Origin of the sequence: Rummeliibacillus pycnus (assembly GCF_050459865.1) — a bacterium.
In the GTDB taxonomy this organism is placed as follows: Bacteria; Bacillota; Bacilli; order Bacillales_A; family Planococcaceae; genus Rummeliibacillus; species Rummeliibacillus pycnus_B.
Genome location: NZ_JBCMNM010000024.1, coordinates 1 through 53,796, shown reverse-complemented (window position 1 = coordinate 53,796; position 53,796 = coordinate 1). Strand labels below are relative to the sequence as shown.

Here is a 53,796-nt window from a genome sequence, read left to right as displayed (position 1 = left end):
TTCGCTTTCCGCGGGCGAGCGTTGAGCCTCCTCGGGGCAACAGGATGTTGGTCACGGAGTCGTTGCCACAGGACGTGGCGTTCTTAGACTCCGTTCCTTAATCGTGCTGCGGGGTCTCACCTGTCTCGCTTTCCCGCAGGAGTCTTCGCTAATTCCACATCAATAAAGATAGCTATACAAGATTTTTATTATAAATTTTCTTCTATTTTTACTTTCAGTACCTTCTTTTTAAAGATGTCGAGAATTCTTTAAACAGAGGAGCTATTCAATTCAAGATTCAGCTAACCAATCTTCATATAATCGGTCTAATTGCTTTTTCAGCTTTCCGTACTCTTGGTCAGATAAATGAGGCTGTTGCATTCTTTTTTCAATTTTTTCAATTTGTTGTTCAGTTGTTAATGGCTTAGCTTGTTTGGATGATTTCGTCGCTTTTTGTTTATTTTGGATAGGAACTACTGACTGTTGTTTCCTCTTTGCCCATTGATAATCTCCATGATGAATCGTAACCGTCTGCTGATCAATCCAAGCAATTTTTGTAAAGATCTTTTGTAAAAAATAGCGATCATGACTTACGGCAATAATAGTACCTGCAAAATTTTGAAGATTATCCTCCAGAACTTCTCGCGATTCAATATCTAAATGATTTGTTGGCTCATCTAAAATGAGAAGATTAATATCTTGTTGCATTAATTGCGCTAATCGCAATCGCATCTTCTCTCCACCGCTTAAATCATGCACTTTTTTATAAACATCATATCCATAAAATAGAAATTGGGCGAGCACATGTCTTGCTTCTTCTTCTGTCATTGAAATATTTTCCCGGAATGCATCGATTAATCGGATTTGATCATCTACTGTATCAAATTGTTGAGCTAGATAGCCTATTTTCACGTTACTCCCTATCATACATTGCCCTTCATCAGGTTTAATTTCTCCAAGCATCATCTTAAGCAAAGTCGATTTTCCTGTTCCATTCTCACCGACAATTGCAAGGCGGTCTTGCCAATATACAGAGAAATTCACTTCGTTAAATAATGGTGCTTTGTATGCTTTGGTGACATTCTTGACAGTAATAACTTCCTTGCCACTGCGATCCGCAGCTTCTAATTGCAGATTCATTTTCTTTTCGATTTTTGGCCTTTTCACTAACTCTATTCGTTCAAGGGCCTTTTCCATACTTTTAGCTTTACGATATAAATCAGGATTTGGAGGAGATGCTTCATTCGCCCATTGTCTTAAACGTTTAATGGCCTCTTTCATCTTTTTGATTTTCTTTTGTTGCTCCTCATATTGAGCAAATTCTTGTGCAACTTTCTCTTCCTTGCCTTTTATATAAGCATCGTAATTGCCATGAAAAGTACTGGCTTCACCATCTTCTAGTTCGATCACTTTTTGTACAACATTATTCATAAATTGACGGTCATGTGAAACGACAATAACAGTACCTGCAAAATTCTTTACGTATTCTTCTAACCATTCAATGGCATGTAAATCTAAATGATTAGTGGGTTCATCTAGCAATAAAATAGACGAATTTTGTAGCAATATTTGACCTAACATTACCTTCGTTTTTTCGCCACCACTCAACTCATTAAATTGTTGCCCAAGTAATAGACTAATGCCTAAACCATTTGCGATACTCGCCATTTTCGATTCTATTTCATAGCCACCAAGTTGCATAAATTGTTCTTGTAATTGTCCGTACTCTTTTAGTACCTTTTCTAAGTTTTCTTCTGATGCCATTTGCTCCTCAAATCCTGTCATTTTTCGCTGAATGTTTAATAATGAGGCGAATGCTTCCATTAAAACATCTTTTACTGAATAGTCAGGATAAAGTGGAATTTGATGCAAATAGCCAACTGTACTATCTTTTTTCTTAATAATTCTCCCTGCATCGGGTACTTCTACACCAGCAAATAATTGTAATAATGTTGTCTTCCCACAGCCATTATTACCAACTATAGCTACATGCTCAGCTGTTTGAACTTCAACTATTAAATTTTCAAAAATAATATGGCCACCAAATGATTTGGTTATGTTTTCTGCTTTTATAGACATCTACTTTCCCTCCGGATACGTAGCGAAAAGCCTCTAAATACAAAAAGACTGCCCATTAACGAGCAGTCTTTTCAGTCTAAAATATGTGAAAAGAATGGTTAATCAGCTACGTTTTTTATTTGATTTGCATTAAAAATGGACATACCTATCCCGTTGTTAGCAAAATCAAAAGTAATGACTTGCGCAAAGTACTTAGAAATAGCTTTATCTAGTTTTGCACGAGTCTCCATAGCTGAATTTTTCATTCTTTTCACCTCCGTTCAAATATGATTACATGAATTATAACACGTTTTGAATTTTTTGAAAACTAAAATAATACCCTATTATGAATTTCTTCAAAGCTTGTGTTTGTGAATAGGGATGGGTAGAAACCGCTAACTTTCCGCGGACAAGCAAGAAAGCCTCCACGCTCACTTCGTTTGAAGCCACTGAAGAAGCACTAGTTTTTATGATGAAAATCTTGTGTTTCCATCTTAGTTGAAGTGGAATTAGCGGAGACTCCTGTGGGAAAACGAGCTAGACGAGACCCCGCAGGAAGCGAAGCGCACGAGGAGGCTCGTCAGTTCGCCCACGGAAAGCGGAGCTAATTCCACTTCATTCAATAGTAGATATATACTATAAATATTTGTATTACTACACTTTTTTAGTTCACTTACTTCTTTCGCTCCGAGGTCTTTCTTGCTTATTTTCGCGAGGAGTCTCACGGTTTCTATCCACAACATAAAAAAAGACTGCCTTTGATCATCGGTTTTCACCGACTACCTAGACAGTCCCTTCTAAAAATTAATGTTGATCAATTGTTTCTTTAGGTAGGTCTTTGCTTAGTTCGCAATATTTAACGAATACACGTGACATTTCGCGAAGACGTTCATGTACATTTTCATCAATAATGTTATTGTCTTTGTCAAAATGACCAGCATGTGTATATACATAGTTTGGCGTTACTAATGCGCGGAAATAATCAAGAATTGGTTTTAATTGATTTTCCACTACTAAATGATGTTGATATGTTCCACCATTTGCTACGATTGAAACTGGTTTATATCTTAATGCCTTAGGGTGAAGGAAATCGAAAGTATTTTTTAAAACACCTGGAATAGAACCTTGGAAAATTGGTGTTGCTAAAATGTAACCATCTGCTTCTTCTATTGTTTTTACTAATTTTTTCATATCATCATTGTATTGATCGAATGGACGGCCATCTACAAATTGATGTTCAAAATCAGCAAGATGTAATTGAGTAATTTCTAAATCCCCATCAAATTCATTTATATATTGTTCAACTTGTTCTAAAATAGCACCAGTTTTGCGACCAATAATAGTGCCGTCAACAAGCAAAATCTTCATAGGGTGTTACCTCCAATTCAAAATTCCTAAGGTTATTGTAACAAATGCAAAAGCCTTTCATAAGGTGATTAGCTCAAAATAACAATAAATCAGTCTTTTGACGGAAACGATAAATCTATTTTTTTATATTAATTTTCTTGAATTTAAAGTTCCTTTAGTTTCACTACTATTTTATACATATTACGGTTCTCCATCCCATAAATTGAAAATAGCAGCGGAAAGGATGGAGATGTATGAAATATCAACATACTGAGCAAACAACTAATAAGACTGTTTTAGTAGGAGCAGTGACTCCTTGTCATAATCTTTACCCTATCGAAAGAATCGTTACACTTTCTACGATGTTTGACAAACAACAAACTCAAATATTGGTTAATCAGGATGAACATGCAATTGAATTTTTAATTCAAAAGGGTTTTAACCCGATTGTCTATAAAAATGACAAGCAGTTAGCTTCAGAATTAACCAAGCTCTCACCTACCCTTCTAATTCATGACGTAGGGAGCACTGAATTACCTCTGATCGACCATTTAAAAACATTTATCCCAACAGTACTTCACTTTGATGATTTTGGAGAAGGTGGAACAGCTGCTGATTGCGTTTTTCATACCCTGTATCAGGAAAAGCGCGAAAAGTTACTACCACATTATTTAGTTGGCCCCTCTTCATATGTTGTACCAAAGCAACTACAGGCCATTCATAAAAAGACAGATGAATTAGCTGACAAACCGCATATTGTTGTAGCAATCGAAGGTATGGATGCGGATAATACAAGTTATCGTATTTTACGCCATTTATTACAATTGCAAATACCTATCAAAATATCAGTAATTGTTCAATCGAGCTATGCTCATGATGTAGACGAACTAAAATTAATGGCACTTAGCCGAAAGAACATAAAAATTATACAAAAAGATAATGCCCTCTACGAGCTATTAGGAGAGGCAGATATTGTAATTTGTGGCGCAAAATATACCCCATATAAAGTTGCAACTATTGGAATCCCATGCATTGTTGTTTGCCAAGATGAACTTGAAATGCAGCACATTTTCCCAACTGAATCCAATGGTTTTATTAACCTAGGGCTAGGTAAAAAGCTAAAACAATCTCTTTTACAAAATGCAGTGATGGAATTCCTTTTACACGATGCAAGACGTGAACATGCTGTTCGTAAGCAATTAAATATTGATTTAAATAGAAATAATCAATATTTACAATCATTAATCAAAAGTTTCATATCAAGTCATGCAAAATCAACTGCATTTTTAATAGAAGAACAAGCCAAGAAAACAAGCGGTATGATACAATAACAAAAAAGGTTTCTTTAATTAACCTTATAAATAAAGGAGCTTTATCATGCCAACAAAAGATGAATTATTGTTCCAAATCGCTGAGCTTAAAAGCGACTATATTCGACAACAAGGTGATATAGAAAAGCTAGAATCTACAGGATATCCTGAACTAATCGAAAAAGCAGAAAAACGTCTATCCGATATGGAAAAACAGCTTGCAGAACTTAACAAGCAACTTGAAGCTTGTAAATCTTAAAAGCGCCTGCTTAGTATAGAGGCGCTTTTTGCTGTGCTACGGAAAATCCTTTGTCATGATTCAAATTTTATACTATTCACTAAAAAAACTACTATACTACCCATGCAGATTCTCCATGCATGGATACGGAGGACCCTATAACACATGAGTATATTAACAGTTGAAAACTTAGGCCATACCTTTGGCGATCGTACCCTTTTTAAAGAAGTATCTTTTCGCATTGTAGAAGGCGAGCATGTTGGTCTAGTTGGTGCAAATGGTGTTGGTAAATCGACATTAATGCATATTCTTACAGGTGAGTTAATCCACGATGCCGGCAGAGTTGAATGGCTTCCAGGAACGCACTATGGCTATTTAGATCAACACGCTTTATTAACACCAGGTAGAACAATGCGTGATACATTACGCGACGCTTTCTTACCTCTATATAAAAAAGAAGAAGAATTAAATGAGATCACAACTAAAATGGCAGATGCAACACCTGAAGAATTAGAAGATCTTCTTGAACAAATGGCCGTTATTCAAGATGCACTAGATGCTGGGGATTTTTATACGTTAGATATGAAAATCGAAGAAGTTGCACGTGGTCTTGGGCTTGATGCAATTGGCTTAGACCGTGATGTCACTGCCCTTTCTGGTGGTCAACGAACAAAGTTATTGTTAGCAAAACTTCTTTTAGAAAAACCAAAAGTATTGCTATTAGACGAACCAACAAACTATTTAGATGAAGAGCATATCACTTGGTTAAGCAATTACTTAAAAGATTATCCACATGCCTTCTTATTAATTTCGCATGACACTGAATTTATGAATGGTGTAGTTGATGTTATTTTCCATTTGGAATTCTCAAAACTAACTCGCTACACAGCAACTTACGAAAAATTCTTAGAACTTGCAGAAATCAATAAACGTCAACATATCGATGCGTATGAAAAACAACAAGATTTTATTAAAAAACAAGAAACATTTATTGCAAAAAATAAAGCCCGATTCTCAACAACTGGTCGTGCAAAATCCCGTCAAAAGCAATTGGATCGTATGGAGCGTATTGACCGTCCAGAAACAGCTGCAAAACCACAATTCTCATTCAAGGAATCACGTAGTTCAAGCCGCTATGTCGTAGAAGCTGAGAATTTACTAATTGGTTATGACAAGGATAAACCACTACTTCCACCACTTACTTTCCAAATTGAACGTGGTGAAAAAGTTGCACTCGTTGGGATGAACGGGGTTGGTAAATCTACATTATTAAAAACAATGCTAGGCAAGATTCCTGCACTTGGTGGTAAAGTAGAACGCGGTGATTTCTTATTCCCTTCTTATTTCGAACAAGAAGTAAAAGCCGGTTCCATCACCCCTATCGAAGATGTATGGAATGCGTTCCCTTCTTTAGAACAAGCTACAGTGCGTGCATTGCTTGCCAAAACAGGTTTAAAAAATGAACACATTTCCCGTCCACTAAATCAACTAAGCGGTGGAGAACAGGCAAAAGTTCGTTTATGTAAATTAATGATGGAAGAAAGTAACTGGATGCTATTCGATGAACCGACAAATCACTTGGATATCGGTGCAAAAGAAGAATTAAAACGTGCCATGAAAGAATACAAAGGCACAATTATATTAGTCAGCCACGAACCAGAATTCTATGATGGCCTTGTCACTAAAGTTTGGAATGTTGCAGAATGGTTCTCACAAGGACATCAATAATTTAAAGCGGGGGCTTTCTGTTAGTTTTAACGATTAGCAGGCAACTATCTTAAATAAAATAATAAATGCTCTTCTTGTACGCGTCTTAGCTTTAGCTAGTCCCTTTTATGCTGACGCGAACAATGAAGAGCTTTTTTATCTCTTTAAACATAGTTTTTTGAAGAAAGTTTTTGCTTTACTTCGTAGAATTTTGGAGTCAATTTTGATATTCTTTTTTTCATTTTATAGAAGTTTTTATCGAATTTTTTTAGTTCATATGAGTTTGTTTTACTTCTTCTGATACTCCTTTTTACTTACCCCGATGCTTCATACTCGCTTCACCCGTTATTATTTTTCTATTATTTACCATGATATTTTTAGAGTTTTCCAATAGCTATCACTTGAAGTTGTGTAATTATTCATGGTACAAAAAATATAAGGATGGTGGTTTTATGAGCAATAATGACAATTCAGATGGTATATCGAAAAAGAAAGCAAAACATAAAAGAATCGTTATCCGTTTTGCTTTAATAACTCTTGGTGCTTTAATCATGGCAATTGGCCTTGAAAGAGTGCTAATCCCCAATAATTTAATCGACGGTGGTGTTACGGGTATTGCCATGATGGCATCTCACATAACAGGTACGTCACTTGGTCTATTCCTCTTTTTATTCAACATACCATTTCTCTATTTAGGGTATAAACAAATTGGTAAAAGTTTCACTATTTCAGTAGCATACGGCATTGCCGTATTATCACTTGCTACATCTTTCTTCCCACATGGACAAGCATTCACAAATGATACACTTCTAGCAACTGTTCTTGGCGGTATTATGCTTGGTATAGGCGTAGGGATTGCAATTAGAGCAGGCGGCTGTTTAGATGGTAGTGAAACGTTGGCTATTTTATTTAACAAAAAGCTTCCATTCTCTGTCGGACAAATTATATTATTCATGAACTTATTCATTTTAGGAAGCGCTGGGTTTTTATTTGGCTTAGATCGTGCCATGTATTCTTTAATCGCTTATTTCATTGCCTTTAAAACAATTGATCTTGTTTCAGAAGGGTTTAACCAAACAAAATCAATTTGGATTATTAGTGATCAAGCAGATGAAATTGGCGAAGCTATCATGGATCGCCTAGGACGTGGTATCACTTATCTTAACGGCAAGGGTGGCTATACTAAAGACGAAAAACAAGTCATCTTTTGTGTAATCAGCCGACTTGAAGAAGCAAAGCTAAAATCTATCGTAGAAGACGTCGATTCATCAGCATTTTTGGCATTTAGTAACATGTCTGAAATCCAAGGTGGAAACTTTAAGAAAAAAGACATCCACTAATTTTTTCATCCAATCACTGTATCAAACTGATACAGTGATTTTTTATTTTCAAGCCAAAATGTTCCCACAGCTAAACAAATTCAAAAAGTGAACATTTCGTGAATATGCTCACTTTTTTCATAAATCCCACTCTTTTTCTCTCAAAATCCTATTGATTTATAAATATCTTACTGATAAGATATAAATATAATAAAAATAGAGAAAGCGGGAATCTATATGACTGTTACAATTTATACTCAAACAAGCTGTACTTCATCTAAAAAAGCTTTACAATGGTTACGAGAAAATGATATAGCTTATAAAGAAAAACGTATTACTTCTGAAACCTTAACACTTCCCGAATTCAAACGTATTTTAAGTATGACTGAAGACGGTACAGATGAAATCATTTCGAAGAACTCTAAAGACTTTAAGAACTTAAATTGTGATGTTGAACAATTATCTATACAAGAACTTTATGATATTGTAAAAGATCATCCAAAGATGTTACGTAGTCCTATCCTTTTAGATGATAAACGCCTACAAGTTGGCTATAATGAAATGGATATTCGCCGTTTTATCCCTCGCAAGGTTCGTGCATATGAATTGTATGAAATGCAACGCTTATCCTATGAAGGTTAATGATACATGTTGGAGATGAGAATTATGAATGAAACAAGAAGAGAAAGCATCGCTTCCCTTTTTGAAATCGTTTCTTCTTTAGAAAGAAAATGGGCAAATGAGTGGAATAGTCACAATACGATGGGATTGTCAAAAACGCATATCTTTATACTGAAATTACTTCATGTAGAAGGACCAATGCGCCCTTCTGCTTTAGCAGAAAGACTTCACGTTACTTCAGGTGGTGTCACTGTACTCACTACCAAGCTGATCAAAGCAGGTTTTATTATTAAAACACAAAATCCAACTGATCGCCGTGCTTCACAGCTTGAGATTACTGATTCAGGTCATGAACTTTTAGAAACTGCTAACGAACATATTACAAATACTTTAGACCGTATGTTTGGGATGCTCACTGAAGACGAAATTCATTCTTTACGATCTATCTTCTCAAAATGCTTACTTGGATAAATTTTTAAAAAATCCTTACCATAAAAATAAAGTACTATTATTAAGTGCAGTTTTATCTTATAGTCTGCGTAATTCAAAGAAAAAAACCGTTCAAAAGTTTGAACGGTTTTTTGTTTCACCAAATAAGTCTATATATTATAGGCGATAGCATTCCTAGAATGGGAAAAATAAGCCACCAATAGTGATACATAAAATCCCCAAATGTCTTATGAGATAATTCACTTTGTTGACTATCTTCAACTTTACCTGAATATTTCTCTTCTCCTCGTATGATTTCATCTAAAGAGACCCCATATAAATCACTAAGTTTAATGAGATTATCTAAATCAGGATACCCTTTACCGAGCTCCCACTTTGAAACAGACTGACGTGAAATATCTAAAATTCTTGCAACATCTTCTTGAGAATATTGATGTTCTTCTCTCAACTTTTTTAAACGATTCTCTAATTCCATAAAATGATTGCCTCCTATTCAAGGGTTTAAATAAATGATAAGCAATCCCCATTTTTTAAACCAGAAGTCATTATTTGCAATGCGGCAACCAACAGTTGCAAATACATACATATTGGTTTACACATTGTTTCTTAGCGTTTTTCTTATATTTATTTCAAATAGTCCGTTTGTATTTATCATTATATTGTTTTTCCAACGCATTAATGTGAGTAATCCGTTTACAAGGATTTAAGTAGTCACCATCAAACTTTTATTATTGCTACAGTCTAACCTTCAAGCATAAAAAAATCGTTACTCTTTATATAGAGTAACGATTTTATATTCTTATTCACAGCCAACAAACTCTGCATAGATTGTGTGATGCAGTGATTAGATTGAGGGCTTTTTAAGCTGGTAATATAACTTCTGCTGATGTTACATCAGACATCATAATATCTTTTAAACGTTGTTTAGCACGGAATAGACGAGATTTCACAGTTCCAATTGACACTTTCATCAATTCTGCAATTTCTACTAAAGAATATTGGTTTACGTAGAAATATAAAAGCGTATTACGATAAATGCTATCTAATTGGTTAATTTTTTCTTGAACAATTTTAGCAATAACTTCTTGTTCAACAACAGTTTCAGTAGATGGATCATTATTGGGAACCAAATCTAATACTGGTACGTCTAATGTTTCAGGTTGGCTCATCATATATTTGCTGCGACGAACATTTTTGCGATAGCGGTCGCGGAAAGTGTTCATACAAATAGTTGTTAACCAAGCTTTCACATGTTCAACTTCTGCAACATAAGTTTCATAGCGAACAACCTTTACCCAAACTTCTTGCATAAGGTCTTCTGCTTCTGATTTGTTGCGAGTTAATTTTAAACATAAGTGATATATATAACGATTGTATTCTTCATAAACATTTTCAAGTGTAGTATCCATTTTCAAATCCTCCGGTTCATCGTCTTGCTTTGATAAACCTATTTTCGCAAAAACAAAGCTTTCACTCTATCGGATTAACTTTCAATTACATTACATTCGTGTAAGGTTTGTGTGTAAAGTATGTAATGAACCCCCTTAGCCTCTGTTACATCACCCTTATTTCTATTGGTTTTTTTATAAAAAAACCCTAAAAGCTTATAAATCAGCTTTTAGGAATTTTTAATTGTTCTTTTATTCTTCTATCGGTTGTTTTGTTATCGTCAATTTTGTAATTCGGCTATCGTCTACTTCATTTACAACGATATGTAGATTTTCAAAATCAAACATCTCCCCTGGCTCAGGTATGTGTAAACTTAGTTCTAGTACAAATCCACCTACTGTTTCATGATCTTGGGGAATAGCAACATTGAATAGATGATTTGCTTCTTCTATCTCTAATCGACCATGACAAACTAATGTGTCATCTGTAAGCTCATAAACAAATGATTCTTCTTCCTCATCTGATTCATCTTCAATTTCGAGACCTATCATTTCTTCTATTATATCTTCATGTGAAACGATACCGAGTGTACCGCCATATTCATCCAGTACAATGGCTAAATGTTTCTTTTGAGCAAGCATCATTGTAAATACTTTTTCAACACTAACCGTCGAGACAACATAGAGAGGATCTGGATCCATAAAATCACCCAACTTTTTTGTTGGATTTAATGACCATTCAACAAATTTCTTCGAATAAAACATCCCTACTATATTATCTAAGCTTTCTTCGTAAATCGGATATCGAGTAAATGAGTACTCTAAAATTGTGTTTCTTACTTCATCATAAGTAGCATCAAATGGCAAGCCGATAACATCCGTACGATGTGTACCTAAAACGTCTGACACATCTTTGTCTGGAAAATCTAATACTTCTTTTAACCGCTCAGATTCACTTTCATCAAATGTGCCTTCTGTCGAAGCAAAATCTACAAACCCTCTAAATTCTTCTTTCGTCAAAGATGCTTCTGTCACTGTTCCATTTGAAATAATACGAATGATTAGATTCGTAAACCCTTGCAAAATCCAAGTAATAGGGCTAAGTATTTTCACGAATAACGCTATAATTGGCGCTACTACATATGCAAGACGATCTGCAAAGGTTACGGCGATTGTTTTCGGTAAAACTTCTCCAAAGACAATAACGACAATTGTTAAGATTGTAGTAGCTACTGAAACCTGCCAGCCATGACGTATTGCGATAATTGTTAATAATGTTGGCATTAAAATATTGACCGTATTATTTATAATTAAGATAGTCGTAATCATTCGGTCCGATTGAGCAATTAATAGGTTTAGTTTTTGAGACATGCGGTCACCTTGGTTCGCCCGCAACTGGACCTTCATCCTATTTAAAGCTGTTAAAGCTGTTTCACTTCCCGAAAAGAAAAATGATATGAGCAAGCACAAGATTAGCCCAATAAATTCCAACGATATTCCTCCCCAAAAAACTGTTCAAGTTCCGTACAAATTTATACTACATAATATACCATATTTTAGTTAACCCCGTATTAAGTTAGAGTTGTTCTTTCTATTTGAAATGATTGCTATGGTATAATAATTCTAATATCGAAATAATGAAATGAGGGATTTAAGTGAATCAATTAGAAGCATTAGACACTTACTTTACAACTCATCGTGATGAACATCTCGATGAAATGAAACAACTTTTATCTATAGCTAGTATTAGTTCACTATCTGAACATAAAAAAGATATGAAAAAAGCTGCTGCATTCCTTGGTGAATCCATGAAGAACGCTGGACTTGAAAATATTAAAATTAATGAAACAGCTGGTCACCCAGTAGTTACTGCAGATTGGTTACATGCTGAAGGAAAGCCAACTGTTTTAGTATATGGTCATTATGATGTACAACCAGTAGATCCATTGGAATTATGGGTCAGCGAACCATTTAAGCCTGAAATTCGTGATAATATTTTATATGCTCGTGGATCAAGCGATGATAAAGGCCAAGTATTTATGCATGTAAAAGTTATCGAAGCTTTAATGAAAGAAAATGGTGAACTACCAGTTAACGTGAAATTCCTAATTGAAGGTGAAGAAGAAATTGGTAGTGTAAATCTTCCTGCGTTTATTGAAGCGAACAAAGAACAACTTGCTACGGACTTAGTATTAATCTCAGACACAAGTCTTTATGCACCAGGTCGTCCTGCAGTTTGTTACGCATTACGTGGATTAACAGGTGTTCAAATTGATGTTCGTGCAGCAAAAGGAGATCTTCACTCAGGTATTTATGGTGGTGGTATTCAGAACCCAATTCATGCCTTAGCAGATATCCTTTCATCATTCCACGATGAACATGGCACGATTGCAGTTGATGGTTTCTATGATCAAGTTCGCCCAATTACCGCTGATGAAAAAGCTGCATATGAAGCTTTGGGATTCGATGAGGAAGCTATTAAAGAAGAAGCTGGTGTAAAAGAATTATACGGTGAAGAAGGCTACACTTACCTTGAACGTACATGGGCTCGCCCAACTTTAGAAGTAAATGGTGTATTTGGTGGCTTCTCTGGTGAAGGCATTAAAACAGTTCTTCCTGCAACTGCTGGCGCTAAAATCACTTGCCGCTTAGTACCAGATCAAGATCCAGATGAAATCGTAGCTCAATTAAGAACTCATCTTGAAAAACATAAACCAGCTGGTGTTGATATTACAGTCACTGATTTTGATAAAGGTAAACCTTTCATTACACCGCTAGATCATCCATATATTCAAGCTGCTGGCCGTTCATATGAAACACAATACGATGCTAAAACAGCTTATATTCGCGCTGGTGGTTCTATTCCTATCGTGGCAACATTCGATGAAATTTTAGGTGCTCCAGTAATTATGATGGGCTTTGCACTATCAACAGAAAACTTCCATGCACCAAACGAACACTTCCACTTAGAAAACTTTGATAAAGGTCTTCGTGTCATAAGTGATTACTATTATGAAGTAGCGAATTTATCAAAATAAAATTTTTAAAAAGCCCACATTCCTACCCTAAGGAATGTGGGCTTATTTATTTTTTAAAAATTATCCAGCTAAACTCGTTTCGCTATTACTTTTCTTCACCAAAAATAGTGACGATTTCTACTGCTGATTTACGTGGTTTTTCATTTGGAATTGTATCGAAATAACCGAATTGAAGCATGCTGATGATGCGTTCTTCTGGTTTCACGCCTAATGCTTCACGGAACTTTGGATTATCGATCCAGTTAGGTGTTTTCCAGCAAGCACCGATTCCACGATCCCATGCTAGTAATTGCATATTTTGAATTAAGCTACTAGCTGCTGCAAAGTCTTCATAACGTTCTTTTTGACGTACATCTTGTGGCATAATCACAAATGCATATGCACCTGGTGTTGTGAATTTTTGCATTTTTTTCGCAAGTACGTCTTCAGATAATTCTTTCCAATCTGGCACTGCATATTCACGGATTAAATCTTTTAAAGCATCTAATTCAGCTCCACTAGCAAGTACTATTCTCCATGGTTGACGATTACCATGATTTGGCGCCCATACAGCAACATTAATAATTTCCATTAAATCTTCACGGTCTACAGGTTGACCATTGAACATTTTAATAGAACGACGTTCACGGATTGCATCTTTAACTGATAAAGACTGTTCATTCATCATAATCACTCCTATAATATGAACACAATTTACGTTGAATATACTTGTATGTATATTACCCTATCCACCTTACCACAGTCTGCTGAAAAATAAAAAGAACATCATCTTAAGGTGTTACTGTTATATGCATGAAGTAATATTTAATGTTTGGTGTATATGCACTGGAATCTTCATATGTCCATAAACGATGATAGCTATTAGTCGTATGTGCATTGACATATGGAACACCATTAATAATGCTCGTTACAATTAAAGAGTGATCAACTCTTCCATCCCCAGTAAAATCAAGGAAAATCAAATCTCCCAGCTCTAACTCACTTTCGCTTGAAACTCTTCTTCCTTGTAATCCTTTTTTAGAATTTTGTAAATGCCAAAAAAGTGCATTTGCAGTGGTCCAACTATAACTCCAGGACTTCCCTTTTATCCACCAACCTTTTACTCTATCAGGATATCCCGTCATAGGTGCCTCACCTGCTAGTAAACATTGCGAAATAAAATTGGTGCAATCATCTTCGAATCTAGGGAATGCAGGATTTGCATGGTTCCACCATTGATTTGCATAGTCAACCGCTTTTTGCCTATTATACATCGTTCATAACCTCCTATTGTAACTTATGTAAGGCCACATCCAATTGATACTTTTTCTAGAACTGTTATGACAAATATATAACTTTTACAACATTCCTATTATAAGTAACCAATTTCATACTTTTTTTGGTACAATGAGAACAATATCATTTTGTATCTCCTATTTTTTGTGTGAAAGGATGTTTGAATTGACACAGCATGCTGAAAAAGAAATTGTTGATGTGACATTACTTTGTGATAAAAAAGGCAACTTAAATCCTGCAGCTATCGGCTATGCAAGAAAGCCAATTATTCAAAGTAATTTAAAAGGGCATATGTTACGTAAGAAAAAATGGAATTACTGGTGTGTATTTGGTGATGATATTATGTTCTCAGCGACGATTAGTCATTTAGATTACGCAGCAGTTTGTTTCGTTTACTTTCTCGAATATGAAACGCAAAGATATTTTGAGAAAACAGTCACCATTCCTCTTGGCTATAAGCTAAAGATGCCCGAAAATGTTTTAGAAACAGTTTCTTTCAATAATAATGATATCAAGATTCAATTACTTCATTCACAAGGTGAAACACAGATGACTGTAACTATACCTAATTTTGACGGGGATCTTTTGCATGCGGATTTAACAATCAAACATCCAAATGACGATGAATCATTAAATGTTGTCATTCCGTGGAATCGTCAAACGTTTCAATTTACTGCAAAGCATCATTCTTTACCAACAAGTGGTTATGTAAAAATCGGAGATAAACGTTATAACTTTTTCGAAGAAGACTGTTTTGCCATTCTCGACTATGGCCGTGGAGTCTGGCCACGTGAAACAGCTTGGAACTGGGCTATGGCCTCACAACGCTGTGGGAATCACCGTATAGCGCTAAACCTTGGTGGACAATGGACAGATGGTACCGGTATGACGGAAAATGCCATTTTCATCGATGGCAAAATGCAAAAAATTCATGAAGATGTAATTTTCCAGTATAATAAGAAGAATTTTATGCAACCTTGGCATATTGCTACTAAATTTACGGATGATGTGCAACTAACATTCACACCATTTTTTGAACGCGAAGCTAATACAGATGTAAAACTAGTGAAATCTTCTATTCATCAAATGGTTGGCTATTATAATGGACGTATTCACTTGGAAAATGGACGTTATATACCCATTCAACAACTCCTTGGGACAGTTGAAAACCATATCGCCAAATGGTAACTTTAGAAAAAGAGAGCCTATTATATTTTATAATAGACTCTCTTTTATTCTTTGTAGAAATCTTACAGTTTTCTTTATTCCTGCCTTTAGCTTTCCTTTTTATCTAACTACTAATTATGTTACTAAACGAGTTAATTTTTTCTTTTTCCACATTAAACTATAATACAAATATTGTGAGACAAGCCCAACAATGAAAGCCACCGGATATCCAATCCATATACCCTTAATTCCTAAATTAGTATAATGAGAAAGTAGGTATGCTACTGGAACTTCGATACCCCAAATCGATATAATGCTAAGAATTGTCGGCCAAAGTACATTTCCACTAGCACGCATCGTTGAAATTAGGATATATGAATGACCAATTATTAAATAACTCCATAAAGTAATCATTAGTAAGCTGTGAGAGATCTGTATCGTATTTTGACTCGTTAGAAATAGATGAAGAATCGGTTTAGACAATAGATAAGTTAAAAATACGGTTACTCCACCTAATACATAATTAAGCAATACCCCAACACGGATAACTTGATTTAACCGTTCGAATTGATTTGCTCCAATTGATTGGGCTACGAAGATTGATACAGTAATACTGATACATAACGCTGGCATTTGCACATAGCTTAGAAGTTGATTTGCTACTCCATAAGCAGCTGTTGCATCTGACCCATATTTGTTTACAAAAGTAATAACAGCTATTTCAGAAAGTGAAAGAAAAATCATATTAATACTTGTTGGTATTCCAAGTTTTAATAACAATTTTAATAATCCAACATCCATTCGAAGATATTTCCTTGAGGAGGCATTTAATTGCAGCGGGTGTTTAGTTTTATATAAATAAATTAGTAATGTTACGAATGTCAATATTGTTGAAATTAGTGTTGCGTATGCCGCACCATATATATCAAACTTAGGGATTCCGAACCACCCAAATACGAATACAGGCAAAAGGACTACATTTAGTATTGTACTTAATAAAAGAAAGTAAAATGGCGTTTTAGAATCTCCAGTTCCTCGTATTAATGTAGTATATACAATATACAAAAACATAATAGGCATTGACCAAAATAAGATTTGAGCATAATGAACACTTACATTCAAAATATTTTCAGGTGTTCCTATTCCTATTAAAATGTCTCTACTAAAGATACTTCCAATAATCGCAAGTATAAGTCCTAAAATAAAAGTAAAAGAGAGAGTAGTTCCTACAATTGCCTTTAATCTTTCTTCCATTTTTGCTCCATAAGCTTGCCCAATTAATATTGAACTACCTGATCCAATCCCAATTGCAAATGATATTAGTAAAAATAGCAATGGAAAAAAGGCTGATATTGCTGCTAGTGCATTTACCCCTAACCAATGTCCAACAACGATCATTCCAAATACCTGACCAATTGATTGCAATATATTGCTTAAAAGTAGAGGAATTAGGAATATTATCATCGGGCGTAATAATGTAAGTTTATTTCCCCTAGGTTCTTTTGAAGTTAATTCTTCTTTTTTTAAATCATCAGTTGAAATCAAGCTTCATCCCCCCATTCATTTAATTTTTCTGAGTTATATCTACGTTCTCCATATACCTTAAGTTTTTCTAGCCATTTTTCTTCTAGTTTTTTCAGTTCACTTTTTCCGTTGGTGTAACGATCTTCTTCGACTTTTAATCTTTCTAATTCTTCAATGACGAAGGCTTTCGCACGCCGACAACTGTTTTTGTTTCTTTATATTGTATTTTCAATTCTGTTTTTCAATCCATTTTATTCATCCTCTCACTTATTCATTCTTTAACCAATACTGACTCCATCTGCTTTCCGATCAATAAAACCATATTCAATTAAGTATCTTCTTAAAATGACATAATCATGGTAAAAAGCGCATATTGATCCTTTTCTTTCAAAAGCTCCATCATAACTATAAAAATCTTAGCTTTCCGTTCTTTTTACATAAGCAAACACAGCCTTTATTCGTTTAACAATTTATAAACATAATATGATATTGTTTATTTATTGTCAAACATAATCGGAATATGTTTATTTTTATTATTTGCGAATGAATACAAAAAAATAAGCATCATTTGTAAATAAAATCCTTAATCTCAGTGTCAGTGACTACAACTTTATTTACGGGATGAAGGAAAACTATTAAGCTTCTCCACCAAGTATATTTATAAGATCCTTGAATGATTTTTGGCAGCCCCATTGTTTTTTTAACGGACAAGCGAAAAGCCCCTTCAGAGTACTGAAGGAGCTTTTTACCTTATATAGTCACTTATATCAGATATCGCTTTTTAGAAAGGGGGCATTTTTTATATATCAGGTTTATACGATAGAAATCTTCAACGTAAAAAAGGAACCGCAATTTGCGATTCCTAAAATGTTTATTTATTTGCTCCGTTTATGACACTAAGCGAATCGTTAAGTGCAGTTTTGCACTTGCTTGCATCTGGGCTTGATGAACGAACTGATGCTAATACAACGTCAATTGTTCCATCTATTTTAGTCCATGTTGTGCCATCTATTTTTCTTAGTTTAGGCTCTGCTACATCCCATTGATGTTCTAAATCGTCAGCACTTTTTTTCGCCGCAGTAAAGTTATTTGAGTTTACTTGGTTTAGCATATCACTTTCAACTTTAGCGAAATCTGTTAATTGCCCAGCTAATGTAGTTGCTTGCGATGCTTTATTTGCACTGTTTAAAGCACTAAGCGAATTAGTAAGTGCAGTTTTGCACTTGCTTACATCCGGGCTTGATGAACGAACTGATGCTAATACAATGTCAAACGTTCCATCTATTTTAGTCCATGTTGTGCCATCTATTTTTCTTAGTTTAGATTCAGATGCGTCCCATTGATGTTCCAAATCGTCAGCCTCTTTTTTCGCTGAAGTAAAGTTATTTGAGTTTACATCCTTTAGCATATTATTTTCAATATTAATAAAGTCTGTTAATTGTCCAGCTAATGTAGTTGCTTGCGATGCGACGCTATTACTGATTGAATAGTAACTGCCTATACCACCACCTAAGAAAATGCACAGTACTACAATGGTTTGTATCAAAACATTATTCTTGTTACCATTTTCTTGGTTTGTTTCTGCTGTATCACTTTTTCCCGTTGTATCAATTTTTGTAACAGCTAGAAAGACGATGATCCCTAAAATAGCTACAAGGAAAATTACACTAGTTACGGTTGTCCCTAAACCTAACCCACCATTAACTTTTGGTTGAGATAGCAAATCTCCTAATGATGCGCCAAGTGGACGAGTAAGGATATACGCAATCCAAAACGCTAATACAGCATCAAGTTTCAAAAATTTGTATGCTAAATATACACAACCAATTATTAAAACAACTATTATACCTGTTTTAAGATAACCAAGACCTAGTTGTTCAGAATATAAATCTCCGACTGCTGTTCCAAGTGCAAATGTGAAAAGAATAGTAAACCAATAGAAAGCTTCTCTTCTTCTTGTATAAATTGAGTGGATCGAAAGTGTTTTTTCGCTAAGATACCAGAAAAGAAAAGTTAAACCTAGTAGCACAGAGAAAACTGCTGTACTAACCTCTAGTCGTACTCCGATATTGTCTGTCAAATTATCAGTTACCAATGTTCCAAATACACTTATTAGAACAACCGTTATCCAATAAATTGCTGGAACATATTTAGTTGCTCTGAATTGAAGAAACAAGAAAATGAAAAACGCAATTCCCATAAGTATGGTAGTGTTAGCTAGCCCTAAACCAAGATTGAAATTTAGGAAATCAGCAAATGTTTCGCCGACTGTTGTACATAAAATTTTGATGATCCAGAAGAAAATTGTAACTTGTGGAACTTTGTTTAGCATTTGTCTGCCTAGTGATTGATCCACTGAACTAATTCCTTGATCTTTCATAACGACCGATTCCTCCTAATTTTCTTAAATTACTTTGTCTATAAATTGTACAATTATTCCTTTGCCTATCCCGTTTAAATGAAATATGTCCACAACTTTGAAACCTAGACCATTTCAATAACTTAAGTGGCATACACCTATTTTAATAGAACAACATATAAGGAATCTTAGTAGGTATTTAGTAGCCCATTAAAATTAGATTAAAAATGAATTAAAAACGAAAAAACGACAGCAATAAACTGTCGTTTCCTTCTAAAAATTATTATATAAATATAGCATCAAACTAATTTCTGCATGATGTGGAATTAGCTTCGCTTTCTGCGGGCGAGCGTTGAGCCTCCTCGGAAGCCTTTGCTCCTGCGGTTACTCGTCGCAGAAAAAACCTTTGCTCCTGCATCGCTTCGCTAGCTTCGTCGCAGAAAATTCCACATCAAAAAAGATAGCTATACAAAAGTAATTCACAATTCCATTCAATTTCTGTTTCTTTTACTATACTCTTTTGCTATATGCATGACGGTACATCTTTTCAGGATAATCAGTAAAGATTGCATCCACTCCTATTGCTTCCATTAAATCATAATCGACTTCTTTATTAATGGTGTAGACACGTACTTTATTCCCTGCTTCTATTGCCTTTTTCACTGCATCACGTTTAGCAGCTACTAATGAAACGTGAAGCGCTTTTGCACCAATCATTTTTCCATACTCATCTAAATTGACCAAAATCTTCATAAATAGTGCACCTACTTCATTGTAAGGTGCTTTTTCAAGAACTCTTTCTACCATTTCATGATCAAATGATGAAAATAGCACTCGTTCCATCATGTCATGAGATTTCACAGTATCTAATACATCATCTTCTATGCCTGGATATTCAAAAACATCCGTTTTCAATTCGATATTAATCATATGATGAGTAGCTTTGAAAACATCCAGCACTTCATCAAGGGTTGGAATTTTTTCACCTGCAAATTGCTCACCTTTCCATGAGCCAAAATCATATGAACGAATTTCTTCAAACGTCATATCTCGAATATAGCCCTTACCATTTGATGTACGATCAATTTTTTCATCATGATTAATCACTAAAACACCATCTTTTGTACGCTGAACATCTAATTCAACACCGTAAATTGGTAATCTCGCTGCTTCACGAAATGATGCTAATGTATTTTCTGGAAAGGTACCTGATGCACCACGGTGCGCAAATATATTCATTTGGTATATTCCTCCAACCATTCTACTTGTTACTTCCATCCTACAGCGCATACAACTTTTAAACAACATTAAACTTCATTTACAATAATAAGAAGCGTATAGTAATAATTATCACCCTATGAAGATAAGGGAGGCTGATTTCGTGACACAACATCCTGATTTTAAAGAAGAAGAACAACATTTAGCTTATACAAAATATTATATGCACAAACTGTTAGACGAATCAAAACGTGATGTACAAACCGCCCAAGAAAATATTCGTACTGCAATGGCTGATTTGGATTATTTAGATTCCAGTTTAAGCTACCAAAATATTTTAACGAATGCTCGTTTTTTTGATATGGCAAAGAATCAACGCGAAGGTCTGGAAGCAATTCGTCAAAAACCTTATTTCGCACGTATTCACTTTCAAAAAGAAAATGAGCCAGCTGAAAAATTATATATTGGGAAAACATCCTTGTTTGATCGCGAAACGCAAGAACCAATTATTGTTGATTGGCGTTCTCCAGTTGCAAATGTCTACTATGACGGACGTCTAGGTGATTTAACATATGAAGTAAATGGCGAAGAAAATAAAGGTCACCTCTATTCAAAAAGACAATATAAAATTGAAAAAGGACGACTACTTGAGGTCCGTGATATTGATCTCACAACAAATGATGAACTCCTACAAGATGCTTTAGCCGGAAAAGCAGATGTTCGTTTGACCGAGATTGTCTCGACCATCCAAGCTGAACAGAACGAAGTAATTCGAGCACACTTAAAACAACCAATTCTTGTTCAAGGTGCAGCTGGTAGTGGTAAAACAACAATTGCCTTACATAGAATATCTTATTTTCTATATACGATGGGCGAACATTTCCGTGCACAAGATTTAATGATCTTAGCACCGAACAAATTATTTATCGACTATATTGCGGATGTTCTACCAGAGCTTGGTGTTGGTCAAATTTGTCAAACAACATATGCTGAATATGTGCAAAATGCTACGAATATAAAGCTGAAATTGCAAGATTCGAATGAACAACTTGAAAAGTTAGTACAGCAAGAAGAAATAGATGAAATTTCACTATGGATATCCAAAATGAAGGGCACACTTGAATATCGTGATATTATAGCAAGCTATATTACTAAAATTGAGAACCAAATTGCCGATCAATTTGAAGATATCTATATTGAAAAATATCGTATTTTAAAAGCCTCACATTTACGTAGACTCTTTTTAGAAGACTACAATTATTTACCTTTAGAAAAAAGAATTGCAAAAGTTCGTTCTGTTATGCAAAACCATGTGAGACAAAAGAAAAAGCAGATTCTTTATTCGTTAAAAAAGCGTTATGATGCTGTACTAGATAAGGCATTATTTGGTATACGTGAAGATGCAAAGCGTAAAGAAGTTGTGACTAAATGGATTGATGAACGAGATGAACGAATTCCAGCAGTGGAAAAAGAAGCAAGGACAGTAATCACTCGGTATATGAAGCGATTTGAAAAATACAAGATTAAACCACTCTACCGTGAATTTTTAACCAATCGAGCTTTACAAGAAGAATTGGCACCTGAATGGTCGGAAGAAGAACATGACCGATTTGAAGAAGCACATATAAAAGAAACGTGGGCTCTTGAAGATTTGGCTGCTCTGTTTTATTTGCAAGCTAAAATCAAGGGAATAAAAGATGAGTGGAAGATGAAAGTTGTCTTTATTGATGAAGTACAAGATTATAGCTTGTTCCAACTGGCAGCTTTAAAAGAGGGACTTGAAACGGATATGTTTACAATGGTCGGAGACCTGGCACAAGGTATTCATAGCTATCGTTCATTAACAGATTGGGAACCTGTGCGAGATCTTTTTCCACGGGCCAGCTACAAAACGTTACAAAAAAGTTATCGCACAACCATTGAAATTATGGCTGTAGCTAATCGTATTTTAGAACAAATGGTTGAAGATTTACCGTTAGTAGAACCCGTTGTTCGCCATGGAGAAGAACCTTCATTTCATGAAATGGCGGCTTTTGATGCTGCTCAAATAGCAGAAATTTATGACCAAATTCGAAGTAAGGGACACCGTTCTATTGCACTTATATGTAAAACAACAGATGAGGCTAAAAAGGCCACTAAAGCATTGCAAAAAGCGAATGTAAATGTGCAAACATTATTCGAAACATCCGAAATTGATCAAGATGCTTTGCTTATTATACCGAGCCATCTTGCAAAAGGCCTTGAATTTGATGCCGTCATCATCGCAGCCGTTGACCATGCATTTACGGATACACCGATTGATCGCAAGCTCTTATATGTTGCATTAACACGCGCTATGCATGAATTGCATTTAGTTGCTCCTAGAAAAGAGGATTTTTTATTGAAATAGAGAAAAAGCTTGGAAACATTGAATGCTTCCAAGCTTTTTTGTGTTAAGGCAAGTTTTTTACTTTCGAGAAGGAACTGGATAATAACGCTTTTTTTGACTATCATTTTTACCTTTTTTCCGGCCTACGATTTTACAAAGGATTTGACTAATTAAATTCTTATGCACACCTTCTACTTTTTGTAATGCAGGAAGTCTCATTATAATCCCCTCCTAAAAGTAAGTTATATTCTAATAATATGTACCTACTTCCAAGATATGTGTGATTTATAAAGAAAATCTTTAATTTATAACTACATTTTTAAGATTTCATTCGCAATATAGAATTTAAATTTCTTTTACAATCGTTCGAATTTCTTCGGCAATCAAATTGGATAAGAGCTGATAACCCCTTTCTCCAAAATGAAGACCATCATTTTTGATTCCTACAAGTATTTGTTTATAATCAGGGCGCTTGTATAGAATCGAGAAAAAATCAATAAAATAGCATCCTGTTTCTTCTGCAACTTTTCTTACAGCATCCCCATATTCTTTTATACGATTATTTAAACGATTCGGTTGCAATGTTTCATCTATTGGAGAAGGTGTAATTAAAATAACCTTTTCTGCCCCTATTTTTTGGATAAAGAATTGTAAATTCTCCTTATAAACATCTAGTGAGACTAATTTATGTGATGCGGAGTCATTTGCTCCAAATAAAATCGTCACTAAATCTGGATTCTCCTTTAAAACATCATTTTCTAAACGTTCTCTTGCCCTAACAGTCGTATCACCTCGAACACCTGCATTGATAAAAAGATACCCGTTTAATTCCTGCTCCAGAAGTGTGGTTAACATTGGTTTTAGATAACCCTCTTCTCTCGCAGTAAGACTATCTCCAAAACAAACAATTTTCATGGTTACACGCACCTTTTCTTCCTGAATCATTGTATGATTTACAAAAAGTCAAAACTTCATTGAGTAAATTTTTATTTAATAAAATAATCTATTTGTTGTAAAGGTGTAAATCCTGCTTTTTGGTAAACACTAAGAGCGTTTGTATTATCGATTTCAACATCCAGCAAAACCTTTTGTTGCTGTTTTTTATATGCATAGTCTTTTGCCCATTGTAAGACAGCTGAACCGATTCCTTGACCTCTTAGAGATTGTTGAACTGTAAACGCTGTAACCCAGACACCCGCTTCATTTTCTACTATTGAAACAGTTGCAACTACTTGTTGATCAAGTTCTACCATATTCAACATACGCCCCGTAGTTGTGGTATTAAAGGTAATAAGCTCTGCTGTTTCTTCAGACATGTCACCAAAACCTTCATTCATTAGTTCGCCTAATATACCACGATCTTGTTCAGCAAACGGGCGGACGATAATATCTTTAGAAAACTTACATGGTTCAGCAACAGCCTGCAATGTTGCTTCTGAAGAATTATATTCATACCCTAGTTGGTGCAAAAATTGATGTCCAACAACATCATTAAATGACAAACCCATGTCACCTGTAGCACCCCGTTCAATTAGAGCATTAGTAAGCTCTTGTACAAGCGCTGTACCAATTCCTTGTCTACGATAATCAGGATGAACAACTACACTCCATTCATACGTATGTAGACCAAATAAATCTGCAGCACTAAGAGCTCCTAATAATTGATCTTGTTCATTATATGCTAAAATAACTAGCCCTTGACTCTCGTAGTTTTTCCAACTATCAGCATTCATTAATAGAGCGATATCCTGATTTCTACTCGGACTCGCACTTTGTATTAATACATTCAACTCTTGAATTGTTAACTCATCAAGTGGATAAGAAGCTTTCATTAAAAAGATATCCATTTATAAGCCCTCCATTTCGTAATTGTTTTGAAATATAAATGATATAATTTTTTTACTTTCCCCTACTTTTCAGACTACGACTAATGGTATAGAATAACGCATTGGAGGCTAATATAATGACCAAAAAACGACTAACCTGGGTCGATGCGACGAAGGGTTTTTTAATGATTTTAGTAGTAATTGGACATTACCCAAAACATTTGGATTATCCATTACTAACATATATTTATTGGTTTCATATGCCTGCATTTTTCGTTCTTAGTGGCTTATTCTTTAAACCAGCAGATTCTAATGCTACTATGATTGAATCAATTAAAAAACGAACGATGCAGTTAATGGTTCCATATGTTTTCTTCTTAGTTATCATAACATGTTTACGCTATGTACTAGCATTTATGTCAGGTAACACAGATCTTGAATATTACAAACATGATTTACTTACTATCTTATTTGGAGGGCGCTTTGCCCGTGGTTCATACGGTGTGATCTGGTTTATCACAACATTATTCTTCACATATATATTATTCTTGTTAGTAACACGTTACTTAAATCGTGTAAACCAAGCTCTATTCCTTATTTTATGCTATATTCTCGCTCATATTGAAAGTTTTTATGTAGTTAATATTGTGGGGGGACCTGTTGATGCAGCATCACAGACTATTATGATTCCTTGGAATTTAGACGTAGTTCTGATTGCAGTTGTCTATTTTGCGATTGGTTACTATGCAAAGGAAATCTTCTCACATGTCCGGTTTCCATTGTGGATCACATGTACAGCAATTGTATTGATGGCGATGCGACTTACTTGGAATAAAGAATTTGATTATCACCTAAGTATGAAATTTATTCGTTATAGTAATTCAATATTAGATATCGTTCTACCTATTGCATTTCTTATTGTGATCTTTGGTTTCTTCCAATTTGTCACAAAGTATATTCGTCTAAAGGCATTAGAGTTTATCGAATTGCATTCTATTACAATCATGTATTTGCACATTTCGGTTGATAAATTTATGAATAACTTTATACATTATGAATTATTGGGCTACACATTACTCTGCCTAATTATTCCAATCATTATTTCTATCATCATGAAACGATATATGCCTTATGCAACTTTATTGATGGGTAATTTCCGTTTCAAAAAAGCTGTAAAATCTTAGGGGCAACAGGATGTTGGTCACGGAGTCGTTGCCACAGGCCTGACGTGGCGTTCTTAGACTCCGTTCCTTAATTGTTGCTCCTGCGGGGTTCACCTGTCTCGCTTTGAGGACAATATCCACTATTGAATGAAGTGGAATTAGCTCCGCAATGCGACAAATCGATTAGACTCCTCGCGGCTTCCCTGAGGGCACTGAAAAAAAGGGTTTCAATACAAATATTTATAGTATTAATCTACTTGCTAAATGATGTGGAATTAGCTTCGCTTTCTGCGGGCGAGCGTTGAGCCTCCTCGCAGGAGTCTGCGCTAATTCCACATCAACAAAGATAGCTATACCAGATTATTATTATAAATTTTCTTTTTTCTTTTTCAGTACCTTCTCTTCCCTCACTGTAGGGTCTCGTCTGTCTTTTGTCTCCACTTCACTTCAACAAAAATTACAATTCAAAATTTATGAATACTTACTTGATGACAATATCTTTTTTCTAAAGCGTTCAAAAAAAGGGGCCAAATGCACAATAGATTGTCGCCCTTACAATTGAGTTTCATATGATTACAACTTCGATTGTTGTAGCATTTGATAGAATATTCCTTTTTTTGCAATAAGCTCTTCTCTCCTACCAGACTCTACTAATTCTCCTTGTTGCATGACCAAAATGACATCCGCTTTTCTGACAGTATTTAAACGGTGCGCTATAACAAAGCTTGTGCGCCCTTGCATTAAACGTTCAAGTGCCTCTTGTATTTCTAATTCTGTCACAGTATCAATACTACTTGTTGCTTCATCTAACAATAAGATGGAAGGATTTGCTACAAGCGCTCTTGCGATTGATAGTAATTGTTTTTGCCCTTGGCTAATTTCTCCGCCATCTGATGTTAAAAACGTATTATAACCTTGAGGTAATGTCATGATAAAATCATGTGCATTTGCTTTTTTAGCTGCTTCTATCACTTCTTCATCTGACGCATCTAGTTGACCATATCGAATGTTTTCTTTGACTGTTGCCTCAAATAAGAATGGCTCTTGAAGAACAAAGGCCATTCGGCTACGAATATTTTCACGAGAAAATGCTTGAATTGGTTGATTATCGATTAAAATTTGACCTTGTTGGACATCATAGAAACGAGCAAGCAGCTGCATGATCGTTGTCTTACCAGCCCCCGTAGCACCGACTAAAGCAGCTGTTTGACCTTTTTTTACATGGAAATTGATTTGTGAAATTGTCTGATTTTCTTCCTCTGTCTCATATTTAAATGATACATCTTCAAATTTAACGTCACCTTGCACCTTTCGCAATGGTGCATTTTTTGCATCATCTTGTTCCTCATCTTCTTCCATTATCGAAAATACTCGTTCTGCACCAGCTATAGCAGACAATACATTATTAAATTGGTTTGCTAAATCATTTAAAGGTCTTGTAAATTGACGAGCATATTCTGCAAATACCACTATTGTTCCAATGGAAACATACCCTTTTACGGCAAGAAGTCCACCAACGCCTGCCACTACAGCAAAACTAGCATTATTAAGTAAATTCATCACTTTTGGAATGGCTCCTGAATAGACATTTGCCCAATAACCTACGCGACGCAAATGACTACTTTTCTCTGCAAAATCATCCATCATACGCTGCTCCTGAGAGAAAGCTTTCACAACACGTTGACCTGAAATTGTTTCTTCAATCATGCCATTAAGAGTACCTAACGCTTGCTGTTGACTCTTAAATAATTTTCCTGTTCTTCTTGTAATCCAACGTGTAGAAATGAACATCACAGGAATTATAAGCATTGTTAACAATGTTAGTAATGGACTCATAGTAAGCATTACGATTACTGTCCCTATTAGAGTTAAAACACTGGAGAATACTTGGATAAATGTACTATTTAAAGTGGAACTAATATTATCCATATCATTCGTCATACGGCTCATTAACTCACCATGTTGTCTTTTATCAAAGAAAGAGATTGGTAATCGCTGTAGTTTTGAAAATAATTCTGTACGCATCCGATAAACCGTTTGTTGTGCTATTCCAATCATCCAATAGTTTTGCAAAAACAGTGATATAGATAAACCAATATATACAATCACAAGGCCAGCAATCATTGTCTTTAAACCTGAAAAATTCCTTTTGATCATATGATCATCAATTATTTTACCTATCAAATAAGGTCCCAACAATGATAAAACAGAGCTCAAGATTACCATCCCTATTACGACAATCAATAAGCCTCTTTGCTCATCGACAATTTTCCATATATGACGTAATGTCTTCTGCCAATCACTTGCTCTTGCACCTTTTCTCTTTTTAGAAGACTTTATATCTTCCCTCGTAAGAACTGGTTCATAACCGATAGAACGTAACCACGATCTAATCATCATTTGTCACCTCCTGGATCCTGTTGAGAATAAGCAATTTTCTGATACAACGATGAACTTGCCATTAGTTCATCATGTGTTCCAAAAGCAGATACAACACCATTTTCCAAAAGTAAAATTCGATTTGCTCCTTGTGCTGTATGAATTTTTTGCGTCACAACAAGCATAGTTGCCTTTTCATCAGCTAGAGCATCCCACAAAGCAGATTCCGTTTTTATATCAAGTGCACTTGTACTATCGTCTAATAACAAGAACTCAGGCTTACGCAAAATTGCTCTAGCAATTGACAATCGCTGCTTTTGACCTCCAGATAAGTTAACACCTTTTTGTCCTACTCGCGTTTGATAACCATTTGGGAATTGAATGATTGAATCATGAATTTGCGCCTGTTTTGAAGCTTTTTCTACTTCTTCTAATGAAGCATCCGTTTTCCCCCATGTTACATTTTCAAAAATAGTCCCTGTAAAAAGTAAAGAACGCTGTGGTACATAACCGATCAGATGACGAAGATTTTCTACATTCCATTCCTTAATATCTATACCATCAATAGAGATTCGACCTTTCTTCACTTCATAAAAACTAGGAATAAGTTGTAGCAAAGTAGATTTCCCTGAACCAGTTGCACCCATAATCGCTATTTTTTCACCTTGTCCACAAGTAAAGGAAATATTCTTCAATACATACTGATCTGTCTGCGGATATTTAAACGAAACATTTTCAAATATGATTTCACCTTTCTGTAATGGCATTTCTCTAAAGGAATGTTCAGTAACACCTTCCACTCCGTCTTCTATAAGAAGAATTTCCTCCATACGATCCGCTGATGCCTTCGCACGAGAGAATAACATAATGATGAATGCGAACATTGAAAACGACCCTGTCATTCGCATTGTATAATTGATAATAGCGGCAATATCGCCAATTTGGGTTTGCCCATTTTGAATTTGCTCTGCTCCAAACCATAAAACAGCAAGCATCGCTAAGTTCATGACAATTAACAAAATGGGTTGAATATATTCCATTAAACGCAATGCACTAGATGTGTCCTTTTTCAATGCATTTGCAATTTTTTCGAAACGACTTGCTTCATATAAGCCTCTTAAATATGCCTTTACTAATCGCATAGCTTGTAAATTTTCTTGAATCACACGATTCACTCGATCTACCCTACGCTGTACTGCTGCAAACTGGCCTATACTCTTTTTCACCATTAAATACATGAATATAGCAAGGATTGGTACCCCTAAAACTAAATATATTGCTAATGATGCATCCACATAAAAAGCCATGATTAAACTACCAACTACAACTAATGGTGCACGAAGCATAATCCTTAAACTCATAAAAAATACTTGTTGTACTTGTGATACATCATTCGTCAACCTTGTAATCAACCCTGCAGAAGGAAAGCGTAAAAAGGTTGTCATTGTAAATGACTGAACTTTTCTAAACAAGGCATTGCGTAAATCATATGCAAAGTTTTGTGCTGCATAACCTGAAAAAAAGGAATTTACTATGCCAGCAAGAAATGCAAGAAATGCCAATGCTAACATAATGGCTCCCCATATCACAATCGTGTTAACATCTTTATCGACAATTCCATCATCAATAATTTTTCTAATAAGTAATGGCTGCGTAAGTTCCACAGCAAGCTCTACAAGCATTAACAATAGTGCAATACATGCTGGAATTTTATACGTCTTTATGTATTGGAAGATTGTTTTCAAAAGAAAGCCCCCTTTCGATTGATAGAAAAAATGTAATTGTCATTAATTATGCCATATATATTCGTTACTCGAAATAAAGAAGCCTCATAAAAAAAGACGTCTTATAGGCTTATTTACCTACTTAAAGACATCTTAAAAATACTTGGTATTCAATTTTTTATTCTAGCATTTGTTGTTTTTGTTGCCGATCTCCTTCAATAGAGAGCCAAGTAACACAAATTAGCATCATGATAATGCCAACAACTTGCCATAATGCGAGCGTTTTGCCCAGCCAAATAACAGATATCGCCATTGCAGTTAATGGCTCCATACTGGATAAAATACTTGTTTCAACTGGCGTTATGTATTTCATACTACTTAAAAATAAAACAAATGCAATCGTTCCAAAGAAGATAATTCCCACCAACATATATGCTACTGTTGGTTCCAAAAGGGCATGCCATAAATCAGATCTCCAAACGCCTGAAAATATGCCTAATACGATGCCGCCGATGAGCATTCCCCATCCTACAACGATTAATACCCCCCACTCTTTCATAAGAGTAACAGGATATAAAGTGTAGAATGCAAATGTTAATCCGACACCAACACCCCATGCTAATGCTTCTTTACTAACTAATAGATTGTCGAAGGAAGCATTTGTTAATAATAAAAACAAACCAACTAAAGTCCCTAAAATACCTATAACTTGGTACTTTGGTGGTGGCATCTTTTTTGAAAATGAAACAAACAGCACAACAAAGATTGGGGCTAAAAACTGCAGTAAAGTTGCTAAAACTGCACTACTGGCATCAATTGCTTCTACAAAGGTATATTGGACACCCAACATCCCGATAACACCAAATATGACAAGCTTCTTCCACCAAACAGAGTGCTTCCAAATAGCCATGATATCTTTTTTTGTTACAAGTAAAAATGCTAACAACAATAAACCAGCAATAATTAAGCGGATTGTTAACATAAATGATACTGTCAAATCACTATTAGACAATACCCATTCCATCATGGGACCAGTTGCTCCCCAAAGCATTGCACCTGATACAATCATTACGATTCCTTTTATTCTGTGTGTCGTATGATTCAAGTCTTCACCCTCTTCTCTTGAATACATATTACTTTATTTCCAATAGTTTTTTTATAAAATTATTAATTTTATATTCTTATGACCTAAAAAAATAATTTTTACTTCAGTATCCATTACTAATGACTTATCACTCTCTATTTACTATAATAGTAAGTATAGTAATTTCAAGGAGACGTAGAATTCATGAATGACATTCAAACTATTTTTCAAACTGCTAATCCTATATTGAACCAAATACCTTGTCCTATGATGATATTAGATTTGGAAGGTATTGTTGTTGCTTGGAATCGTGAAGCAGAGAAGACATTTGGCTATTGCACAGAAGAAATACTAGGGGCTTTTTATCCATTTATTGAAGAGGAAAAAACATTTTTCTATAAAGATCTATGGCAAAAAGTTCTTCATTCTGCCGATCCTATGCACCTTGAACCAATCACTTTCCACACAAAAAAAGGGGAAGTCATTAACGCATCTATCACTTTGAAAGCATTTACAATAGATAATAATCGTTATGTTTACATTCAATTCAATTTAGATGCAGCAGAAAAACAAGACTTATTATCGTTCAATGAGTTTTCAAGTATCCGAGATGGTCTGGAATCATCGTTTATGATGCTAGCAATTGATCAAGAGGGTTTAATTACATACGCCAATACTTTATTTTTAAAACATAGTAATTGGACACCAAAAAGAATAGTCGGTAAAACATTTTGGCAAATGTTCCCCCAAACTTCTGAAAGTCCCTCCACCGTGGATATGATTTGGGGATCCTTACAAAACGGTAAGCAATGGAAAGGGGAAGTTGAAAAAATCACAAAAGATAGTCAATCCTATTGGGTAGACTTAACAGCGATTCCCGTTTTCACTACTTCCAAAAAACCTTCTAGTTTTATCTTGTTAGAAAACGATATTACCGAGAAAAAAAGATTACAAAATCGGCTTGAAAAAATCGCCTATATTGACCAAGAAACAGGCCTAATGAATCGTTATCGTTTAGAACAGATCGTCAATCAAATGATTACAGAAAATCATCATTTTTCTTTTGTCTATTTTACTATTGATAAATTCTATTCTTTAAAAGAACTATATGGAGATCAAGCTGAACAAGTATTACTTCAAGAATTTACACATCGTATGAAAATGTACTTCCAAGACAGTTCTATGGCACGTGTGAGCATTGATGAATTCGTTGTATTGACGCCACTTGGAGAATGGTTTATTCAAGGCTTCCTTACATATTTAGAACAGCATCCAATTTATATAAACAATACTACTTTACCGCTTTCAATTAGTGGTGGTATTTCAAAGTTTCCTGATGACCAGATCTCCTTTGCCCATTTGATGAAGGCTTCTTATGCTGCGATTCAAAAAGTACAATCTGAAGGCGGCGGCAGTATCTCTAGCCTATCAAAAGCTGATCATAAAGCATTATATACAAAGTCAATTATCGAAAAACGACTTCTTGTAGCTTTAGATAAGAAAGATTTAAAAGTCTTATATCAACCGCAGTTGGATTTAAGAACTGGAAAAATTACTACAGTAGAAGCTTTAGTCCGTTGGGATGATGAAGAAATCGGTACAGTTACACCAGATGTATTAATTCCTATCGCTGAAGAAACGGGATTAATCAATGATATTGGTTCGTTTATGTTAGAACAGGCATGCCTTCAAGCAGCTGAATGGCATAGAAAAGGGATAGATATAAATGTAAGCATTAACTCCTCTGTTCGAGAGTTCCGAGATAAAAATATGGTTAAACAAATTCGTCGAATACTAGAGGACACTGGATGTCCAGCAAAGTTGCTTAATATAGAAATTACAGAGAAATTTGCATTAGAAGCAGAGGCTGAAACTTCTATTATTCAACAAATGAAACAATTACAAAATGATGGCATTGTATTTGTTCTAGATGATTTTGGAACTGGATATGCTTCATTCCGTTATATGCAACTATTGCCATTATCTCAGATAAAAATTGATCAAACGTTTATCTCTACAATTCAATACCAACCGAAAAGTCAAAAACTAATTCAAGGTATGATCCAATTTGGGAAATCAATTAATATGTTCGTACTTGCAGAAGGTGTTGAAACAAAAGAACAACAAGATATCCTAACAGAGTTTGGCTGTGACGCTATTCAAGGCTACTATATAAGTCGCCCAATTGAAGCAAAAGAAATTGAAAAGCTAATATTAAGTGAACCTTCACTAAGTAGGAGCTAGGTGCTTTATTCATAAAGGCGCTGAATATGTTTGTTGATATTGACAGAATACTTATTGTGGGCTTATTAAGCTCGCTTTAAGGATTAAAGTATCAACAATATCCATAAAACATCAATAAAAAAACAAAAAGCGATTAAATCCAGTTTTAATAGGATTCAATCGCTTTTTCTGTAAATAAAGTTGGAGTGTATAGCTCATTAATTTTTTATATAAAAAAGTTTATGATGATATATTAGATAATCTTGCTTTTCTTTTACGAATGGCATTAAAAATCAGTTGCATAAATACCTCAGCAAATACCAATCCCATTACAATCGCACCGGCAATAATAAATACTCTTGCCCCATATTGAATACTTTTAACGTAATCATTTTCTACAATAGTACGCATTGCATTATAAGCAAGCCCCCCTGGAACTAAAGGAATAATTCCAGCAACACTAAACACAATCATCGGTGTTTTAAATTGTCGTGCAAGTAAATGTGCCACAATCGAAATGATGAAGGCACCTGCAAATGTCGCAAAAACTGCATCTATACCCTTTTGTTGAAAAGCATAATAGATTAGCCACCCAGTCATACCAACTAAGCCACAATGGAATAATAACCTTTTTGGTGCATTAAATATAACGCCAAATCCCGCAGTCCCTATAAAACTCAGAATGCCTTGAATAAGCCAATCCATAAAATTCCTCCTAAAAAGACAATGCTAGAGCAATACCAGCTCCAATTGCAAAAGCTGTAAGAAGTGCTTCCATCCCTTTTGCAACACCAGATACAAAATGTCCTGCCATTAAATCCCGTACTGCATTTGCGATTGGTAATCCGGGCACTAATGGCATAACTGAACCAATAATAACTTTATCAAGCTCATATCCCCATCCTACCTTATAGACTAAAACTGAAAGTAACCCTACAAATAATGAGCCTGTAAATTCAGCAAAAAATTTAACTTTCGTTAAAGAATGCATAGCTAAAAAGATTAGATAACCTATACCTCCAATAATCATAGCGTATGGGACGTCAATCCATGTTCCTTTAAACAAGATTAAAAAACAGCCACTCGCTATAGCAGAAGCCACAACCTGTACCCAAATAGGAAAAAATAAGTTCGTACGTTCAATCTTCAGCAACTCATCATACGCTTCTTCAATTGTAATCACACCTGCTGTTAACTTTCTAGAAACCGAATTAATAAGTGCAATTTTTTCTAAGTCCGTTGTACGACTCGAAATTTGTGCAATCCTTGTAGGGCGTTTATGTCCTGCAGAAAATATAATACCAGTAGGCGTAACAAAACTTTGGGCATCCGTTAGCCCTTGTGAACTTGCCATTCTAAGCATTGTATCCTCTGCACGATACGTTTCTGCTCCGCTTTGAATAAGCATTCGCCCTGCGAGAAGAAAACAATCAATAGCTAATTCTTCTTGTGTTATTTCAATCATCTTTCCTCTCACCTCATGCATCGATTCAAAAATGTAACTTTTCTGAAATAAATTTAATAAAAATGTAACTTTTTCAAAACTTTTTACTCTTTTTCCATGTCTAATAAGTTAGAATAGAATCATCAAGTATAAAGGAGGCAGTTGGGAAGTGACTACTATTCATCCAAAGAATAAACCACGTTGGATTAACCTTCTATTAATAGGTGTCATCCTAACAATAACCGCTTTAACAATATGTTTAGTTACAATACAAGATGGAAATGTTTCCTCTGACGACTCTGAAAATATCGCATTAGCAGCATCTTCAGAAGTCATAAAAGAAAAATCAAAATACGATGGTATATATATTGTTACAGAAAAATCAACCAATAAAAATGCACCTTATACTATCCAATATCCCAAAACGGCTAGTAAAGTATTCAATCAATCAGTAACAGATACTATACATAAAATTCGCGATCAATATTTAAGAGATATGGAAAAATCACTTCGTAAAGACGATACTCTAATTGGCAGTCTTAACATTTCCTATAAAACTGTCGTACATAAAAAAAACTACTACTCATTTGTTTTAACACAAACTACATACACTGGTATAGGTTCTAAGCAAAAAAATGTGAAAACTTTTATGTATGATCAGAAAAACAAAAAGCAAATTTTACTGCAAGATGTTATTGAATCCCAAAAAAATCTTACTCCATTGTCCAAAGCAGTGAAAGCACAAATGAGTAACGATCCAGATTTTAAAAAATTAATGACTTCTTCACCCATTAAGGAAGCTACAAAACCTATTTGGGCAAACTTTGATAACTATTCTCTTACAGACAAAATATATACTGTTTACTTCGATGGCAGTAAACTATCCAATGGTATTAAACAAATAAAGTCAGTTAATGTTCCTTTATCTACTATTAATAGTATACTTGCAAAACCTTTTAAAGTAGAAGCGGAAAAAACAGTTCAGAAAAAAACGAACAAAACGAACAAACCGAAGAAACTAGTAGCATTAACATTTGATGACGGTCCTAGTAAAACTGTAACACCCAAAGTTCTAAAAATCCTGAAAAAGCACAATGTTAAAGCCACATTCTTTATGGTTGGCTCCCAAGTTAAGGCAAACCCTAAGATAGCAAAACAAGTTCAAGAAGCAGGTCATGAAATTGGAAACCATACGTATTCACACCCTAATTTGATGAACTTAACAAATGCACAAATTAAAAGCCAATTAACAAGAACAAATACAGCTATAAAAAATGCAACTGGGCATAATCCTACTCTCTTTAGACCTCCATATGGAGCTGTTGATAACAGAGTACGTGCTCAAACGAAATTACCTGTCACTTTATGGAGCGTTGATACTCTTGATTGGAAATATCATAACTCTAAAAAAATAATGACGTTTGTTAAAAAGCAAACTTACCCAGGAGCTATTATTTTAATGCATGATATCCATATATCAACCGCAGACGGACTTGATGCAGTTATTACTTATCTTAAAAAACAAGGCTATACATTTGTAACTGTTTCAGAATTAAACGCAAATAAAAGGAAATAATTTAAAAAAGGGGCATCAAATGTTCAGTTCGAACATTTTGATGCCTTTTTTGCATGACCATAATCATGGATTCTATTGATTTTTATTTAAAGTACATGCACAATATCTATTTCGTTTAACTATCAGCTATCTAATTTAACACGATTATTTGCGAAACTCCTTACCCCTTGACAATGCTTGTAGAGCGATGCTTTGTTTCTTTAATGATTACGCCTCGATGCTGCATTTCTCGAATGTATTCCTTACCTGGCACAATCTTTTCTGGTGGGTATACACCACGATCCGTAATAGTACCGTCTCCGATTAATTGTGCAACAACAGAAATGGTGTTTGCAGTTGCTAATGCCATAGCTGTTTCGTTATTTTCTTGATCTCTATAGGCCACCATTTCATATTCATACGTTACTGCTTCTTCATTTTTTTCTCCACTTACTACAACACGTAGTAACACTGCATCTTGTTTATCGCCAAGCTCTATTTTACTTTGCAACACTTCACGTAATACGTCACGTGCTTTAATCGTGGTACCGTTAATAGTTACTTCTGTTTCTTTACTTGTTAAGCCTAAATCAACAAGTAGCTTAAATTTTTCCGCATGTCCAGTATAACGGACTGTTTTATATTCTAGTGTTTGAACATTTGGATAAGATTGTGCTAGTGTTGATAGACCACCCGATGTATGGAAAGCTTCTAAACCACTAAATCCTTTGAAGTAAAAAGGTTCAATTTCAGATAAAGATGGTACCTTACATAACTTTCCATTTCGTACAACATGCGAAGGGTCTGTATAATGATCAAAAACACCCTCTAATGAAAAAACAACATTGTATTCTAAAGGTGGCTCTTTTACTACTGGAATACCACCTACATAGATTTTAATCGATTTAACCTGATTTAATTTGGAAGCACCGAAACCCGCTAGTATGTTAATCATACCAGGAGCAACTCCTAAATCTGGTATAAGCGTAATACCTTTTGCTTTTGCTGCATTGTTTAACTTTAATATTTCATCTGTTACTCCACCAATATGTCCACCTAAATCAACTGAATGAACGCCCACTTCAATTGCTGTACGTGCAACTTTTTCATTAAACTTATAGAATAATGCATTGACCACAACATTCGCTTTTGACATCACCATTTTAAGTTGCTGGTCATTTGTCGCATCTAATTGTAATACCTCAATTTTATCCGTTCGAAGTGTATCTGCAAATTGCTGTGCTTGTACTACATTTAAATCTGCCAAGTAAACTTTTTCGACATTATGGTTTCTCACTAAATCGCGAGCAACTTCTTTCCCCATTAAACCAGCACCTAAAACTGCAATTTTCATACTTTACTCCCCCTTATGTGATATTATTCTGTATCAATTTGTGCGCGTTGCAATTTACCACTGTAATCAATGTAAATACTTTTCCATTCAGTATAGACATCCAATGCAGCAATTCCAGAGTCCCTGTGACCATTACCAGTACCTTTTGTCCCGCCAAATGGTAAGTGTATTTCAGCACCAGTTGTCCCCGCGTTTACATAAACAATCCCCGTATCTAAATCGCGTTGTGCTTGGAATGCTTTATTGATATCCTTTGTAAAAATAGAGCTGGAAAGGCCATATTGAACACTATTATTAACTTCGATTGCTTCCTCTAGACTTGAAATGGAAATGAGAGATACAACAGGTCCAAAAATTTCCTCTTGAGCAATGCGTGCATCTGGAGCTACATCCGTAAATAATGTAGGCTCGTAAAAATAACCTTGATCAAATGGAGGATCTTTTAAAATTTTACCTCCAGTAAGCAATTTTGCTCCTTCTTGTTGACCAATTTCTACATAACTATTAATCTTGTACAATGCTGTTTTATTAATGACTGGACCTATTTTTACGGATTCATCAAGTCCATCTCCTATTGTTAGTTGTTCCATCGCGTTTAATAGGCGCTTTTCCAATTCTTCTTTAATATCTTTATGCACTATCACACGACTACATGCCGTACAACGTTGCCCTGCTGTACCAAATGCACTCCATAGAACACCTTCTACTGCAAGATCTAAATCCGCGTCATCCATGATAATTACAGCGTTTTTGCCACCCATTTCCAGAGATACTTTCTTCAAATGATGCCCACCAAGTTCTGCTACTTTTCTACCAGTTGCTGTTGACCCAGTAAATGAAATTACTTTAACATCTGGGTGCTCAATCAATGCTGTACCTACATCGCTTCCTGAACCAAAGACTACATTAGCTACTCCTTTTGGCAAACCAACTTCATCAAAAATTTTCGCCATTTCATAAGCCATCATCGGCGTTTCTGTCGCAGGTTTCCAAACAACTGTATTCCCAGCCACAATTGCAGGAAATGACTTCCATGTTGCGATGGCAACCGGGAAGTTCCATGGTGTAATGAGACCAACAACTCCAATTGGTGAACGAACACTCATAGCAAATTTATTGGATAGCTCAGAAGGTGTTGTCTCCCCAAACAACCTACGACCTTCACCAGCCATATAAAAAGCCATATCAATACCTTCCTGAACTTCCCCCCGAGCTTCTTCTATAACCTTTCCCATTTCTTTTGTTAGCACTTGTGCAAGGTGTTCTTTCTTTTCCTTCATCTTCAAACCGATCGCATATAAATAATCTGCCCTTTTAGGTGCAGGTACTAAAGCCCAATCTTTTTGTGCCTCTTTTGCAATTACAACAGCTTCATGCACCAAATCTTTTGACGCCATTGGTACCATTGCTAACTCCTGCCCATTCGCTGGATTGAAAACACTTACATTTTTCTCATTCTCTAATGATTGAAACTGTCCTCCAATATAATGCTGTAGCTGGAACCTCATGTACCCCCTCCTCTTTTTTGCGTTTTATTGCTCTACTAATTACTAATATTTCTACATAGAGTAAAAATATCCTTTATTTTACCAATGATATTTTTGGATTGATAAACATAAGTTTGCAAAGTTGAAACTTTTTTTATTGGCAAATCGTAATTATAATTAGTTAGAACAGATTATACGATTCGGAGGAATATTATATGAATAATCATGAGATTGATTACAAGTTACATGGCGATGATATGCAATTTGTAGAAGTAGAGCTAGATCCAAACGAAACGGTCATTGCTGAAGCTGGCTCACTGATGATGATGGAAGATGGTATCCGTATGGAAACGGTTTTTGGTGATGGCTCTAATAGCGGCGGTGGCGGCTTTATGGGTAAGCTAATGGGCGCTGGTAAACGTTTAGTTACAGGCGAAAGCTTATTTATCACAACATTCACAAATGAAGGCATGGGAAAAAAACATGTTTCCTTCGCAGCACCTTATCCAGGGAAAATTATTCCTATGGATCTAAGTGTATTTAACGGCAAAATTATCTGTCAAAAAGATGCCTTTCTTGCAGCTGCAAAAGGAGTTTCAGTGGGTGTAGAATTCCAAAGAAAATTAGGTACTGGTTTCTTTGGTGGTGAAGGTTTCATCATGCAAAAATTAGAAGGCGATGGTATGGCATTTGTTCATGCTGGCGGTACCATTATTCGTAAAGACCTTCAACCAGGGGAAAAACTTCGTGTAGATACAGGCTGTCTAGTTGCTATGACAGGTTCAGTAGATTATAACATTGAAGCCGTTGGAGGCGTTAAAACAGCATTATTCGGTGGTGAGGGCTTATTCTTCGCGACGCTTAGTGGACCAGGTACTGTATGGATTCAATCTCTTCCATTCAGCCGCTTAGCAAGCAGAGTATTCGCAGCAGCACCAGGAAATCTTGGAGGCTCATCAGCAGACGAAAAAGGGATTGGCGGCATATTTAACCTTTTCAGTGACGACTAAATGATAAAGCCACAATAGACACAAAAAACAGCCGAATGAGGCTGTTTTTATTTTGCCAAGAAAAAAATTACCCACAAGCAGACAAAAATTCTTAAACAATGAAATGTTTCTTCTTATCCACGAAATTGATGGCCTATCCATAAAAGCCACCCCAATCCACGAATAATAAAATTGTATCCACACTTCAAATAATTTACAGCTCAATAATATTTCGACTTTTTCGTTTGATACAGTTTAACTTTGCCCATAACTAGTTCTATAGGATGGACCAATGCTTAAATAGGTAGTCTGAATACGAAGAAATCATTTAAAAAAAAGGGAAAAGGAGGATTTTTATGGGCGACAAAAAACAACCAGATGCAAATTTAAAAGGGACTTTCTTTTTCGTTATGTTCGTTGGTATTTTTATCGTAGTTGCTTGGACTTTATGTCTAAATCTATACCTTGATCGTTTTTAACCAAACGGAAAGAAGGAAGCTAAATGCATTTGCACAAATATGAAAAATATTGGCTTACATTTGGTGGAGCCTCTCTTGTCATATTCCTTCTAATTACTGGAATTATGGCATTCCACTATGGAAGTCACCCACCAAGTGCTATAAAGACCATCAACTACGAGCAAGTTGATAAAATTGCTCCGTTTAACAATCCAGGTGTTCATAAAGTATCGGGGAAAGATTGGGATTATGAAGTAGTGTTAGTTGCATCAGCATTCTATTATAATCCTCCTGAACTCAAAGTACCTATTGGTTCAAAAGTAAAATTCTTCATTACGTCAAAAGATGTAGTACATGGTTTTGAGGTTGCAGGCACAAATGTCAATATGATGGTGGAGCCAGGATATATTTCTGAATATGTAACAACTGTTGATAAAGCTGGGGATTATTTAATTGTTTGTAACGAATACTGCGGCGTCGGTCACGCTCAAATGCATTCGATGCTTAAGGTGGTGAATTCTAAATGAGCAAACCTAAACAAAAAACAACAGAAAAATTCACTTCTAAATCAGTAGGAGTCCTTAAAGTTGATGAAAAAGACGCGACATTAGTAATGGCCCATATGTATGTCGCTTTTATCGCACTACTTTTAGGAGGCACAGCCGGTCTCTTACAAGTACTTGTTCGTTCAGGCCTATTCGAATTACCTGCACCTTTAGGTTACTATCAAATTTTAACAGTTCATGGTGTTTTACTGGGTCTTATATTAACAACCTTCTTTATCATGGGCTTTCAAATAGCTGCTGTAAGTCGTACTTCTGGAGCGCTATCCGACAACCAACGAACCTTTAGTTGGATCGGTTTCTGGGTAATGACGATTGGTACAATAATGGCCGCTACAATGGTCTTATTGAACGATGCTTCTGTACTGTATACTTTCTACGCACCATTACAAGCACATTGGATTTACTATCTAGGTTTAGCCCTTGTCATTGCTGGTTCGTGGATAGATAGCTTGGGGCATTGTTTGCGATGGGAGCTATGGAGGAAAGAACATCCTAATCAGACTACCCCACTAATCTCATTTATGGCTGTCTGTAATAGTCTATTGTGGTTTGTTGCAACATTAGGAGTAGCAATTGAAGTAATATTCCAGCTAATACCTTGGTCTTTAGGGCTGGTTGATCGCGTAAATGTACTGTTATCACGTACATTCTTCTGGTATTTCGGACATGCCCTTGTTTATTTCTGGTTATTGCCTGCATATATGGTATGGTATTGCGTCATCCCTAAAATTATTGGGGGAAAAATCTTTTCAGATGGATTAGCTCGCTTAGCATTTATCATGTTCGTTCTCTTCTCCATCCCTGTTGGTGTACACCACCAATTAACTGAACCAGGTATTGCAGGGTCTTGGAAATACCTACAAGTAGTATTAACAATGATGGTCGTCATTCCATCTATGATTACGGCCTTCTCGATGTTTGCTACATTTGAAATGCGTGGACGAGAGCTAGGTGCAAAAGGACTGTTTGGCTGGTTAAAGAAACTGCCTTGGGGGGATGCTCGCTTTTTTGCTCCATTTATCGGGATGGTTGCATTTGTGCCTGGGGGAGCTGGTGGTATTATTAATGCTTCATACCAAATGAATCAAGTCGTTCATAATACAATTTGGGTAACAGGGCATTTCCATCTAACCGTTGCAACGACAGTTATCTTAACCTTCTTCGGTGCAGCTTATTGGCTAATACCACACGTAACGGGGCGTACATTTACCAAGCAATTGAATAGTTTAGGAATAATTCAAACAATCTGTTGGGCTATTGGTATGCTTATTATGTCTGGAGCTATGCATTTTGAAGGCTTGTTAGGTGCACCTAGACGTTCTACTTTTTCTGATTATGGTGGAGCCGAAATTGCAAAAACTTGGGCTTCTTATCAAGTTGCTGAAGCAATTGGGGGAACATTTCTATTTATCGGGATTATCATTTTCTTATATATCTTTGTGAAGCTTTGCTGGTTCGCACCAAAAGGTGAACAAGAATTTCCTATTGCAGAAGTTGCCCCTCAAGCTGAAAGGACGCCACCAATTTTGGAGAATTTTAAAGTTTGGATCGTCGTTTTAGTTGCTTTAATCTTAATCGCATATACATTCCCAATATATGATATAGTGCAAAATTCTCCGCTAGGTTCAAAAGGATTTAAACTTTGGTAATTAAAAGATCCCCATTCCTCTTACAGTACTATTGTTTATATTCCACCATACAAATATCCAAAAAGATGGTATCTTAAATAAGAGTGCCATCTTTTTAAATTTCCATCGAAAATGTTCTAAATCCAGGATTAGCATATATTTTTTTGAGGCCACTGAAAAGTGTAGTAATACAAATATTTATAGTATATACCCGCTATTGAATGAAGTGGAATTAGCTCCGCTTTCCGTGGGCGAACTGACGAGCCTCCTCGTACGCTTCGCTTCCTGCGGGGTCTCGTCTAGTCCGTTTTCCCGCAGGAGTCTCCGCTAATTCCACTTCAACGAAGAAAGCTATACCAGATTTTCATTATAAATTCACATCTATTTTTATTTTTTCAGTGCCCTCATTTTTTATAGGGTTGGGTACCGGAACGGTTTCGTTAGATATTTCGAATGCTTCCCCTAATATTTTGCATATATGAATCAATTTCATAATTCAAAGATTTGATAAAAAACTCGAACATTAAATGGGCAATTGTTGCCATATCTATTAGAGCATTGTCTATGAAGCGGAAGATGGCGACTCCTGCGGGAAAGCGAGACAGGTGAGACCCCGCAGTGAAGCACGGTACGGGCTTCCGAGGAGGCTCACCGCTCGCCCGCGGAAAGCGCCATCTGGAGTGGCATACTAAGTAAATACTAGAAATGAAATATTATCCGAATTATTGAATTTTTTATTTAGAAAATATTTGTACTTTTTTAACTGGAAAAAATCTTATGAAATTTACTTTTATACATAAAATTCCATTTTATATAGAAATATCAACATTCACCATTTTTAACATGATATACTAAACTTACTTTTAATTAAGGAGTGGACGAATATGAAAAGCTTATTACAAACTTTCAACGTGAACACGGAGGGCATACTGTCTTAATATTGAGAGTTTGACCTCCGATATTCTACTATTCGGAGGAAAACAATTGAAAACACAAAATATCTATTTTACAATTGCCAGTCTTCGTTCTCTACTTATACAAATGGTTTTCACTATTAACGCTATTTATTATGTTGTTAATGCAAACCTTAACCCTCTTCAACTTGTCCTAATTGGAACCATAATGGAAACAACGATTTTTTTATTTGAAATGCCTACAGGATTAGTAGCTGATCATTTTGGTCGGAAGCGATCATTGTTCATCGGTACCTTAATCGTAGGATTTGCACATGTACTTGAAGGTATTTTTCCATCATTTTGGTCAATTGCTATTGCTTCAGGGCTTTGGGGAGTAGGTTGGACATTTATTAGCGGAGCGGAAGAGGCTTGGATTGCTGATGAGTTAGAAGGCAAAAATCTAGATTTTATATTTTTAAAAGGTGCCCAATTTGAATCGTTTGGACAATTTCTTGGGATTATCCTTAGCGTTTGTATAGCTGTACTTTTTTCAGTAAAAGTTTCGATTATTACTGCAGGAGCTATGCTCATATTACTTGCTTTCGCTATCCTATTTTTCATGCCCGAAACAAAATTCTTAAAAGTAACACGTATGAAAGATGTTTCAGCAATTCGTCATTTGGTAAGAACAATTCGTGCAGGTACTAAACAAATTCATGGCAATACAATGCTAGTAAGTATAGCCATGATTACAATATTTTCAGGATTAGCAAGTGAAGGTTTTGACCGATTATGGGGAGCTCACTTTATAGAGGACTTTCATATATCTGAAGAAAAATCTATCTATTGGTTTGGCTCCTTTTATGCCACTACCTTTTTGTTGAATATCGTTGTTTTGCATTTTGTTGAACGAAGATTTAAGAAAAATTATCCTTTTGTTCTATTCGTTACGAATAGTTTTTTAATTATCATGATACTAATTTTTGCGTTTAGCTCCAATTTTTTATTTGCTGTCATAACTTATTTGCTAGCTAGCACATTACGTAAAATTCACTATCCTTTAATGAGTATTATGATAAATGAAAGATTAGAGTCCAAAGGTCGTGCTACTGCTTTATCCATGTTTGGACAATTAGATGCAATAGGACAAATTGCAGGCGGCCCTATTATTGGAACATTAGCATTGTATACGACATTAGCAAATGGTCTCGCTTATTCCACGATACTTATTTTACCTATTTTATTTTTCTTATTTCATATGTTAAGAGGAAAGGATTAATAATAATATGATAAAAAATGCCGAGTTGGTCAAAAATATACGACAAACACGGCATTTTCTTTATTAATTAAAAATTACAATTCATCAAATCCATTATCTTGAACATTCACTTTAACATATTGACGTGAGCGTTGTTCAAAGAAGTCTGTTTTGCCCATATCGACATCTTCATAGGCTTTAATCCATTTCATTGGATTTTTGCGGTAACCTTCAAATGGTCGTTCGTAACCTAGTTGTGTACAGCGAACATTGGCGTAAAAGTAAATATAATCTTCCACATCTTCAATATCTAAACCATCGATTTTTTCGCCGATTACATCACGGCCCCATTCAATTTCAAGTTCAGCTGCTTCTCGGAATATCTTTTCTACTTTTTCTGCACGTTCTGGTGTATCGTATTCTGGATATTCTTCTAGTAATTCTTTATAAATTTTTACGAATAAATCCACATGCAACTGCTCATCGCGGTTGATATAGTTGATCATCGTGCTTGTCGCAACCATTTTTTGATTGCGTGCTAAGTGATAGAAGAAAGAAAATCCTGAGTAGAAGAATAAGCCTTCTAAAATGACATCATAAACAATCGAATCTAGCATATGTTCAACAGTTGGTTCTTCTGCAAATTGTTTATACCCTTTAACGACAAAATCATTGCGTTTTTCAAGTACGGTTTCTGTACGCCAAAAATCAAATACTTCATCTTGTTCATCTTTTGAAACAAGACTAGACAATATATAAGAATAAGAATGATTATGGATGACTTCTTGCTGCGCCAAAATAATCATCAAAGCATTGAGACTAGAATCTGTTAAATAATCAGCAATTCTCCCTGCATAATCTGTTTGGACACTATCAAGCAATGCTAGTAAACCAATAATTTTCTTAAATGCTTGCTTTTCATCAGCTGTTAATTGCGAAAATTGTTTTATATCATTGCTCATATTAATCTCAAAAGGAGTCCAGAAGTTACCTAACATTTTTTTATATTTTGGGTATGCCCAACTGAACTGAACATCATCCCAGTTTAGTATATTTGAAGATCGACCATTGACGATTTTAGTCGAACGGTTTGGTGCTTCTTTATCCATCAGTTCACGTTTTTTTACTTCAACCATTATTGATCTCCCCCTATTAGCTTGCACATGATTCACATTCTAGTAATTCAACGGATGTAGAACGGACATAGTATGTTGTTTTAATACCGCTATTCCAAGCATTGAGATGAAGTGCTAGCAAATCTTTTGCCTTAATCGTATTTTGAACATATAGATTCAACGAAATGCCTTGGTCAATATGGCGTGCACGTGCAGCATTTTGTTTAATTGTCCAGTTTTGATCGATAAAATAAGCTGATTTGTAATACCATGTTGTTTTTTCATTTAAATTCGGTACTGTTACTGGAATCTTATAATCCTTTTTCTCTTCAGAGTAACTCTTTTGGAAAATTGGATCGATACTTGCAGTACTTCCTGCAATGATAGAGGTTGTAGAGTTAGGGGCTACAGCCATTACATAGCCATTACGCATTCCTTTTTCAGCAACTTCTTGTTGTAGTGTTGTCCATTTGTCATCATGATAGCCTCGACTTTCAAAATAGCTTCCTGTTTGCCAATCGGAGCCTTCAAATAATGGATATGCGCCTTTTTCTTCTGCTAATTTCATAGAAGATTGAATCGTTAAATAAGCGATTTTTTCATATAATTCATCTGCAAATTCAATAGCTGCTTCTGACTCCCAAGCAATGCTCGAAACTGCAAGTAGGTGATGCCATCCAAATGTACCAAGACCAATTCCTCGATAGCGTGCATTTGTCCGAGTTGCTTGTTTTACAGGGATATTATTCAAATCGATAACATTATCGAGCATACGCACTTGAATTGGAATTAAACGTTCTAATACATCTGCTGGAACAGCTCTACCTAAATTAATGGATGATAAATTACATACCACAAAATCTCCAGGTTTACGGCGAGTAACAATTAGATCATTTTCAAGTTCAACAGATTCAAATTCTGTTGCTGACATATTTTGTGCGATTTCTGTACACAAATTCGAAGAGTAAATCATGCCTTTATGTTTGTTTGGATTTTTACGATTTACTTCATCACGATAGAACATGAATGGTACGCCCGTTTCTAGTTGGCTACGCATAATTCGCTTCATAATATCAATCGCTGGGACTACCTCTCGTGATAATAATGTATTTTTTACACAAGCCAAATAATTTTCACGGAATAATCCTTCACCACGTTTTTCATCGTAAAAATCTTCTAAGCCAAATCCCATAATTGACCGTACTTCATGTGGATCAAACAAACACCAATCTTCACGTTTCTCTACTGCCTCCATGAAAATATCTGGTAGACATACACCTGTGAAGATATCATGTGCACGCATCCGTTCATCACCATTGTTTAGTTTTAAATCAAGGAATGAAAAGATATCTTTATGCCATACATCCAAGTAGACCGCAATCGCCCCTTGACGTTGTCCAAGCTGATCTACTGATACGGCAGTGTTATTTAATTGCTTTATCCATGGTATGACGCCACTAGATGCACCTTTAAATCCACGAATAGACGAACCACGACTACGAACTTTTCCCATATAAACACCGATACCACCACCAAATTTAGAAAGTGTTGCAACATCTGTGTTTGAATCGTAAATTCCTTGCAAACTATCATCTACTGTATCGATAAAGCAGCTTGAAAGTTGACCATGCGTCTTACCGGCATTTGACAATGTAGGTGTCGCTGTGGTCATATACAAATTACTCATTGCCCAATAAGCTTCTTTTACTTTTTCAATACGATCTTCCTTTTCACTTTGCATTAGTGTCATCGCAATAACCATCCAACGTTCCTGTGGTAATTCGATAGGTGTTTTATCAAAGTCGCGCGTTACATAACGATCTATTAGTGTTTTTAGACCGATATATGTAAAAAGCTCATCTCGTTTTGAATCAAGTGTTAATGCCAATTGTTGCAATTCATCTTTTGAATAAGCTTCCACTAAAACAGGATGATAAAGACCTTTTCCTACTAATTTAAGTACTTGTTCTGGAAATACTTTATAAACATCTTCTACAGTAACTTGTCGTGAAGCTGCGGCTTCTTGATAGATTTCCATTTGTAATAGACGAGCTGCAGCGAAAGTCCAGTAAGGTTCCTCTTCATCTAGAAAACTTAATGCATCTAATGATAGAGATTTTGACCACTCTGCTTCTGTTGCATCTGGATGTTTTTGAACAAAGCGTTCATGTTTACGTCTAAGTGGACCCATTTCTTCTTTCCCAAACTCAGCTTCTAATCGCTGCAATACCATTTCTTTATCATCTATCATTGTCACCATATTGTCGTCTCCTTTTTAAACAATATATAAATCAACTTTAAAATAAAAAAAGCAATCATCCGCCTTCTTCGGCTAATGATTGCTCTAATTGAAATGGAAACAAATAAAACCACAGCAAAAAACTTCATATCAAGAAGAATACGTGCTGTGAATTAAATACTCCCACCTCTCAACCCCCGAAGAAAGTGTCGCAAAACGAGAATTTGGCAGGTCTACTGGCTTGTGTTTCATCCATTTTGTCATCCTTCCCAAGCACATTGCTCAGTGGCTATTTGACAAATGTCTACACCTACAGTTGCGGGGACAGCTTCGGCATCGAACCGAATTCCCTATTACACCATTGCTGGTACCAATTTTCGCTCACATACTATATATTGTGTTTGTTAATATATATAATCTAACATATTGTGTTCACCTTAGACAAGCACATATGCAAAAATAAGGAAAAACGCTACAAAGTTATCATTTATTTTGATATCAGAGAAATTATTTGTTATATTTTTTACTTCTTTAATAATTAATCTTTGAAATACATCGAACCAACATGAAAAAGCTACCGTGTTATCAATTAATTTTCATAATCCTTATCAACATTTAGCACATCCCCTGTTGTTGCATCAATTTTGATTTCGTACTTGAATGTTCCATCTTTTACTTCTACATCATATACATTGCCGTTTAACTCAATTTTCGTAACGGTTCCTTTTGCCTTTGTTAGGGCAATTTGAGATGCTTGTTGTGAAGTAATGATTGTAGAATCATTATTAGATGATGTATCTTCTTCTGATTTTTGATCTTGTTTGATAATGTCTCCTGTTTGTGCATTAATATCGAAATCATATTCAGTTCCATTAGCCACAATTGAAATTTCATATACGCCATCATCTTGATCATAACTTGCTGATGTTATAGTTCCTGATACTTTTGATAGCGCAATTTGTTTTGCTTTTTCAATACCTATAGTATTTGTTCCAGTGTTAGCAAGGTCTTGTGATGAAGATACCTGTTTTTGTTTTATAATAGTGCCTGTTGTTGAATTGATTTCAACTTGATATTCAAACTCACCATTTTGTACTTTTACAATATAAACACCTGCGCTATCTAAGGTGGCTTCTGTTACGGTTCCGCCTATTGCATTTAAGGCTATTTGTTTCGCTTTTTCAATACCAATTACATTACTTGAAACAGTACTCGTCACAACATTGTTTTCTTTTTTTACGATTTCTCCTGTGTAGGCATCAATATCAACTCTGTAAGTTCTTGAGTTTTTGGCAATCTGTATAACATATGTACCGTTTTCGCGATTGTATTTTGCATTTCGAACAACACCATTTAAATAGTTTAGTGCAATCTGTTTTGCTTCCCTTAAACTGATTACTTTACCATTCTTAGATAGTGAGCTTTTTTCTTTATCTTTTTTAACGATTTTACCTGTATAGGCATTAATATCAATTTCATATTTGTATTTACCTTTGATAATTTCAATTTCATAAACGTTATCATCTAAATCTAATTTAGCTTTTTGAATTTTACCATTTACCAATTTTAACGCTATTTTCTTTGCTTTTGTGATACCAATCATTTTATTACTTATTGGATCATTTGAAGAATATCTCGTTGATTTTTCTAGTAGTTCACCCGTTTTAGCATCTAGCTTCAATTCATAGTTTGCTTGTTTATTTTTCACATCTACTTCATATATAGGACCACTTTTTTCATGATCCAGTTCAACTTTATATACCTGCCCTTTTACATAACTCAAAGCTTTTTTGGAGATTTCCTTCGAAGATAAAATATTGCCTTTTCCATTATTCTGTGCAGCAACTGCCACAACTCCTGAAACTGCTATACACCCTGTAATGGCTACTGCAATTAAAGTCTTTTTCATCGTTTCGCCTCCCTTTTAGGAATAATGTACATGATGAAAATGATAATTCAAAAAGAATAAGGTTAGAATTTAATGAGAAGTTTAATGATTAGTAATAGACATTATTTTTCCTGATACGGCGTGAATTTGGAAGGTTTCTGCTTGCCCCTTCGTTACAATTTCCACCAAATAGTAACCACCATTACTTGTTTCAAAATAAGTCGTATTTCGAATAGTACCATTCAATTTTTTCTTAGCGATTTGTTCAGCTTCTTTTTTACTTATTACGGTATGATCTGCTTTTGCATCAACCTGAGTTTCAGATAGGATATCCCCAGTAATTGCGTCAACAAGGATATTCAACTTCTTATTTTGCTCCATAACTTCCACTTGATATATTGGTGTATCTTGTCCGATATTTAAAAGTACACGTGAAATTTTACCCTGATAATTTTCCTTGATGATTGTGTGTAATGCTTTCTTTGAAAGTAGATCTTCTTTCTTTATTCCTGCCAAATCTGTTCTTTTCATTTGCGAAATTTTGCCGTCTTTCGCTTCTACTTCAATATGATAAACTGCACCATTTTTTGAAAGCTCCATCTCATACCGATTGCCATTATTCTTGAAGGTTGTAATCTCTCCTCCATACATTGTCTCGATATTTTTATACACTTCCGCAGTCGATTTATAATTTGCATTTGACATATGATTCCACATTAAAAACACAATGAGAACAGCGATGGAAATTAATATCATAAACATTAGAAGAGTCCGATTTTTAAATTTCTCCATGCTGTTCCTCCTCTAACTCATTAAATGTCAATAACATCGTTGTGCCGATTCCAACTGTACTTTCTACAGATAAACCGATATTCAATTGTGTTGCAATTTCTGTAGCGATTGCAAGACCAAGTCCAGTTCCTCCTGTTTTTCTATTACGATCTTGACTCACTCTATAAAAACGCTCAAAAAGGTGCGGAATGTGTTCTTCTGCAATTCCTTCACCACTATCTTGAATTTTTATAACCAGTGGATTTTCAGATATATACACATGAACATCATCATCACTATAACGACGAGCATTTTCTAAAAAAATAAAGAACAATTGCTTAATCTTTTGTTCATCTGTAGTAAGGAATACAGGACCTTCTCCATGTAAGTAGAAACCTCTATTATACGCTTGGTGCATTTGATTTAATGTTTGGTCCAATAAATGATGAACATCCACTCTATTTTTTTGGATTGGTGTTCGTTCTTTATTTTTCGCTAGCTCTAGCATCTGTTGGATCATTTCAGACATTCGAATGGATTCACTCAAAATAGCTTCTACAGATTCTTCTGCCACTTCCTTATTTTCAAAGCCCCGACGTTTTAGTAATCTAGCATAGCTTTCAATGATTGTTAACGGTGTTTTTAGCTCATGTGAAGCATTCGATACAAACTGCTCTTGTTTGCGGTAGTTTTGTTCTAGTTGTGACATCATATCATTAAAGGTTTGACTCATTTCACCTAGTTCATCCTTCCCCTGCTGACTAACATCAATTTTTTCAAATGTTCCAGATTTACTGCTCCGTTTCATCGTAGCAGTGAGACGTTGAATCGGTCTAAGAACGATTTCAGCTAGTGTCATACTAGACAACAAGACAAGAATAGCAGCAAGTACGGTCATTCCACTTAATACAAGCTTTAATAATGATAAGGTACTAGCAACACTTTTCATGGACTGCATCATTTGCACATATACAACTGAGCCATCCGCCCAAATAACGGGGATTTGAAAAGATAAAATCGTTATGCCTTTATATGTTTCTACTTGATAGTGCTCGTGTATCTTTGGTTTATAGTTTTCAATACCTTCCATCGACTGTACAGCTACTATCGATTTGCCATTATGATCGACAATTCGAATAGCACCATTAGATGGAATATACGCTCGTAATATAGTGGCAGGATCATTAATAGTGCTCGTTTGGCTAATCGATGTTACAAGCTCTTGCGATTCATCTAATAATCGTTTGTACTCAGTATCGTAGGCCATCTTTTCATATAAAAAATAGATGCCAATTGTCGTTACTATTAAAATAAGGAGCATAAGTATTGTTGAGAAAATGTGAATTTTCGTTTTAAGTTTCATGTGTTTGTTCCTTTAATACATAGCCTACCCCTCGCACTGTTTGGATCAGCGGGTTATTGCTCCCTTTATCTATTTTCTGGCGGACATATCGAATATAAACATCAACAACATTGGTATCTCCGTAATAATCATATCCCCACACTCTATCTAAAATTTGTTCGCGTGTTAGCACTTGTTTAGGATGCTTCAGTAAATATAACAACAGCTCAAATTCACGTGGTGTTAGATCAATTGAAACTCCATCTTTCATTACTTCTCGTGTTTTTTCATGCATAGAAAGTCCAGCATGTTTATGTAGAAATGGATCTTTTTCTTTGCCGTTTGTAACCGCTTCTTGATTTTTCTTTTGAAATCTTAATGCTACGCGAATACGGGCAAGTAATTCCTCGATTTCAAAAGGTTTTGTAATATAATCATTTGCTCCGAGGTCTAGTCCCGATACTTTATCCTCTAGTTCATCCTTTGCAGTTAGCATTAGTACAGGCGTTGAAAATTCTGTAGCTCGTATTCTTTTTAACACTTCAATCCCACTCATAACGGGGAGCATGATATCTAATAAGACCAAATCCCACTGTTGTTCGCGATATAAAACAAGTCCATCTGAACCTGTATATGCAATCCCCGTTTCATAACCTTCAAATTCTAATTCCAATTGTAAAACACGGGCAATTTTTTCTTCATCTTCGATAATTAATATACGTTCTGACATGTCACACGCACCTGCCGATTTCTGATTCTATTAATAGCGAGTAATGATAATGATACCCCTACTAATCTTTGTATTTCTTTATCGTATCATGATTTTATGAAAATTTGATGAGAAGAATTATTTGGAACCTTTTTTATGATACTCATTCGTATATGGTACCAATCTTGGAATATCTAAATGAATCAATTTCATAAATCTAATTTCGGTTTTTAAATACGAATATTTCAACGCATTAATTTTTTACTATTCAGATTTGGATGTTCCGCTACAGACGGCGCTTTCCACGGGCTTGGCTTCAATCTCCTCGTCAC

At 35.3% G+C, this 53,796-nt stretch carries 45 protein-coding genes and 1 riboswitch; of the genes, 17 read left to right on the top strand and 28 right to left on the bottom strand.

Going from position 1 to position 53,796, the window contains the following annotated elements:
* Window positions 1-270: 270 nt before the first annotated feature.
* The 3 genes from abc-f to ABE048_RS06750 form a co-directional block, all read right to left on the bottom strand.
* A complete protein-coding gene (gene abc-f, locus ABE048_RS06760; RefSeq protein ID WP_430310103.1) occupies window positions 271-2,058 on the bottom strand; it encodes a ribosomal protection-like ABC-F family protein in 1,788 nt (595 codons plus the stop codon).
* Between the two features lie 98 nt (window positions 2,059-2,156).
* The gene (locus ABE048_RS06755; RefSeq protein WP_430310102.1) at window positions 2,157-2,303 is read right to left on the bottom strand and encodes an RAxF-45 family protein; all 147 of its coding nucleotides are present in this window, start codon (window positions 2,301-2,303) and stop codon (window positions 2,157-2,159) included.
* A gap of 538 nt (window positions 2,304-2,841) precedes the next feature.
* On the bottom strand, window positions 2,842-3,405 hold the full coding sequence (locus ABE048_RS06750) for an NADPH-dependent FMN reductase (RefSeq protein ID WP_430310101.1): 564 nt from the start codon (window positions 3,403-3,405) through the stop codon (window positions 2,842-2,844).
* 233 nt (window positions 3,406-3,638) lie between these two features.
* Here ABE048_RS06750 and ABE048_RS06745 point away from each other — a divergent pair, with 233 nt between their 5' ends.
* From ABE048_RS06745 to ABE048_RS06720, 6 genes are all read left to right on the top strand, one after another.
* Window positions 3,639-4,715: a PseG/SpsG family protein gene (locus ABE048_RS06745; protein WP_430310100.1), complete on the top strand. Its 1,077-nt coding sequence runs from the start codon at window positions 3,639-3,641 to the stop codon at window positions 4,713-4,715.
* A 46-nt stretch (window positions 4,716-4,761) separates the two neighbouring features.
* Entirely contained in the window at window positions 4,762-4,953 is a 192-nt protein-coding gene (locus ABE048_RS06740; protein WP_430310099.1) for an SE1832 family protein, read from the top strand.
* Window positions 4,954-5,097: 144 nt separating this feature from the next.
* A complete protein-coding gene (locus ABE048_RS06735; RefSeq protein WP_430310097.1) occupies window positions 5,098-6,660 on the top strand; it encodes an ABC-F family ATP-binding cassette domain-containing protein in 1,563 nt (520 codons plus the stop codon).
* 431 nt (window positions 6,661-7,091) lie between these two features.
* A complete protein-coding gene (locus tag ABE048_RS06730) occupies window positions 7,092-7,979 on the top strand; it encodes a YitT family protein (RefSeq protein ID WP_430310096.1) in 888 nt (295 codons plus the stop codon).
* A gap of 216 nt (window positions 7,980-8,195) precedes the next feature.
* Window positions 8,196-8,600, top strand: a complete 405-nt coding sequence (spx, locus tag ABE048_RS06725) for a transcriptional regulator Spx (protein ID WP_430310095.1) — start codon at window positions 8,196-8,198, stop codon at window positions 8,598-8,600.
* Between the two features lie 24 nt (window positions 8,601-8,624).
* Entirely contained in the window at window positions 8,625-9,050 is a 426-nt protein-coding gene (locus ABE048_RS06720; RefSeq protein WP_430310094.1) for a MarR family winged helix-turn-helix transcriptional regulator, read from the top strand.
* 115 nt (window positions 9,051-9,165) lie between these two features.
* On the opposite strand, the gene ABE048_RS06715 is transcribed toward ABE048_RS06720, so the two are convergent.
* The 3 genes from ABE048_RS06715 to ABE048_RS06705 all read right to left on the bottom strand — a co-directional run bounded on the left by ABE048_RS06715 (window position 9,166) and on the right by ABE048_RS06705 (window position 11,908).
* Window positions 9,166-9,504: a helix-turn-helix transcriptional regulator gene (locus tag ABE048_RS06715; protein WP_430310093.1), complete on the bottom strand. Its 339-nt coding sequence runs from the start codon at window positions 9,502-9,504 to the stop codon at window positions 9,166-9,168.
* A 385-nt stretch (window positions 9,505-9,889) separates the two neighbouring features.
* The gene (locus ABE048_RS06710) at window positions 9,890-10,438 is read right to left on the bottom strand and encodes an RNA polymerase sigma factor (RefSeq protein ID WP_430310091.1); all 549 of its coding nucleotides are present in this window, start codon (window positions 10,436-10,438) and stop codon (window positions 9,890-9,892) included.
* A 231-nt stretch (window positions 10,439-10,669) separates the two neighbouring features.
* Window positions 10,670-11,908: a hemolysin family protein gene (locus tag ABE048_RS06705; protein ID WP_430310090.1), complete on the bottom strand. Its 1,239-nt coding sequence runs from the start codon at window positions 11,906-11,908 to the stop codon at window positions 10,670-10,672.
* A 164-nt stretch (window positions 11,909-12,072) separates the two neighbouring features.
* Between ABE048_RS06705 and ABE048_RS06700 the strand changes: the two genes are divergently transcribed.
* A complete protein-coding gene (locus tag ABE048_RS06700; protein WP_430310088.1) occupies window positions 12,073-13,455 on the top strand; it encodes a dipeptidase in 1,383 nt (460 codons plus the stop codon).
* A gap of 85 nt (window positions 13,456-13,540) precedes the next feature.
* Here ABE048_RS06700 and ABE048_RS06695 read toward each other — a convergent pair whose 3' ends face one another.
* Together ABE048_RS06695 and ABE048_RS06690 are read right to left on the bottom strand one after the other, a co-directional pair.
* On the bottom strand, window positions 13,541-14,119 hold the full coding sequence (locus tag ABE048_RS06695; RefSeq protein ID WP_430310087.1) for a nitroreductase family protein: 579 nt from the start codon (window positions 14,117-14,119) through the stop codon (window positions 13,541-13,543).
* Window positions 14,120-14,225: 106 nt separating this feature from the next.
* Entirely contained in the window at window positions 14,226-14,708 is a 483-nt protein-coding gene (locus ABE048_RS06690; RefSeq protein WP_430310086.1) for an amidase domain-containing protein, read from the bottom strand.
* Between the two features lie 187 nt (window positions 14,709-14,895).
* Here ABE048_RS06690 and ABE048_RS06685 point away from each other — a divergent pair, with 187 nt between their 5' ends.
* A complete protein-coding gene (locus ABE048_RS06685; protein WP_430310084.1) occupies window positions 14,896-15,918 on the top strand; it encodes a DUF2804 domain-containing protein in 1,023 nt (340 codons plus the stop codon).
* A gap of 114 nt (window positions 15,919-16,032) precedes the next feature.
* Here ABE048_RS06685 and ABE048_RS06680 read toward each other — a convergent pair whose 3' ends face one another.
* From ABE048_RS06680 to ABE048_RS06665, 4 genes are all read right to left on the bottom strand, one after another.
* Entirely contained in the window at window positions 16,033-17,361 is a 1,329-nt protein-coding gene (locus tag ABE048_RS06680) for an MATE family efflux transporter (protein ID WP_430310110.1), read from the bottom strand.
* A gap of 338 nt (window positions 17,362-17,699) precedes the next feature.
* A complete protein-coding gene (locus ABE048_RS06675) occupies window positions 17,700-17,768 on the bottom strand; it encodes a DUF2087 domain-containing protein (protein WP_430310108.1) in 69 nt (22 codons plus the stop codon).
* A 524-nt stretch (window positions 17,769-18,292) separates the two neighbouring features.
* Complete coding sequence (locus tag ABE048_RS06670; protein ID WP_430310083.1) at window positions 18,293-19,801, bottom strand: COG4705 family protein; 1,509 nt, start codon at window positions 19,799-19,801, stop codon at window positions 18,293-18,295.
* A gap of 489 nt (window positions 19,802-20,290) precedes the next feature.
* On the bottom strand, window positions 20,291-21,019 hold the full coding sequence (locus ABE048_RS06665; protein ID WP_430310081.1) for a glycerophosphodiester phosphodiesterase: 729 nt from the start codon (window positions 21,017-21,019) through the stop codon (window positions 20,291-20,293).
* A gap of 202 nt (window positions 21,020-21,221) precedes the next feature.
* Here ABE048_RS06665 and helD point away from each other — a divergent pair, with 202 nt between their 5' ends.
* Window positions 21,222-23,387, top strand: a complete 2,166-nt coding sequence (helD, locus tag ABE048_RS06660) for an RNA polymerase recycling motor HelD (RefSeq protein WP_430310107.1) — start codon at window positions 21,222-21,224, stop codon at window positions 23,385-23,387.
* 57 nt (window positions 23,388-23,444) lie between these two features.
* On the opposite strand, the gene ABE048_RS06655 is transcribed toward helD, so the two are convergent.
* From ABE048_RS06655 to ABE048_RS06645, 3 genes are all read right to left on the bottom strand, one after another.
* On the bottom strand, window positions 23,445-23,585 hold the full coding sequence (locus ABE048_RS06655; protein ID WP_430310079.1) for a hypothetical protein: 141 nt from the start codon (window positions 23,583-23,585) through the stop codon (window positions 23,445-23,447).
* A gap of 126 nt (window positions 23,586-23,711) precedes the next feature.
* Entirely contained in the window at window positions 23,712-24,281 is a 570-nt protein-coding gene (locus ABE048_RS06650) for an SGNH/GDSL hydrolase family protein (RefSeq protein WP_430310078.1), read from the bottom strand.
* Window positions 24,282-24,352: 71 nt separating this feature from the next.
* The gene (locus ABE048_RS06645; protein WP_430310076.1) at window positions 24,353-25,213 is read right to left on the bottom strand and encodes a GNAT family N-acetyltransferase; all 861 of its coding nucleotides are present in this window, start codon (window positions 25,211-25,213) and stop codon (window positions 24,353-24,355) included.
* A 116-nt stretch (window positions 25,214-25,329) separates the two neighbouring features.
* On the opposite strand from ABE048_RS06645, the gene ABE048_RS06640 reads away from it, so the two are divergent.
* A complete protein-coding gene (locus tag ABE048_RS06640) occupies window positions 25,330-26,376 on the top strand; it encodes an acyltransferase family protein (RefSeq protein ID WP_430310075.1) in 1,047 nt (348 codons plus the stop codon).
* Between the two features lie 552 nt (window positions 26,377-26,928).
* Here ABE048_RS06640 and ABE048_RS06635 read toward each other — a convergent pair.
* The 3 genes from ABE048_RS06635 to ABE048_RS06625 form a co-directional block, all read right to left on the bottom strand.
* Entirely contained in the window at window positions 26,929-28,752 is a 1,824-nt protein-coding gene (locus tag ABE048_RS06635; protein WP_430310106.1) for an ABC transporter ATP-binding protein, read from the bottom strand.
* Window positions 28,752-30,479: an ABC transporter ATP-binding protein gene (locus tag ABE048_RS06630; RefSeq protein WP_430310074.1), complete on the bottom strand. Its 1,728-nt coding sequence runs from the start codon at window positions 30,477-30,479 to the stop codon at window positions 28,752-28,754. The genes ABE048_RS06635 and ABE048_RS06630 overlap by 1 nt, the downstream gene beginning before the upstream one ends.
* A gap of 157 nt (window positions 30,480-30,636) precedes the next feature.
* Complete coding sequence (locus tag ABE048_RS06625; protein ID WP_430310105.1) at window positions 30,637-31,527, bottom strand: DMT family transporter; 891 nt, start codon at window positions 31,525-31,527, stop codon at window positions 30,637-30,639.
* A gap of 219 nt (window positions 31,528-31,746) precedes the next feature.
* On the opposite strand from ABE048_RS06625, the gene ABE048_RS06620 reads away from it, so the two are divergent.
* Window positions 31,747-33,786, top strand: a complete 2,040-nt coding sequence (locus ABE048_RS06620; protein WP_430310073.1) for a sensor domain-containing protein — start codon at window positions 31,747-31,749, stop codon at window positions 33,784-33,786.
* A 219-nt stretch (window positions 33,787-34,005) separates the two neighbouring features.
* On the opposite strand, the gene ABE048_RS06615 is transcribed toward ABE048_RS06620, so the two are convergent.
* Both ABE048_RS06615 and ABE048_RS06610 read right to left on the bottom strand, forming a co-directional pair.
* Window positions 34,006-34,470: a threonine/serine exporter family protein gene (locus tag ABE048_RS06615; protein ID WP_430310071.1), complete on the bottom strand. Its 465-nt coding sequence runs from the start codon at window positions 34,468-34,470 to the stop codon at window positions 34,006-34,008.
* A gap of 10 nt (window positions 34,471-34,480) precedes the next feature.
* Window positions 34,481-35,230 carry a threonine/serine exporter family protein gene (locus ABE048_RS06610; RefSeq protein WP_430310070.1) on the bottom strand — a complete coding sequence of 250 codons (750 nt, stop codon included), beginning with the start codon at window positions 35,228-35,230 and terminating at the stop codon, window positions 34,481-34,483.
* A gap of 148 nt (window positions 35,231-35,378) precedes the next feature.
* Between ABE048_RS06610 and ABE048_RS06605 the strand changes: the two genes are divergently transcribed.
* Window positions 35,379-36,785: a polysaccharide deacetylase family protein gene (locus ABE048_RS06605; protein ID WP_430310069.1), complete on the top strand. Its 1,407-nt coding sequence runs from the start codon at window positions 35,379-35,381 to the stop codon at window positions 36,783-36,785.
* A 160-nt stretch (window positions 36,786-36,945) separates the two neighbouring features.
* On the opposite strand, the gene ABE048_RS06600 is transcribed toward ABE048_RS06605, so the two are convergent.
* The gene (locus tag ABE048_RS06600; protein ID WP_430310068.1) at window positions 36,946-38,118 is read right to left on the bottom strand and encodes a saccharopine dehydrogenase C-terminal domain-containing protein; all 1,173 of its coding nucleotides are present in this window, start codon (window positions 38,116-38,118) and stop codon (window positions 36,946-36,948) included.
* A gap of 23 nt (window positions 38,119-38,141) precedes the next feature.
* Complete coding sequence (locus ABE048_RS06595; RefSeq protein WP_430310066.1) at window positions 38,142-39,626, bottom strand: aldehyde dehydrogenase family protein; 1,485 nt, start codon at window positions 39,624-39,626, stop codon at window positions 38,142-38,144.
* A 194-nt stretch (window positions 39,627-39,820) separates the two neighbouring features.
* Between ABE048_RS06595 and ABE048_RS06590 the strand changes: the two genes are divergently transcribed.
* From ABE048_RS06590 to ABE048_RS06570, 5 genes are all read left to right on the top strand, one after another.
* Complete coding sequence (locus ABE048_RS06590; protein ID WP_430310064.1) at window positions 39,821-40,615, top strand: TIGR00266 family protein; 795 nt, start codon at window positions 39,821-39,823, stop codon at window positions 40,613-40,615.
* Window positions 40,616-40,950: 335 nt separating this feature from the next.
* On the top strand, window positions 40,951-41,073 hold the full coding sequence (locus ABE048_RS06585; protein WP_430310063.1) for a cytochrome c oxidase subunit 2A: 123 nt from the start codon (window positions 40,951-40,953) through the stop codon (window positions 41,071-41,073).
* A gap of 23 nt (window positions 41,074-41,096) precedes the next feature.
* Window positions 41,097-41,579, top strand: coding sequence for a cytochrome c oxidase subunit II (locus ABE048_RS06580; protein ID WP_430310061.1), 483 nt, complete (start codon window positions 41,097-41,099; stop codon window positions 41,577-41,579).
* Window positions 41,576-43,267 (top strand): b(o/a)3-type cytochrome-c oxidase subunit 1, encoded by a 1,692-nt coding sequence (locus ABE048_RS06575; RefSeq protein ID WP_430310059.1) that lies wholly within the window; start codon window positions 41,576-41,578, stop codon window positions 43,265-43,267. Before ABE048_RS06580 ends, ABE048_RS06575 begins: the two co-directional genes overlap by 4 nt.
* 963 nt (window positions 43,268-44,230) lie before the next feature.
* Window positions 44,231-45,421 carry an MFS transporter gene (locus ABE048_RS06570; protein ID WP_430310057.1) on the top strand — a complete coding sequence of 397 codons (1,191 nt, stop codon included), beginning with the start codon at window positions 44,231-44,233 and terminating at the stop codon, window positions 45,419-45,421.
* Window positions 45,422-45,495: 74 nt separating this feature from the next.
* Here ABE048_RS06570 and ABE048_RS06565 read toward each other — a convergent pair whose 3' ends face one another.
* The 6 genes from ABE048_RS06565 to ABE048_RS06540 form a co-directional block, all read right to left on the bottom strand.
* The gene (locus ABE048_RS06565; RefSeq protein ID WP_430310055.1) at window positions 45,496-46,536 is read right to left on the bottom strand and encodes a ribonucleotide-diphosphate reductase subunit beta; all 1,041 of its coding nucleotides are present in this window, start codon (window positions 46,534-46,536) and stop codon (window positions 45,496-45,498) included.
* Window positions 46,537-46,552: 16 nt separating this feature from the next.
* Window positions 46,553-48,775 carry a ribonucleoside-diphosphate reductase subunit alpha gene (locus ABE048_RS06560; RefSeq protein WP_430310053.1) on the bottom strand — a complete coding sequence of 741 codons (2,223 nt, stop codon included), beginning with the start codon at window positions 48,773-48,775 and terminating at the stop codon, window positions 46,553-46,555.
* Window positions 48,776-48,963: 188 nt separating this feature from the next.
* A riboswitch (cobalamin riboswitch) is annotated at window positions 48,964-49,144 on the bottom strand.
* Between the two features lie 199 nt (window positions 49,145-49,343).
* Entirely contained in the window at window positions 49,344-50,663 is a 1,320-nt protein-coding gene (locus ABE048_RS06555; RefSeq protein WP_430310051.1) for a PepSY domain-containing protein, read from the bottom strand.
* Between the two features lie 81 nt (window positions 50,664-50,744).
* A complete protein-coding gene (locus tag ABE048_RS06550) occupies window positions 50,745-51,434 on the bottom strand; it encodes a PepSY domain-containing protein (RefSeq protein WP_430310049.1) in 690 nt (229 codons plus the stop codon).
* A complete protein-coding gene (locus ABE048_RS06545) occupies window positions 51,421-52,776 on the bottom strand; it encodes a HAMP domain-containing sensor histidine kinase (RefSeq protein ID WP_430310047.1) in 1,356 nt (451 codons plus the stop codon). The genes ABE048_RS06550 and ABE048_RS06545 overlap by 14 nt, the downstream gene beginning before the upstream one ends.
* Window positions 52,766-53,485: a response regulator transcription factor gene (locus ABE048_RS06540; protein ID WP_430310045.1), complete on the bottom strand. Its 720-nt coding sequence runs from the start codon at window positions 53,483-53,485 to the stop codon at window positions 52,766-52,768. The genes ABE048_RS06545 and ABE048_RS06540 overlap by 11 nt, the downstream gene beginning before the upstream one ends.
* Window positions 53,486-53,796: the final 311 nt, after the last annotated feature.

Bases quoted from the DNA above. Each gene is read 5' to 3' on its own strand.
- ABE048_RS06620 (WP_430310073.1), top strand. From the start codon at position 31,747: ATGAATGACATTCAAACTATTTTTCAAACTGCTAATCCTATATTGAAC.
- ABE048_RS06670 (WP_430310083.1), bottom strand. From the start codon at position 19,801: ATGAAAGATCAAGGAATTAGTTCAGTGGATCAATCACTAGGCAGACAA.
- ABE048_RS06730 (WP_430310096.1), top strand. From the start codon at position 7,092: ATGAGCAATAATGACAATTCAGATGGTATATCGAAAAAGAAAGCAAAA.
- helD (WP_430310107.1), top strand. From the start codon at position 21,222: ATGCACAAACTGTTAGACGAATCAAAACGTGATGTACAAACCGCCCAA.
- ABE048_RS06650 (WP_430310078.1), bottom strand. From the start codon at position 24,281: ATGAAAATTGTTTGTTTTGGAGATAGTCTTACTGCGAGAGAAGAGGGT.
- ABE048_RS06695 (WP_430310087.1), bottom strand. From the start codon at position 14,119: ATGAATGAACAGTCTTTATCAGTTAAAGATGCAATCCGTGAACGTCGT.
- ABE048_RS06615 (WP_430310071.1), bottom strand. From the start codon at position 34,470: ATGGATTGGCTTATTCAAGGCATTCTGAGTTTTATAGGGACTGCGGGA.
- ABE048_RS06545 (WP_430310047.1), bottom strand. From the start codon at position 52,776: ATGAAACTTAAAACGAAAATTCACATTTTCTCAACAATACTTATGCTC.
- ABE048_RS06665 (WP_430310081.1), bottom strand. From the start codon at position 21,019: ATGAATATATTTGCGCACCGTGGTGCATCAGGTACCTTTCCAGAAAAT.
- ABE048_RS06740 (WP_430310099.1), top strand. From the start codon at position 4,762: ATGCCAACAAAAGATGAATTATTGTTCCAAATCGCTGAGCTTAAAAGC.
- ABE048_RS06710 (WP_430310091.1), bottom strand. From the start codon at position 10,438: ATGGATACTACACTTGAAAATGTTTATGAAGAATACAATCGTTATATA.
- ABE048_RS06550 (WP_430310049.1), bottom strand. From the start codon at position 51,434: ATGGAGAAATTTAAAAATCGGACTCTTCTAATGTTTATGATATTAATT.
- ABE048_RS06680 (WP_430310110.1), bottom strand. From the start codon at position 17,361: ATGATAATATTCCTAATTCCTCTACTTTTAAGCAATATATTGCAATCA.
- ABE048_RS06640 (WP_430310075.1), top strand. From the start codon at position 25,330: ATGACCAAAAAACGACTAACCTGGGTCGATGCGACGAAGGGTTTTTTA.
- ABE048_RS06575 (WP_430310059.1), top strand. From the start codon at position 41,576: ATGAGCAAACCTAAACAAAAAACAACAGAAAAATTCACTTCTAAATCA.
- ABE048_RS06610 (WP_430310070.1), bottom strand. From the start codon at position 35,230: ATGATTGAAATAACACAAGAAGAATTAGCTATTGATTGTTTTCTTCTC.
- ABE048_RS06555 (WP_430310051.1), bottom strand. From the start codon at position 50,663: ATGAAAAAGACTTTAATTGCAGTAGCCATTACAGGGTGTATAGCAGTT.
- ABE048_RS06745 (WP_430310100.1), top strand. From the start codon at position 3,639: ATGAAATATCAACATACTGAGCAAACAACTAATAAGACTGTTTTAGTA.
- ABE048_RS06655 (WP_430310079.1), bottom strand. From the start codon at position 23,585: ATGAGACTTCCTGCATTACAAAAAGTAGAAGGTGTGCATAAGAATTTA.
- ABE048_RS06595 (WP_430310066.1), bottom strand. From the start codon at position 39,626: ATGAGGTTCCAGCTACAGCATTATATTGGAGGACAGTTTCAATCATTA.
- ABE048_RS06590 (WP_430310064.1), top strand. From the start codon at position 39,821: ATGAATAATCATGAGATTGATTACAAGTTACATGGCGATGATATGCAA.
- ABE048_RS06565 (WP_430310055.1), bottom strand. From the start codon at position 46,536: ATGGTTGAAGTAAAAAAACGTGAACTGATGGATAAAGAAGCACCAAAC.
- ABE048_RS06690 (WP_430310086.1), bottom strand. From the start codon at position 14,708: ATGTATAATAGGCAAAAAGCGGTTGACTATGCAAATCAATGGTGGAAC.
- ABE048_RS06580 (WP_430310061.1), top strand. From the start codon at position 41,097: ATGCATTTGCACAAATATGAAAAATATTGGCTTACATTTGGTGGAGCC.
- ABE048_RS06645 (WP_430310076.1), bottom strand. From the start codon at position 25,213: ATGGATATCTTTTTAATGAAAGCTTCTTATCCACTTGATGAGTTAACA.
- ABE048_RS06625 (WP_430310105.1), bottom strand. From the start codon at position 31,527: ATGATTGTATCAGGTGCAATGCTTTGGGGAGCAACTGGTCCCATGATG.
- ABE048_RS06750 (WP_430310101.1), bottom strand. From the start codon at position 3,405: ATGAAGATTTTGCTTGTTGACGGCACTATTATTGGTCGCAAAACTGGT.
- ABE048_RS06560 (WP_430310053.1), bottom strand. From the start codon at position 48,775: ATGGTGACAATGATAGATGATAAAGAAATGGTATTGCAGCGATTAGAA.
- ABE048_RS06540 (WP_430310045.1), bottom strand. From the start codon at position 53,485: ATGTCAGAACGTATATTAATTATCGAAGATGAAGAAAAAATTGCCCGT.
- spx (WP_430310095.1), top strand. From the start codon at position 8,196: ATGACTGTTACAATTTATACTCAAACAAGCTGTACTTCATCTAAAAAA.
- ABE048_RS06600 (WP_430310068.1), bottom strand. From the start codon at position 38,118: ATGAAAATTGCAGTTTTAGGTGCTGGTTTAATGGGGAAAGAAGTTGCT.
- ABE048_RS06715 (WP_430310093.1), bottom strand. From the start codon at position 9,504: ATGGAATTAGAGAATCGTTTAAAAAAGTTGAGAGAAGAACATCAATAT.
- ABE048_RS06735 (WP_430310097.1), top strand. From the start codon at position 5,098: ATGAGTATATTAACAGTTGAAAACTTAGGCCATACCTTTGGCGATCGT.
- ABE048_RS06635 (WP_430310106.1), bottom strand. From the start codon at position 28,752: ATGATTAGATCGTGGTTACGTTCTATCGGTTATGAACCAGTTCTTACG.
- ABE048_RS06755 (WP_430310102.1), bottom strand. From the start codon at position 2,303: ATGAAAAATTCAGCTATGGAGACTCGTGCAAAACTAGATAAAGCTATT.
- abc-f (WP_430310103.1), bottom strand. From the start codon at position 2,058: ATGTCTATAAAAGCAGAAAACATAACCAAATCATTTGGTGGCCATATT.
- ABE048_RS06720 (WP_430310094.1), top strand. From the start codon at position 8,625: ATGAATGAAACAAGAAGAGAAAGCATCGCTTCCCTTTTTGAAATCGTT.
- ABE048_RS06585 (WP_430310063.1), top strand. From the start codon at position 40,951: ATGGGCGACAAAAAACAACCAGATGCAAATTTAAAAGGGACTTTCTTT.